This is a genomic window from Butyrivibrio proteoclasticus, from assembly GCF_900115735.1.
Classification (GTDB): Bacteria; Bacillota; Clostridia; order Lachnospirales; family Lachnospiraceae; genus Butyrivibrio; species Butyrivibrio proteoclasticus_B.
The window spans coordinates 115,344-173,014 of sequence record NZ_FOXO01000002.1; the positions used below are offsets into that span (position 1 = coordinate 115,344).

At 38.2% G+C, this 57,671-nt stretch carries 51 protein-coding genes and 1 tRNA gene (2 of these 52 cut by a window edge); 44 read left to right on the plus strand and 8 right to left on the minus strand.

The genetic code is table 11. The features are described 5' to 3' along the window. On the plus strand, positions 1–411 hold the final stretch of the coding sequence (locus BM146_RS01710) for a S66 family peptidase (protein ID WP_083413357.1). Its footprint begins 660 nt before the window's first position; the window shows 411 of its 1,071 coding nt (coding positions 661–1,071); the start codon falls outside the window, past its left edge; it ends in the stop codon at positions 409–411. A gap of 69 nt (positions 412–480) precedes the next feature. Here BM146_RS01710 and BM146_RS01715 read toward each other — a convergent pair whose 3' ends face one another. The 5 genes from BM146_RS01715 to BM146_RS01735 all read right to left on the minus strand — a co-directional run bounded on the left by BM146_RS01715 (position 481) and on the right by BM146_RS01735 (position 5,190). After that, positions 481–1,551, minus strand: coding sequence for an ABC transporter substrate-binding protein (locus BM146_RS01715; RefSeq protein WP_074883430.1), 1,071 nt, complete (start codon positions 1,549–1,551; stop codon positions 481–483). Between the two features lie 14 nt (positions 1,552–1,565). Next, positions 1,566–2,339 (minus strand): ABC transporter permease, encoded by a 774-nt coding sequence (locus BM146_RS01720; RefSeq protein WP_074883432.1) that lies wholly within the window; start codon positions 2,337–2,339, stop codon positions 1,566–1,568. 1 nt (position 2,340) lies between these two features. After that, positions 2,341–3,114, minus strand: a complete 774-nt coding sequence (locus BM146_RS01725; RefSeq protein WP_420314837.1) for an ABC transporter permease — start codon at positions 3,112–3,114, stop codon at positions 2,341–2,343. 37 nt (positions 3,115–3,151) lie between these two features. Then, positions 3,152–4,225, minus strand: a complete 1,074-nt coding sequence (locus tag BM146_RS01730; protein ID WP_074883438.1) for an ABC transporter ATP-binding protein — start codon at positions 4,223–4,225, stop codon at positions 3,152–3,154. Between the two features lie 68 nt (positions 4,226–4,293). Further along, positions 4,294–5,190, minus strand: coding sequence for a ComEC/Rec2 family competence protein (locus BM146_RS01735; protein WP_074883442.1), 897 nt, complete (start codon positions 5,188–5,190; stop codon positions 4,294–4,296). Positions 5,191–5,298: 108 nt separating this feature from the next. On the opposite strand from BM146_RS01735, the gene BM146_RS01740 reads away from it, so the two are divergent. The 3 genes from BM146_RS01740 to aroC are packed head-to-tail and all read left to right on the plus strand — an operon-like array spanning position 5,299 to position 8,729. Beyond that, positions 5,299–6,450 (plus strand): ribose-phosphate pyrophosphokinase, encoded by a 1,152-nt coding sequence (locus BM146_RS01740; RefSeq protein WP_074883446.1) that lies wholly within the window; start codon positions 5,299–5,301, stop codon positions 6,448–6,450. Between the two features lie 59 nt (positions 6,451–6,509). Continuing rightward, positions 6,510–7,568, plus strand: a complete 1,059-nt coding sequence (locus tag BM146_RS01745) for a lactonase family protein (protein ID WP_074883449.1) — start codon at positions 6,510–6,512, stop codon at positions 7,566–7,568. Positions 7,569–7,628: 60 nt separating this feature from the next. Beyond that, the gene (gene aroC, locus BM146_RS01750) at positions 7,629–8,729 is read left to right on the plus strand and encodes a chorismate synthase (protein WP_074883452.1); all 1,101 of its coding nucleotides are present in this window, start codon (positions 7,629–7,631) and stop codon (positions 8,727–8,729) included. A 176-nt stretch (positions 8,730–8,905) separates the two neighbouring features. Here the strand turns inward: aroC and BM146_RS01755 are convergent, their stop codons facing one another. Together BM146_RS01755 and BM146_RS01760 are read right to left on the minus strand one after the other, a co-directional pair. Continuing rightward, positions 8,906–10,036 (minus strand): HipA domain-containing protein, encoded by a 1,131-nt coding sequence (locus BM146_RS01755; protein ID WP_177201563.1) that lies wholly within the window; start codon positions 10,034–10,036, stop codon positions 8,906–8,908. Between the two features lie 76 nt (positions 10,037–10,112). Further along, complete coding sequence (locus BM146_RS01760; RefSeq protein ID WP_074883458.1) at positions 10,113–10,964, minus strand: hypothetical protein; 852 nt, start codon at positions 10,962–10,964, stop codon at positions 10,113–10,115. A gap of 268 nt (positions 10,965–11,232) precedes the next feature. On the opposite strand from BM146_RS01760, the gene BM146_RS01765 reads away from it, so the two are divergent. From BM146_RS01765 to glgB, 12 genes are all read left to right on the plus strand, one after another. Continuing rightward, positions 11,233–12,375 carry a M15 family metallopeptidase gene (locus BM146_RS01765; protein ID WP_074883462.1) on the plus strand — a complete coding sequence of 381 codons (1,143 nt, stop codon included), beginning with the start codon at positions 11,233–11,235 and terminating at the stop codon, positions 12,373–12,375. Positions 12,376–12,387: 12 nt separating this feature from the next. Beyond that, positions 12,388–13,569: a tRNA guanosine(34) transglycosylase Tgt gene (gene tgt, locus BM146_RS01770; RefSeq protein WP_074883465.1), complete on the plus strand. Its 1,182-nt coding sequence runs from the start codon at positions 12,388–12,390 to the stop codon at positions 13,567–13,569. Positions 13,570–13,680: 111 nt separating this feature from the next. After that, positions 13,681–14,037, plus strand: a complete 357-nt coding sequence (gene yajC / locus BM146_RS01775; protein WP_022775618.1) for a preprotein translocase subunit YajC — start codon at positions 13,681–13,683, stop codon at positions 14,035–14,037. Between the two features lie 81 nt (positions 14,038–14,118). Continuing rightward, positions 14,119–15,216: a 3-isopropylmalate dehydrogenase gene (leuB, locus tag BM146_RS01780; RefSeq protein WP_074883468.1), complete on the plus strand. Its 1,098-nt coding sequence runs from the start codon at positions 14,119–14,121 to the stop codon at positions 15,214–15,216. Beyond that, a complete protein-coding gene (locus tag BM146_RS01785) occupies positions 15,194–16,888 on the plus strand; it encodes a glycosyltransferase family 39 protein (protein WP_074883471.1) in 1,695 nt (564 codons plus the stop codon). Before leuB ends, BM146_RS01785 begins: the two co-directional genes overlap by 23 nt. 48 nt (positions 16,889–16,936) lie before the next feature. After that, entirely contained in the window at positions 16,937–18,607 is a 1,671-nt protein-coding gene (ilvD, locus tag BM146_RS01790) for a dihydroxy-acid dehydratase (RefSeq protein WP_074883862.1), read from the plus strand. A gap of 50 nt (positions 18,608–18,657) precedes the next feature. Next, positions 18,658–20,337, plus strand: coding sequence for a biosynthetic-type acetolactate synthase large subunit (gene ilvB / locus BM146_RS01795; RefSeq protein WP_074883474.1), 1,680 nt, complete (start codon positions 18,658–18,660; stop codon positions 20,335–20,337). Positions 20,338–20,365: 28 nt separating this feature from the next. Next, positions 20,366–21,889 (plus strand): L,D-transpeptidase, encoded by a 1,524-nt coding sequence (locus tag BM146_RS01800; protein WP_074883477.1) that lies wholly within the window; start codon positions 20,366–20,368, stop codon positions 21,887–21,889. A gap of 229 nt (positions 21,890–22,118) precedes the next feature. Then, complete coding sequence (serC, locus tag BM146_RS01805) at positions 22,119–23,201, plus strand: 3-phosphoserine/phosphohydroxythreonine transaminase (RefSeq protein WP_074883480.1); 1,083 nt, start codon at positions 22,119–22,121, stop codon at positions 23,199–23,201. A gap of 2 nt (positions 23,202–23,203) precedes the next feature. Then, positions 23,204–24,373 carry a phosphoglycerate dehydrogenase gene (locus BM146_RS01810; protein WP_074883486.1) on the plus strand — a complete coding sequence of 390 codons (1,170 nt, stop codon included), beginning with the start codon at positions 23,204–23,206 and terminating at the stop codon, positions 24,371–24,373. A gap of 71 nt (positions 24,374–24,444) precedes the next feature. Continuing rightward, entirely contained in the window at positions 24,445–25,698 is a 1,254-nt protein-coding gene (locus BM146_RS01815; protein ID WP_074883490.1) for a DUF1015 domain-containing protein, read from the plus strand. A 183-nt stretch (positions 25,699–25,881) separates the two neighbouring features. Then, positions 25,882–28,347, plus strand: a complete 2,466-nt coding sequence (gene glgB, locus BM146_RS01820) for a 1,4-alpha-glucan branching protein GlgB (protein WP_074883492.1) — start codon at positions 25,882–25,884, stop codon at positions 28,345–28,347. 62 nt (positions 28,348–28,409) lie between these two features. On the opposite strand, the gene BM146_RS01825 is transcribed toward glgB, so the two are convergent. After that, positions 28,410–28,482 (minus strand) — tRNA-Thr (locus BM146_RS01825). Positions 28,483–28,619: 137 nt separating this feature from the next. Here BM146_RS01825 and BM146_RS01830 point away from each other — a divergent pair. The 28 genes from BM146_RS01830 to fliM all read left to right on the plus strand — a co-directional run. Then, positions 28,620–29,144 carry an adenine phosphoribosyltransferase gene (locus BM146_RS01830; RefSeq protein WP_074883494.1) on the plus strand — a complete coding sequence of 175 codons (525 nt, stop codon included), beginning with the start codon at positions 28,620–28,622 and terminating at the stop codon, positions 29,142–29,144. A 5-nt stretch (positions 29,145–29,149) separates the two neighbouring features. Then, complete coding sequence (locus BM146_RS01835; protein ID WP_074883497.1) at positions 29,150–31,429, plus strand: RelA/SpoT family protein; 2,280 nt, start codon at positions 29,150–29,152, stop codon at positions 31,427–31,429. Further along, entirely contained in the window at positions 31,429–32,085 is a 657-nt protein-coding gene (locus tag BM146_RS01840; RefSeq protein WP_074883500.1) for an MBL fold metallo-hydrolase, read from the plus strand. Before BM146_RS01835 ends, BM146_RS01840 begins: the two co-directional genes overlap by 1 nt. Before the next feature lie 176 nt (positions 32,086–32,261). Then, positions 32,262–33,698: a coproporphyrinogen dehydrogenase HemZ gene (gene hemZ, locus BM146_RS01845; protein ID WP_074883503.1), complete on the plus strand. Its 1,437-nt coding sequence runs from the start codon at positions 32,262–32,264 to the stop codon at positions 33,696–33,698. A gap of 134 nt (positions 33,699–33,832) precedes the next feature. Continuing rightward, positions 33,833–34,951, plus strand: coding sequence for a DUF5692 family protein (locus BM146_RS01850; RefSeq protein ID WP_074883506.1), 1,119 nt, complete (start codon positions 33,833–33,835; stop codon positions 34,949–34,951). Next, positions 34,951–35,619, plus strand: a complete 669-nt coding sequence (hypB, locus tag BM146_RS01855) for a hydrogenase nickel incorporation protein HypB (protein WP_074883509.1) — start codon at positions 34,951–34,953, stop codon at positions 35,617–35,619. The genes BM146_RS01850 and hypB overlap by 1 nt, the downstream gene beginning before the upstream one ends. A 69-nt stretch (positions 35,620–35,688) precedes the next feature. Then, a complete protein-coding gene (locus BM146_RS01860) occupies positions 35,689–36,033 on the plus strand; it encodes a hydrogenase maturation nickel metallochaperone HypA (protein ID WP_022775641.1) in 345 nt (114 codons plus the stop codon). A 141-nt stretch (positions 36,034–36,174) separates the two neighbouring features. Further along, entirely contained in the window at positions 36,175–38,931 is a 2,757-nt protein-coding gene (locus tag BM146_RS01865) for an FAD-dependent oxidoreductase (RefSeq protein ID WP_074883865.1), read from the plus strand. 130 nt (positions 38,932–39,061) lie between these two features. Continuing rightward, positions 39,062–41,161 carry a type I DNA topoisomerase gene (gene topA, locus BM146_RS01870; protein ID WP_074883511.1) on the plus strand — a complete coding sequence of 700 codons (2,100 nt, stop codon included), beginning with the start codon at positions 39,062–39,064 and terminating at the stop codon, positions 41,159–41,161. A gap of 165 nt (positions 41,162–41,326) precedes the next feature. Beyond that, complete coding sequence (gene codY / locus BM146_RS01875; protein ID WP_074883516.1) at positions 41,327–42,106, plus strand: GTP-sensing pleiotropic transcriptional regulator CodY; 780 nt, start codon at positions 41,327–41,329, stop codon at positions 42,104–42,106. Positions 42,107–42,342: 236 nt separating this feature from the next. Continuing rightward, the gene (gene flgB, locus BM146_RS01880) at positions 42,343–42,738 is read left to right on the plus strand and encodes a flagellar basal body rod protein FlgB (protein WP_074883518.1); all 396 of its coding nucleotides are present in this window, start codon (positions 42,343–42,345) and stop codon (positions 42,736–42,738) included. A 13-nt stretch (positions 42,739–42,751) separates the two neighbouring features. Beyond that, the gene (gene flgC, locus BM146_RS01885; RefSeq protein WP_074883521.1) at positions 42,752–43,198 is read left to right on the plus strand and encodes a flagellar basal body rod protein FlgC; all 447 of its coding nucleotides are present in this window, start codon (positions 42,752–42,754) and stop codon (positions 43,196–43,198) included. Between the two features lie 13 nt (positions 43,199–43,211). Continuing rightward, positions 43,212–43,556, plus strand: coding sequence for a flagellar hook-basal body complex protein FliE (locus BM146_RS01890; protein ID WP_074883524.1), 345 nt, complete (start codon positions 43,212–43,214; stop codon positions 43,554–43,556). 30 nt (positions 43,557–43,586) lie between these two features. Then, a complete protein-coding gene (fliF, locus tag BM146_RS01895; RefSeq protein WP_074883528.1) occupies positions 43,587–45,206 on the plus strand; it encodes a flagellar basal-body MS-ring/collar protein FliF in 1,620 nt (539 codons plus the stop codon). 17 nt (positions 45,207–45,223) lie between these two features. Continuing rightward, positions 45,224–46,267 carry a flagellar motor switch protein FliG gene (gene fliG / locus BM146_RS01900; protein ID WP_330391705.1) on the plus strand — a complete coding sequence of 348 codons (1,044 nt, stop codon included), beginning with the start codon at positions 45,224–45,226 and terminating at the stop codon, positions 46,265–46,267. Continuing rightward, entirely contained in the window at positions 46,260–47,138 is an 879-nt protein-coding gene (locus tag BM146_RS01905; RefSeq protein WP_074883531.1) for a FliH/SctL family protein, read from the plus strand. The genes fliG and BM146_RS01905 overlap by 8 nt, the downstream gene beginning before the upstream one ends. A gap of 23 nt (positions 47,139–47,161) precedes the next feature. Continuing rightward, on the plus strand, positions 47,162–48,499 hold the full coding sequence (fliI, locus tag BM146_RS01910) for a flagellar protein export ATPase FliI (RefSeq protein WP_242949320.1): 1,338 nt from the start codon (positions 47,162–47,164) through the stop codon (positions 48,497–48,499). A 6-nt stretch (positions 48,500–48,505) separates the two neighbouring features. Beyond that, the gene (locus tag BM146_RS01915; protein ID WP_074883537.1) at positions 48,506–48,964 is read left to right on the plus strand and encodes a flagellar export protein FliJ; all 459 of its coding nucleotides are present in this window, start codon (positions 48,506–48,508) and stop codon (positions 48,962–48,964) included. Beyond that, positions 48,964–49,902 (plus strand): MotE family protein, encoded by a 939-nt coding sequence (locus BM146_RS01920; protein WP_074883539.1) that lies wholly within the window; start codon positions 48,964–48,966, stop codon positions 49,900–49,902. The genes BM146_RS01915 and BM146_RS01920 overlap by 1 nt, the downstream gene beginning before the upstream one ends. Before the next feature lie 127 nt (positions 49,903–50,029). After that, positions 50,030–51,586, plus strand: coding sequence for a flagellar hook-length control protein FliK (locus BM146_RS01925; RefSeq protein WP_074883544.1), 1,557 nt, complete (start codon positions 50,030–50,032; stop codon positions 51,584–51,586). A gap of 39 nt (positions 51,587–51,625) precedes the next feature. Next, a complete protein-coding gene (locus tag BM146_RS01930) occupies positions 51,626–52,306 on the plus strand; it encodes a flagellar hook assembly protein FlgD (protein ID WP_074883547.1) in 681 nt (226 codons plus the stop codon). 40 nt (positions 52,307–52,346) lie between these two features. Further along, complete coding sequence (locus BM146_RS01935; RefSeq protein WP_074883549.1) at positions 52,347–52,784, plus strand: TIGR02530 family flagellar biosynthesis protein; 438 nt, start codon at positions 52,347–52,349, stop codon at positions 52,782–52,784. A 151-nt stretch (positions 52,785–52,935) separates the two neighbouring features. Further along, positions 52,936–54,345 (plus strand): flagellar hook protein FlgE, encoded by a 1,410-nt coding sequence (locus tag BM146_RS01940; protein ID WP_074883551.1) that lies wholly within the window; start codon positions 52,936–52,938, stop codon positions 54,343–54,345. A gap of 396 nt (positions 54,346–54,741) precedes the next feature. Further along, positions 54,742–54,915 carry a flagellar FlbD family protein gene (locus BM146_RS01945; RefSeq protein WP_278308485.1) on the plus strand — a complete coding sequence of 58 codons (174 nt, stop codon included), beginning with the start codon at positions 54,742–54,744 and terminating at the stop codon, positions 54,913–54,915. Positions 54,916–54,997: 82 nt separating this feature from the next. After that, the gene (locus tag BM146_RS01950) at positions 54,998–55,801 is read left to right on the plus strand and encodes a motility protein A (protein WP_074883553.1); all 804 of its coding nucleotides are present in this window, start codon (positions 54,998–55,000) and stop codon (positions 55,799–55,801) included. Next, complete coding sequence (locus BM146_RS01955; protein WP_074883556.1) at positions 55,801–56,634, plus strand: OmpA/MotB family protein; 834 nt, start codon at positions 55,801–55,803, stop codon at positions 56,632–56,634. The genes BM146_RS01950 and BM146_RS01955 overlap by 1 nt, the downstream gene beginning before the upstream one ends. 17 nt (positions 56,635–56,651) lie before the next feature. After that, positions 56,652–57,188 (plus strand): flagellar basal body-associated FliL family protein, encoded by a 537-nt coding sequence (locus tag BM146_RS01960; RefSeq protein ID WP_074883559.1) that lies wholly within the window; start codon positions 56,652–56,654, stop codon positions 57,186–57,188. 43 nt (positions 57,189–57,231) lie between these two features. Beyond that, positions 57,232–57,671, plus strand: the beginning of a protein-coding gene (fliM, locus tag BM146_RS01965) for a flagellar motor switch protein FliM (protein ID WP_074883562.1). It continues 544 nt past the right edge of the window; only the first 440 of its 984 coding nucleotides appear in the window; it begins with the start codon at positions 57,232–57,234; the stop codon falls past the right edge of the window.

Sequence of the window (57,671 nt, forward strand, 5' to 3'; positions counted from 1 at the left end):
GAAGGAATACTTCTTGGTGGGTGCCTTGATGTGCTATTTGACCTTGTTGGTACAAGGTTTGACAATATGAAAGAGTTTAAGAAAGAGCACAAGAATATAATCTGGGTTTTAGAAGAATGTGATCTTAATGTTATGTCCTATAGAAGAGCACTGTGGAATCTTAGAGAAGCAGGTTGGTTTGATGATGCCAAGGGCTTTATTATTGGAAGGGCGAGAGGAGCAAGAGGAGAAGAGTTTACAGGAGTTAATGAATATAATGCTGTAACGGATATTCTTGAAGGCTTTGGCGTTCCTATCATAATGGACGCTGATATAGGACATATTTCTCCGATGCTTCCTGTTATTATGGGAGCAGAAGCTAGTGTGACCGCAAGGGGAAATGACTTAAGAATCAAGTACATGGAAAATTAAAAACGGTAATTATAAAAATGATAATAAAAAACGCGTCGGCATTCATTACCAGCGCGTTTTTTATTATTATCAGTAATCAGCAGATTTTACTTCCATCCAGGCATCATTGTAGAGTCTGTCTGTTTCGATTCCAAGATACTGATATGACTCTGTATTTATTTCATTTAGGTCAGGAAAGGCAACCTTGGAATTGCGGATTGCATCGTCTTCAATATTTTCCTGAGCAACTGTGTTAGGAGTGGAGTAGGTTATGTATTCAAAGTTTCTAAGAGCAATGTCTCCGCGACACATAAAGTCTATCCACTTTTCAGCATTTTCAACATTTTTGGAACCTTTGGTTATTACCCAGGAATCAATCCATACATTAGTGCCTTCTTTTGGCACTACATACTCAAGATCAGGATTTTCACGTGCTGTATATATTGCTTCGCCTGAATAGATAACTCCAAGAGCAGCTTCCCCGCCAATCATCTTATCCCTTACCTGGTCAACTACGTAAGCCTGTACAAGTGGCTTTTGAGCTATAAGATCATTTGTTGCGATATCAATTTCAGATGCATCTTTTGTATTCATTGAGAAGCCGTTTTTGAGAAGGGCTACCATGAATGCATCTCTTACAGAGTCCTGCATAAGAATCTGACCAGAGTATTTGCTGTCCCAGAGAATATCCCAACTATCTACAGTTTCATTAACCATAGTCTTATTGTATAGGATTCCAACTGTTCCCCAGCAATAGGGTACTGAGTATTTGTTTTCGGGATCAAAATCTTTGGATGACTCGAAATACTGCTCGCCTATGTTAGCAATATTTGGAATGTTGTCAAAGTTAAGCTCTTGAATCATGTTGTTTTCAATCAACTTCTGTATCATATAATCAGAAGGACATACAACGTCATAAGCGGAGGTGTCCTGAGCCAGCTTGGCAAACATTATTTCATTAGTCTCAAACATATCATAGATAACGTCAATTCCTGTTTCATCTTCAAATTCTTTTATGACGTCTTCATCTATATACTCACCCCAGTTGTACACGTACAATTTACCGTTCGGATATGAAGTGCTGTTTTTGGCTCCACAGCCTGAGAGCAGTGCACTTAATGTTGTCAGTGATAGAAATACACTTAGAAATTTCTTTTTCATATGTAACTCCAAAGTTAGTCTTTATTCTTTTTGGCAGGAACTCTGTAGACAAGCATGAGAAGTGTCAAAACTACTACAAATATTATGGCTGACAGAGCATATATTTCAGGTTGAATACCTCTTTTTACTTCGTTATAAATAAGAGTTGAAAGAGTTTCAAAACCTGAACCCTTTGTAAAATATGTGATAATGAAGTCGTCAAGAGACATGGTGAATGCCATAAGTGCTCCTGATACAATCCCTGGCCATAAATCAGGAAGTACAGTTTTATAAAACGCATATAAAGGTGCTGCGCCAAGGTCAAGGGCTGCTTCATATACATAGACATTCATGTTCTTTATTCTTGGCATTACACTAAGCATTACAAATGGAATATTGAATGTAATGTGCGCCAAAAGAATTGTAGTAAATCCTGAACTTATATGTAAAAACCTAAATAGTAGCATGAGGGATATACCAGTCACAATGTCTGCATTTATCATCGGTATATTTGTGATGCTCATTATAAATGAACGAAGCCGTGCATTTAGGCCTATCATTGCGATACAAGAGATAGTACCGATAATTGTTGAGATGATAGTGGCAAGTATTGCAATTGATAAAGTGTTAAAAAGAGCACTGGCAACGGCCTCATCAGAAAGGAGATTGACGTACCATTCTAGTGTGAAGCCTCCCCATTTGGCTCTGGATTTACTGGAATTAAAGGACAAAACAATAAGTGTGATTATCGGAGCATACATAAAAATAAGTAAAAGCCCCAAATATAATCTTTCAAGAACTTTTCTCAATTTATCTACCTCCCTGTTTGTCTGAAAGGGCTTCGATTATCATGTTTATGAAAATGAAGATCATAAGCACGATTGAAAGACCACTTCCAAGATGCCAGTCATAAAGCTGTGTAAATTCCTGCTCGATGATATTTCCGATAAGAAGAATTTTGGAACCACCAAGCATTGAGGAAATAGCAAAGGTCGTGAGGGCAGGAATAAATACCATTGTTATTCCGCTTAAAACTCCGGGAAGTGACAATGGAAATGTGATTTTTAGAAAAGTCTGAAGTGAGTCTGCACCTAAATCTCTTGCAGCATTTATGACATTCTCATCTATTTTACTAAGAGAATTGTAAATAGGAAGAATCATAAAAGGCAGAAAATTATATACCATGCCAAGTACTATGGCTGAAGGCGTGTTGATTATATTTATCGTAGGAAGATGAATGCTTTCCAAAACAGTATTGATAACGCCTTTTCCTTCTAAAAGAGTCATCCAGGTAAGAGTTCTTAAAAGAAAATTCATCCACATAGGAAGAATGAAAAGAGTAACGATATAAGTATTTCTTGTAAGTTTCATGGATGAAAGAATCATTCCTAAAGGATATGCCAAAATAAGACACACCAAAGTACTGATAAGGGCAAGTCTGATAGACCTTATCAAAGCCTTTAGATAACCAGGTTTAGCAATAGTGGCAATGTTTTCAAAAGTAAAAAATCCCTCTTCAGTTGTGAAACCGTAATAGATTACCATTCCCAATGGTACCAGGATAAAGATAAAAGCCCAGACCATGTATGGGGATGATAAAAGAGAAGCAGTGTTTTTATTTTTAAATAGTTTCACTGATGGCCTCCTCATCCTCTGACTCAGGAACGTTCATTATCTGAATGTTGTATGGATCAACATTTATACCAACATTTGTGCCGACAGGAGAGAGCTTTGTTGAATGTACCAAAAGTTCACGGCCTCCAACCTCAACGTCCATTTCGTAGTGAACACCCTTAAATGTGAGGTCTGTCACTATGCCTTTTAAAGTGCCGTTTTCAGGAGAAACGAGTTCAATATCCTCTGGTCTTATTACAACGTCGACGGGCTTATTTTCTCCAAAACCTTTGTCTACGCATGCAAATTTAGACCCGAGAATCTCTACCAGTTCATCGCGGATCATTGTTGATCTGATAATATTGCTGTCTCCGATAAAGTCAGCAACAAAAGCATTTTCAGGTTCGTTATATATTTTTTCGGGAGAGCCTTCCTGCTGGATATATCCCTGATTCATTACTACGATATGATCAGACATGGTAAGGGCTTCTTCCTGATCGTGTGTTACATAAATAAAGGTAATGCCAAGTTCTTCCTTAAGCCTTTTAAGTTCATATTGCATATCCTGACGCATTTTTAGATCAAGTGCTCCAAGCGGTTCATCAAGCAAAAGAACTTTAGGCTCATTAACAATGGCTCTTGCAATGGCGATCCTTTGCTGCTGACCGCCTGATAAAGATTCAGGGCTTCTGTTTTCATATCCCTCAAGATTAACAAGTTTAAGGGCATACTTGATCTTATCTTTAATATAGCTGTCTGATTTATTTTTTATCTTAAGACCAAAAGCAATATTTTCTGCTACAGTCATATGTGTAAAAAGTGCGTACTTCTGAAAGACAGTATTTAGCTGTCTTTTGTTAGGTGAAAGATTTGTGATGTCTTTTCCGTCAAATATAACATGCCCCTTGTCTGGCGTCTCAAAACCACCTATTATGCGAAGAGTAGTGGTTTTGCCACAGCCACTTGGGCCAAGTAGTGTAACAAAAGAATTCTCATATATAGAAAGATTAAGGTCATCAAGTATTAGCTGACCATCATATGACTTGCTGATATGTTCAAGCGTAATTAAGTCTTTACCCATTTCCTGCTCCTAATTATTAAAAAAGTATAAAACTGACTTACTTTATTTTAATGAAGTTATAGATAGTGTCAATTACTTTTTTGAGTGATTTCTATGCTGTTTTTGTCGCAATAGGTAATTATTGTTCCATAGGTAGTATCATAAGTTTTTATACTAAGTGATGATAAAAGATCCAAAAGCTTTTCTTCAGCCGGTCTTTCGTTTGAAGTGCTGATAATTGCAAAATCAGGATCTACGATGGCAAGGAGGTCACTTGTGTTTTTGGTATAGCCTCCATGATGGGGCATTTTGATCCAGTCTGCACTTAAAGAGTAGCCGTCATTTATGACTTGCTCAATTCTGTCTTTTTCAATGTCTCCTGTAAAAAGAAAATTCTTTGCTCCAAAGGTTATCATACAAACCAGAGACATATTGTTGTCCGCATTATTACTGTTTGAAAGAAGTTCATCAGGTGAGGATGCAGGGTAGATATCAATTGAAATATCATTGTAGTTAAATGCGATGTTTTCATTTACAAAATAAATATTTTCTCTTGCTTTTATGCAATCCATAAGACCTGTATAATACTCCTTCTGACTTACATAGTCGGCAAGATAAATGTTTTTTACGTCATATGATGATATGATTTTTACTGCGCTGCCGATATGATCCTGGTCATAGTGTGTGAGAATAAGGAAGTCTATTTCTGTAATTGAATTATCCTTTAGGAAACTATCGATAGTAGAATAGGCATCATAGGTTCCTGTATCGATCATTCCGACAATGTCATCGACTTGCAGTACGGCACAGTCAGCTTTTCCTACGTTTAAATTGGCTATAGTAAGACCGCCTTCAGAAAATACGTGAGATTCATCTATAGCGCTGGAATTGTTATGCGTTACATACTGGGTAATACCTATTATTATGATCAAAAGACATATGATAAGAATTAAAAGAAGACCTGGTTTTGATTTGTGTTTATTCATTTTTTATCCTTTTTCTTAAATTATTATTAGTTTTATTATGGCATTTTTTGTGTCGGTAGTGTAAAAAAATAATAAAAAAGCTTGATTATTGATTACCTGCATGTACACATGATATATAATCAAAATAGAAATGCAATATTGATAATGATGCGAGGTGTTCCAATGAGTGGCGGATTAGGGATTATAGCTCTTGAATCATTTGCAGAATCAGCAAAAAGGATTGATAAGATCCTTTGCGAGTGGCGCAGCGCAGACAGCTTTCTTATTGAATGTATATGCCCGAGATTTTCAAGCGGTGAGGGTAAAGCTGTGTTAAAAGAATCTGTCAGGGAAAAAGATATTTTTATCCTGGTGGATGTGTGCAACAATTCTATAAAGTATAAATTCGACGGAGAGTATAACAGAATGTCTCCCGATGATCATTATGCTGATCTTAAGAGGGTTATTGGCGCCTGCAATGGAAAGGCGAGATCCATTACTGTGGTTATGCCGTTTCTTTATGAAAGCAGGCAGCACAGAAAGGTTTTAAGGGAATCCCTTGACTGTGCTCTTATGCTAAGAGAATTAGAGCTTCTTGGAGTTGATAATCTGATCACCTTTGATGCCCATGATCCAAGAATGCAAAATGTACTTCCTTTAAATGGTATTGAGAATATTTCACCAACTTTACAGTTTACCCAGGCTCTTTTGACTGAGTATGATGATATTGAAATTGATTCGGAGCATCTCCTTGTCATAGCACCTGATGAGGGAGCAACTGAGAGAGCGGTATTTCTTTCTTCCGTTTATGGCGTTAATCTTGGTATGTTTTATAAAAGAAGGGATTACAGCCGTGTTGTTGATGGGATGAATCCCATAATTGCGCATGATTTCTGCGGCGGCGACATAAGCGGGATGGATGCGATCGTAATTGATGATATGATCGTTTCCGGCAAGAGTATGCTTGATGTGTGCAGGCAGCTTAAGGATAGAGGCGCCAAAAGAGTATTTATTTTTGCAACCTTTGGTCTGTTTTCTTATGGCTTTAATGAATTTGATGAAGCATATGAAAATGGCTTTTTTGAAAAGATATTTACAACTAATCTTATTTATCAGAAAAAAGAACTGCTTAGTAAAGAATACTATTACAGCGTCAATATGAACAGGTATATAGCATCTGCCATAGACACCTTAAATAGAGGAAAATCCATGTATAAACTTGTAAGACCACAGGACAGGATTAAGGAAGTTATTGCAGAGTATAAAGCAAAAGACGTTTAAAGTTTTGATTTCTTGTGATAGAATGAAGAAAATACGTAATTCTAGGAGGCAAACTGGTAATGGCTGTTAAAGATAAATACGTAGCTTATGTATCAAGTTATACATCCGGACTTGGCACAAAGTATGGAATTAGAATTTATGATGTAGATCTTGAGAATGGAAGACTTTATGAAAAGCAGAAGGTTGAAATAACCAATTCTTCTTATATTGGAATTTCTCATGATAATAAAACTCTTTACTCCATAACTGATGCAGGAGTAGAGTCTTATCATATTCTTCCTGACGGAAGTCTTGAATTTTTGAATGAGGCTTCTATCAATGGTATGCGTGGCTGCTATCTCAATATGGACCAGAGCGATAAGTTCCTTATTACTGCCGGATACCATGATGGAAAGGTTACAATACTAAGACTTAATGAAGATGGAAGCATCGGTGAGATCACTGATGAGAAATATCACAAGGGCCTTGGTACTGCAGCGGGACGTAATCATGTTCCTCATGTTCAGTGCATAAAGGTAACCAAAGATAACAAGTATCTTCTTGCAGCAGATCTTGGAATGGACAGGATAAATGTTTATTCACTTGATATGGAAACAGGAAAGATAAAAGAAGTTGATGTGATCCACTGCGATCAGGAATCATCACCAAGACATATGCAGTTCTCAAAGGAAGGTAAATTCCTTTATGTTTGTCTTGAGCAGAAGTGCTCTATAGAAGTTTATTCTTATGAAGATAAGAACGGAGATCCTGAATTTGAAAGGATTCAGTCAGTATCAACTTCTGAAGAGGCTGATTCAATCGGTGTTGCAAGCAGCGCTCTTACATTCTCAGAGGACTACAATTATCTTGTAAGTTCAACAGCAGGTGAAAACAATGCACTTGTATTTAAAGTAGATAAAGAGACAGGACTAATCACTAATAAGATTCAGCTTCCTGTTGCAGGTGAGTATCCTAAAGATGCAGCTCTTTTCCCTGACAACAAGCACCTTGTATCTCTTAATCACGAGTCAGATTCGCTTACATTCTTTACGGTTGATATGGACAAGGGATCAATGGTCATGAATGGACCAGAACTTCCTGTTTCAAGACCTAACTGTATTGTTTTCCATAAACTTTAATTCTTGAAATCAGAGCCTTCGCCAAGGTGCGAGGGCTTTTGGCTTATATTGGGAGGAAATATGTCAGGATCTGTATTTGGTAAAAATATAAAGATGTCTACCTGGGGAGAGTCACACGGAAAAGCACTTGGGGTAGTGGTCGATGGATTTCCGGCTGGAATGGAGCTTGATATTTCAGATATTCAGAAGTTTCTTGACAGGAGAAAGCCTGGAACGTCTCCTGCAACAACACCTAGAAAAGAGGATGATGCTGTTGATATTCTTTCCGGCGTTTTTGAAGGAAAGACAACAGGTACACCAATTTCTCTTATTGTAAAAAATACTTCCCAGAGATCTCAGGATTATAGCGAGATCGCACAGTATTACAGACCGGGACATGCGGATTTTGGCTTTGATGAAAAGTATGGATTTAGAGACTACAGAGGCGGTGGAAGATCCTCTGGTAGAGAGACAATTGGAAGAGTTGCAGCAGGTGCTATTTGCAGCAAACTCCTTAATGAGATGGGCATTAAAGTTATGGCGTTCACCAGAGCAATTGGTGATGTCGAGATTGATGAAAAGAAATTCGATGAAAAGAATATTCTTTTGACTCCGACAGCAATGCCTGATGCTGAAGCAGATAAAAGAGCGATGGAACTTATTTCCAAGTGTAAAGAAGAAATGGATTCTGTAGGTGGAGTGGTAGAATGCCGTGTTACAGGTCTTCCTGCAGGAGTTGGAGAGCCTGTGTTTGATAAGCTCGATGCTGTTATTGCTCATGCTGTTATGAGTATAGGCGCTGTTAAAGCAGTTGAAATAGGTGATGGTACGAGAGTATCAAAATACCACGGATCAGAAAATAATGATGAGTTTGTGATGAGTGATAGTTCTGTTGAAAAAAGAACTAATCATGCTGGTGGTATTCTTGGTGGTATTTCTGATGGAAGCGAAATTGTAATCAGAGCTTATTTCAAGCCGACTCCGAGCATTGCAAAGACTCAGAATACAGTTAATAAGTCAGGAGAAAATATTCAGGTGAGTATCCATGGGCGACACGACCCTGTTGTAGTTCCAAGGGCGGTTGTAGTGGTTGAAAGCATGTGTGCTCTTTGTACACTGGATCTTTTGATGTCAAATATGCTCTCAAAAGCAGAGAATATAATTGGATTTTATAAGAAATAATCGGAAATTAAAAAAGAGGAGCCTTGTGTTGTGAAACAAAGGCTCCTTTACTGCTTTTTTATTATGCAATAAACACGAAAGCGTCGGTTGAGAATGTACAAATTAATGTTGATAATGGCTTTTCTGAAAAATTTTCCTCATTGATCTTATGGCAAAGAGCCTTGCAACTTTGATTGTCAAAAATCTTTATAATTAGGATTTGGCCTTTGTTTAACATATGGCACTTCATCCAAATAGTAGTACATTTCTCTGTCGTAACTTATTGGAATATCATGCTGGAACTCCAGGAAAAGATCCAGCTTATTACTGTAGGAGTCTGCTATCATTTTGGCCTTTGGGCTATCAATGCCGTGTTCAATATAGTATTTTTTTACTTTTAACGGTGTTGGCAGAAGCGAAGCGTTGACTAAAGTTTTGTTATGTACTAACTGAAGTCTGTTTATCTCAAGCTTATCGATTCCATTATCTTCTAAACGTAGTAGTGATGCTCTGTTCATGTACTGTGGGATGTCAAAAAACATGGAATTTCCGTTATCGTATATTGGAGCCATTGAGACGAACTTGAGAGTATCAGGATCTCTTAGTATTCCAAAATTATCCCAGTGTCTGTCTGCGTTTGTAGTGATAAAATCAATCATGATCATATAATCTAGAAAGCCTTGCACATAGCCGCGGTCTAAACCATTGTTTATGCAGATATCAATGAATTTATTTAACTCTGTTGAGGAATCATATGATTCCTCATTTTTATATCCTCCGGTAACTTGAAATGCTGTGATTAGTTCCAAGTGTTCATCGGTAAAAAAGTGGCATCTGCTATATTTATTAACTTCAGAGCCCTCGCCAAGGATTTCATAAGGTGTATATCCACTAAATCCCTGTTGACTATGAACCAAGGATACAAATGATTCATTAACATTTTGGATGCCATTGGCATATTTTGGATTGCTCAACTTATCCAAAAACCATTTCCCTTTTATGTTTATGGCTTTTTTGTCCAAGGATCCGTTTAATGCTGCATCTGGTGAGTTTGAATAATGTGCTCTTCCCTCACCACTGTGAAAATGTATTGTTTTATTCCCGTTTTTAAAGAGATTAACTTCTTCCCATAATAAAGTAAGTTCTGCAGGACATATCCAATATGTATCGGTAAGGCTTAACCCCAGGTTTTTCATTAGAAGTTCTGAAGGAGAAGAGCAGTCATATGCCTTTAGAAGGGAAAGAAGATGCTCTCTCCCTTCTGGAATTGAGCGCTGTTTCCACCAGTCATATAAATGCCTGCTTTTGGTTGAACCAAGGTAAGGCATATGCATAGGATTGATGATGTGGTGATTCATGATTTCACCATCATTGTTTAATTGCAAAATTGCAACATCTATATCTTTATGTTTCAGTATGAACATTCTGTCTTCGTTCATAATATTTTGATACCCCTTTTTCGAAATTAATCTGATTTATGTATTTTTCTACAAAAAAGCCCATTCGAGCACATTCTGCATCAAATTTGGAGGAACTGTCGCTAAAATATGGTTCATATTGCAATTCATATTTTTTCTTTTGATGATAAAAAGTAATGGTGTAATCGGTGGAATTCTTTTTAAAGCTGTATTTAATTCCGGAGTTTGTCTGTGATACAGTAGGTTGTTTTTTACTTTTTACAGGATAGAGATCATGTGATGATATAAGCTGCTTGTTGCAGTCATTGTCAACAATAAGACCGGCAGTGGTCATGTAATCAGCTATTTTATCGATGGATGATTCGTTGACATATATCATGTTTACTTTGTGAAGCATTTTTTTGCCGTAATAATAAATTACATAGCAGTCATTATCTTTCGAATACTGCAAATAAAAAAGGAGATTATGGCTCGGACTGATTCCCATAGCATTTTCAAGTATTTTTTCGTTGCGTTTATATGGAACAATCATAGAGTCCGGACATTGTATGTTATCAAGAAGTGTCAGGTCTTCCTCAATTTCGTGAAGCCGTTTTTCAAGATCCTGCCGTGAATCAAAACACTGTTTGCATAGTTTTTTCTTGTCTTTTGATAGATAAACAGAGACAAGGCGGTAATGTGCATCTTTAAATTGCAGATACTCGCTTTTATTACCACGGATATTCTTAACAGAAATATAACCTGGGATGGAGTATTTTTTTGAGAGACATTGAAGAAATGCCTTTTCTGATAAAAGAGAAGATTTAGTTTTGATTAGAAAGTCTTTTAATTCGCTCATAAACAACCTCATAATATAATGGTGTACAATTATTGTAGGGTGTTTTTAGGGATGAGTCAATATATCTCTGGTCATCATCTGATGGCCGGAGGCATTTTTACAATTATTATTTGGTTAGCTTTTAGAAAAAATATGCAAAAATAGTGAATTTTATGTGAATAAGTTATATAATAACTTTTAGATGCCAAAGAAAACGGCCTTTTGCGTCTAACATATCATCATAAGTACAGTCAGCGCTTGATATCCGAAATAAGAGGGGATTTCCGATATGAATGCCAGTAACTTGCAGAGAAAGTTATCTCATAAGGAAAAGATAATTTTCAATGTTCAAAAATTTAATAGAAAACATAAGGCTCTTTCCTTTTTAGGACTTGCCTATGCAATAATATCAATTACAGGCTACAACTTTTTATTTTATTTCTATAGCAATGCAAAGAGATTTATAAGTCTTGCGTGCATCCTGCTTTTCTTTGTATCAAGTAGTAGTTTTTCTTATCCTGCAATGTCTCTTAATATCAGCTTTGAGTCTGATATGAATATTGATGGTTATACAGGTGACTCTGCGGGGGAACTGTCTGAACTTATTGACTACGAGTCTCAGGCGGAACTATCAATGACTACGGTTGATGAAGCTATCATTGAAGAGGCTAGGGAGGAGAGTGTTAATCCTGATGCCACTGAAGCAGAGCATACGATTTCTGAAAATAAGGCTACATTATCAGAAATTTTGGCTGCGACAACAAATGCTTCAGATGATGAGGAAAGCGTTAATGAAGCTTTATCTGAAAGCACAGATGAAGAGGTTCCGCTTTCTGTTGCTATTCCTGAGTATTCTTTTTCCAGTGATGACTGGCAGATTATTCTTGTAAACAAGCAGCATCCTATACCTGATGATTATGAGGTTTCACTTGGCGCTATCAATGGTTCAATGAAATGCGATGAAAGGATCATTTCGCCACTTCTTGAAATGATGAGAGCAGCCAGCCGAGATGGAGTTGGGCTTATCATTTGTTCTCCATACAGAGATATGGAACGTCAGACTATGCTTTTTACTAATAAAGTTGACAGGTATATGAATGGCGGAATGTCTTATATGGATGCATATAACTTGGCTTCTCAGGCTGTAACCGTTCCCGGATCTTCAGAGCATCAGATCGGACTTGCTATAGATATTATCTGTGATGGATATTCAAGCCTCGATGAAGGCTTTGCAGATACAAAAGCCGGAAAGTGGCTTGCTGAAAACAGCTATAAATATGGTTTTATCCTTCGATATCCTTTGGGAAAAGAGGATATAACAAGCATAGAATTTGAACCATGGCATTTCAGGTACGTGGGAGTTGATGCTGCCACAGTCATGTATGAGAATGGCATGTGCCTTGAAGAGTTTTGGAGCACTTATGTTAATTGATCGAGGATTTTTATGTATAAGATTTTAAAAAAAGATGGAAATGCCAAAAGGGCTGAATTTACTACGGTTCATGGAACTGTACAGACTCCTGTATTTATGAACGTTGCAACTGTTGCAGCTATTAAGGGTGGTGTTTCCACAGAGGATCTTGAAGGGATAGATACACAGGTTGTCCTTTCAAATACTTATCATTTGCACTTGAGACCGGGCGACGAGCTTGTTTACAGGATGGGCGGACTGCATAAGTTTATGTCGTGCAACAAGCCTATATTGACTGATTCAGGCGGATTCCAGGTCTTTTCTCTTGCCAAAACACGTAAGATCAGGGAAGAAGGCGTGTATTTCCATTCTCACATTGATGGCCACAAGCTCTTTATGGGGCCTGAAGAGAGTATGAGAATACAGTCACACCTTGGCTCTACTATAGCTATGGCGTTTGATGAGTGCCCTTCTGCAAAGGCGGAGCACGAATATGTTCAGATGTCCGTTGACAGAACTACAAGATGGCTTCTTAGGTGTAAGAAGGAGATGGATAGACTTAACGGCCTTGAATATACTGTAAACCCGCATCAGATGCTTTTCGGAATCAATCAGGGTGCAATATTTGATGATATAAGGATTGAGCATGCAAAACGTATAAGCGAACTAGATCTTGACGGATATGCAGTTGGGGGTCTTGCAGTAGGTGAGTCCCATGAGGAAATGTATCATGTGCTAGATACGGTCGTACCATTTCTTCCTGAAAACAAGCCTACATATCTTATGGGAGTAGGTACTCCTGCTAATATCCTTGAGTCTGTAGACAGAGGCGTGGACTTCTTTGATTGCGTATATCCAAGTAGAAATGGCCGCCATGGTCACCTTTATACAAACAGAGGACATATCAATATTCTTAATGCCAAGTATGAGATGGATGACACTCCGATTGAAGAGGGATGTGGATGTCCTGCATGTCGCAGATATACAAAGGCATACATAAGGCATCTGCTAAAAGCAGGGGAAATGCTTGGTATGAGGCTTTGTGTGCTTCACAATCTCTATTTCTACAACCACATGATGACAGAAATAAGAGAGGCCATTGAAAAGGGAGAGTATAAGGAATACAAAAAGAGAAAGCTTGAGGGAATGCTTGAGTTTGACAGCGAAACCATCGCTGATGGCTATAATATCGCAAGAAACTGGCGCAAAGGTTAAGAAAAATCAAGGCAGTATTGATTTTTCTTAATGGATGTATATATTCTCTTGAATTTGATTTTTCTTTTTAGTATTATTGATTGGTATATATTACAAGTTTTGGAGGAAGGTATGGGATTATTTTTAACTACTGAATCTGCTGGCTCAAGCACAGCATTTATAACAACAATGCTTGTTTATGCTGCATTTATGGTTGCAATCTACTTCTTGTTTATGCGTCCTAACAGAAAAGAGCAGAAGCAGAAAGCTCAGGTACTTGCATCACTTGCAGTAGGCGATAGTGTTAGAACAACAGGTGGCTTTATTGGAACAGTTATTGATATCAATGATGATATGGTAATCGTAGAATTTGGTAACAATAAGAACTGTCGTATTCCTATGGTTAAGGAAGCAATTGTTGAAGTTGAAAAGCCTGAAGATGCAGTTGCAACTGCTGCTACAGATAGTAAGGATTCAAAGAAAAAATAATTGACAGATTTAAGCCTGGCCAAGGTGCGCCCTGGTCAGGCTTATTCTATAAGTGAATAAAACACAAAAAGGAGCATGGGGATGAAGCTTAATATTACATGTATTCCAGGTGATGGTATCGGACCTGAAATAGTAAAGGAAGCCAAAAAAGTTCTTGATAAAGTGTGTGAAAAGTATGGGCATGAAATATCTTATAAAGATGTATTGATGGGTGGTTGTTCTATTGATGCCTATGGCGTGCCTTTGACAGAGGAGACAATAGCTGCAGCTAAAGCTGCAGATGCTGTTCTAATGGGATCAATCGGTGGAGATACAAGTACATCTCCATGGTACAAGCTTGAACCGGCAAAGAGGCCTGAGGCTGGTCTTTTGGGACTTCGTAAAGCACTAAATCTTTTTGCGAATCTGCGTCCTGCTTATTTATATCCTGAATTAAAAGAGGCTTGTCCTCTTAAAAAAGAAGAAGCTGAAAAAGGCTTTGACATGCTCATTATGAGAGAGCTGACAGGTGGCTTATACTTTGGCGACAGATATACCAAAGAAGTAGATGGTGAGCTTGTTGCTACAGATACTCTTGTTTACAAAGAAAGCGAGATTCGTCGTATTGCAATTAAGGCTTTTGAAGTAGCAAGGAAGAGAAGGAGTTCTGTTATAAGTGTTGATAAGGCCAATGTTTTGGACTCTTCAAGGCTTTGGAGAAAAGTTGTTGAAGAAGTAAAAAAGGATTATCCGGACGTATCTCTTTCTCATATGCTGGTTGATAACTGTGCAATGCAGCTTGTAAAGAATCCCTCATCATTTGATGTTGTTCTTACTGAAAATATGTTTGGAGATATTTTGTCTGATGAAGCCAGCATGATCACCGGATCAATAGGAATGCTTCCAAGCGCGTCTTTAAATGATTCCAGTTTTGGATTATATGAGCCAAGTCACGGTAGTGCACCTGATATTGCAGGTAAAGATCTGGCAAACCCTATTGCCACAATTCTTTCCGCTGCGATGATGTTAAGATATTCATTTAATCTTGATAAAGAAGCTGATGCTATAGAAGAAGCAGTTAAGAAAGTTCTCAAGGAAGGCTATAGAACAAAAGATCTGTGCCTTAATGATGAAGATGCTTTTGAAATAGTCGGATGCGTAAAAATGGGGGATTTGATTGCTGAACGAATTAGCGGTTGAAAAGACTGAAAAGAAAATTTATGACATTTTGCCACATGAGCCTGAAACAATAGCCATGGCACTTCTGGTGATTGGTATGGGAGCTTATTATTTATGGCGAATGTTTGCCATAACTCCACAGTACGATGAGTTATATACCTATTATACTTTCATAAGCAAAGGGCCAATTTATGCTGCAATTCACTGGCCGCTTCCCAATAATCATGTTGGTTATTCGGTGCTTTCAGGTTTTGTTGATTATTTTGGGAATTCCTATTTTGGACTAAGGGGAGTTTCATTTGTCTGCGCCATAAGTAATCTGATACTTGTCTACAGAATCTGTAAGAAGTTTTTTTCCCATGGACTTCCTTTTGCAGCAGCTCTTTTATATGCCTCTATGCAGGTTATTAATGAATATAGTGTTCAGGGCAGAGGATATACGTTGGCGACACTTTGCTTTCTCTTATCCATATATTGTATATGTCAGATATGCAGCCTTGGTGAAAAAAGAATGTATTTGTACTTTTCGCTGTTTGGAGTTATCGTACTAGGCCTTTATACAGTACCAAGCAGCGTATACTGGGTTGTACCTGTAGGACTTTCCGGAGCTTTGTATCTTCTGATAAACGCTGTAAGAAGTAAAAGCGTATATGATAAGCCATCAGATAATATATACAGGAAAAAACTCATAAATCTTGTATTTTCGGGCCTGTTTGCTGCTGCCGGAACTACGTTTTTATACTCTGTAATATGGCTTGCAATTGGTTCTAATCTTCTTGTTAAGACTTCCGGGTCTGAATTCTATGGATGGACACACGGAGCAGTGCTTTTAAGATCTCCTATGAAAGCTCTTTTGACAGGAATTGATTACATGCTTTCACAGCCATACATACAAAGTCTGGAACCAAATGTTTTTTGGCAGAGATATATTGGTTGGAATTACAGCATGTTAAACTACATGCTTCCTGGAATGGTAATTGTACTGATCATATTCATTCTGGCTGGAATGGCCTGTATGATCTATGAATGCATAAAGCATTTCGAATATAGCAGGACGGTAATAAATCTTATTGCCATCGTAAATCTTTTGTTTATAGGTGTAATGCTTATTCTTCAAAAGAAATTACCTTATCTTAGAGTTTTTGGATATAGCAGTTTTATTGTTGTCTTATGTGTGTGCTCTGTTTTTGAGAGACTGATAAATGTACATATCAGGATATACAATAGAAAAATATCAGGCTTAAGCGGTGAAAACGCTGCGTCTAAAGAAAATGAGATCATTTCCCGCGAAGGAAAGTGGTACTTTGGACTTGGGGTTTACATTCCTACAATTTGTATTGCAGTTTTGTTCCTGCTTAGAGTTACAAGCTCTGACTTTAACTGCCAGCTTGGATATAGAGAAAACGAATTGTTCAATACACTTTATATTGCGGATGTGACCAAGAAAAACAATCCGGCTGTTTTGGACTGTGATCAGCAGTACCTTATGAAATTTGGCTGGGACATTGATTGTACCAAGACAGATGTTGACGGTGCAGATATGGTTATCGTTGATAAGGATATGCTTCAAAGCGGTTATAGTGGCGAGGATTTTTGGAAATTCTATCAGACTCATGAGACGATAAATTGGGATTATTTAAAGTCCATGAGAGTTATATATGAAAGTGAAGATTTTATTTTGTATGTGAAATAATTAAATTTATTATAATTTTTGTTTATATAGGAGGAGAATATCATGACAATGAACAGCGACAGAGTTATGAAAGGACTTCAGCAGGCACCACATAGAAGCCTTTTTAACGCACTTGGTTTTACCGAAGAAGAGAGAAGAAAACCCCTAATTGGTATTGTTAGTTCTTATAACGAAATCGTTCCGGGCCATATGAACCTCGATAAGATTACAGAAGCAGTTAAGCTTGCTGTAGCTGAAGCAGGCGGTATGCCTGTTGTAGTCCCTGCAATTGCGGTATGCGATGGAATTGCTATGGGTCACATTGGCATGAAGTATTCTCTTGTAACAAGGGATCTTATAGCAGATAGTACAGAGTGTCTTGCAAAAGCCCATGCCTTTGACGGTATGGTATGTATTCCAAACTGTGATAAGAACGTGCCTGGACTTTTGATGGCTGCTGCAAGAGTTAATATTCCTACTGTATTTGTTTCCGGCGGTCCTATGATGGCTGGAAGAGTAGATGGACACAAGACATCACTGTCATCTATGTTTGAGGCTGTTGGCAGTGTTTCTGCAGGGAAAATGACAGAAGAAAAACTCTGTGAATATGAAGAAAAGGCTTGTCCTACATGTGGTTCATGTTCAGGTATGTATACAGCCAATTCCATGAACTGCCTTACAGAGACGATCGGAATGGGCCTTCCTGGAAATGGAACAATTCCTGCTGTATATTCTGCAAGGATCAGACTTGCTAAACATGCAGGCTATGCTGTTATGGACCTTGTTAAGAAAGATATCAGACCAAGAGACATCATGACAAAGGATGCGTTCATGAATGCGCTTACTCTGGATATGGCACTTGGCTGTTCTACAAACACAATGCTTCATTTACCTGCAATTGCTCATGAAGCCGGAGTTGAGCTTAATATGGAGATTGCAAATGAAGTATCAGGCAGAACTCCAAATCTTTGTCACTTAGCTCCTGCTGGCCCAACATACATGGAAGACTTAAATGAAGCAGGCGGTGTTTTGGCTGTAATGTCAGAACTTGTTAAAAAGAACCTTCTTAATACAGACGCACTTACTGTTACAGGAAAGACTATTGGAGAGAATCTTGCAGGTGTAAAGAACCTTAATCCTGAGGTTATCAGACCAATAGAGAATCCTTATATGCAGTCAGGTGGAATTGCTGTTCTTAAAGGAAACATTGCGCCTGACACAGGCATTGTTAAAAAATCAGCTGTTGTTCCTGAAATGATGACTCATGAGGGACCGGCAAGAGTATTTGATTGTGAGGAAGATGCAATCGCAGCAATCCTTGGCGGCAAGATTGTAGCAGGAGATGTTGTGGTTATCAGATATGAAGGACCTAAGGGCGGCCCTGGAATGAGAGAGATGCTCAATCCTACATCAGCTATTGCCGGTATGGGGCTTGGATCATCTGTAGCTCTTATTACAGACGGACGTTTCTCTGGCGCAAGCAGAGGTGCTTCCATAGGACATGTATCTCCTGAAGCTGCAGTTGGCGGACCTATCGCGCTTATTGAAGAAGGAGATATCATCAGCATTGATATTCCTAATAACTCTCTTAATGTAAAGGTTTCTGATGAAGTTCTTGCTGAGAGAAGAAAGAACTGGAAGCCTAGAGAGCCTAAGGTAACTACAGGATATCTTGCTCGTTATCGTGAGCTTGTAACTAGTGGTAACCGTGGAGCTATCTTGGAAATTCCAAGAGCTTGATTGTTCTAATATTATTGAATAAGACTACTGAAAGTAAGGAGTTTTTTATCATGCAGTTAACTGGAGCACAGATTGTTTTAGAGTGTCTTAAGGAACAAGGCGTTGATACGGTTTTTGGTTATCCCGGCGGAACAATTTTAAATATTTATGATGAACTATACAAACAGCAGGATGATTTTTTGCATATCAGAACATCGCATGAGCAGGGGGCTGCTCATGCGGCTGATGGTTATGCAAGGTCTACCGGAAAGGTTGGAGTCTGCATGGCAACTAGTGGCCCGGGCTCTACCAATCTTGTAACAGGTATCGCAACTGCTTATATGGATTCTGTTCCTATGGTTGCAATTACCTGTAATGTTAACCTTCCTCTTTTGGGTAAGGATTCATTCCAGGAAGTGGACATTGCAGGCATTACTATGCCTATTACTAAACATGGCTATATTGTAAAGGATGTAAAAGAGCTTGCAACAACCCTGAGAAAAGCTTTTAAAATCGCAAAAAGTGGAAGACCAGGTCCTGTGCTGGTTGATATTACCAAGGATGTAACACAAAAGAGCTGTGATTATAAAACTGTTACTCTTTCTGAAGAAAAAAGAAAGATTACATATAATCATGATGATATTCTGACCGCAATAAAGATGATAAAAGCATCTAAAAGACCTTTTATCTATGTTGGTGGCGGCGCAGTGATATCAGGAGCTTCTGAAGAACTTAAAAATTTTGCGCACACTGTTGATGCGCCGGTTTGTGACACTTTGATGGGAAAGGGCGCTTTTGATGGTACTGATGAGCTTTACACAGGTATGATTGGTATGCATGGCACGAAGACTTCAAACTTTGGAGTAAGTGAGTGTGATCTTTTGATAACTCTCGGTGCGAGATTTTCTGACAGGGTTACCGGTAATGCCAAGACTTTTGCCTCTAAAGCAAAAATCCTTCAGATTGATATTGATGCAGCAGAGATAAATAAAAATATCAGAACTAATTTTGCAATTGTGGGTGATCTTAAAGAGGTCCTTTCAGCCATAAATGAGGAGCTTCCTGTCATGAATCATTCTGAATGGCTTGAAAAGATTAGTGATTATAAAAAGAAATATCCATTAAAATATGAGACTGATAAGCTTACTTGTCCTTACATTGTTGAAGAACTTGATAAACTTACCAAGGGCGAAGCAATCATATCAACTGATGTAGGACAGCATCAGATGTGGGCGGCTCAATATTATAAGTTTAGGCATCCAAGAACATTTTTGACTTCAGGTGGACTTGGAACAATGGGCTATGGTCTTGGCGCATGTATCGGAGCAAAAGCAGGTAATCCGGATAAGCTTTGCGTCAATATTGCCGGAGATGGTTGTTTTAGAATGAATATGAATGAGTTGGCGACAGCTTCAAAGTATAACCTTCCGATTATTGAAATTGTTATTAATAACAATGTACTTGGAATGGTCAGACAGTGGCAGACACTGTTTTATGAAAAGCATTATTCTCAGACAATCTTTGAGGACAAGGTTGATTACTGCAAGGTGGCTGAAGCTCTTGGATGTGCTGCTTTCAGAATTACCAAGAAGTCTGAAGTGGTTCCTGTTCTAAAAAAAGCTATAAACGCAGGCAAACCTGTCGTAATTGATTGTATAATAGAGGAAGATGATAAGGTGTTCCCTATGGTTCCTGCAGGAGCATCTATCAGTGAAGCGTTTGATGCAGGTGATCTTGCTTCAAAAAAATAAAAAATGAAAAGTGATTTTGGGGGAGATCATGAGTAGAGCAATAAAGGGATTACTAATTACACTTGCCGTTTCAATTGCGGCTTTTATAGCTGTTTACATTGGATTTGGCTTTTATTATATGAATGGTTTTCCTTGCTTTACCTGGATTAATGGAGTATACTGCACTGGAAAAAGTGTAGATGAAGTAAATGAGGAGCTCTGCAAAAAATATCAGTATGATGGTATAAACATCACTGATATTAGCGGAGCAGAGCTCTATATTTCTGCAAAAGATGCGAATGTTCGAATAGATTTTACCGATAAGCTCAATTCGTATCTGTCTGATAAAAATTCTTTTGCATGGGGCTATTATTTTTTTGAAAACCTCATTGTGAACCTGTCTCCGGATGTATATGTTGATAAAGATGTAATAAAAGACATAATATTCAAATGGGAAATATTCCTTGATGATGATGAGTTTAATATAAGTATAGAAAAAACCAGAGATAGTGGTTATGTATTAAAAGACAATCTTAGTAAAGCCCCTGTTCAGGAGGCTATTTCACAGGCTGTAATTGATAGTATAAAAGCGCTAAAAACTGAAATAAGGCTCTATACAGTTGATGGTTGTTATACGGAAATTCAGTTAAACGAGGAACAACAAAAGATAGTTGATCTATATGATAAGGTCAATGCTCTTCAGTCCTGTATGATCACCTTTAAAATAGCAGATGAGGAAGTTAAGCTGGATAAAAAAATAGCATCTTCTTTTATACTTACGGAAGACGACCTTGAGAGTGCAAAGGAAGAAAAAGTATCTAAAAAGCTTCCGGGAAGCGGTTTGTTTATAGCTGGTTCAAAAGAAGAGAAGTTTCCTGAAGATGACATAATTGTTGTAGAGGGATTTTTGATGGATTCCGATGGAAATCTTATTCTTAGCGAAAGCAGAATGTATGATTTTCTTTATGAACTTTTGACTTCACATGGTACTGAATGGGATCTTGTCAGATATAGAAGCGGGGATGCGGATGCCGAGATTAACATAAATAGCAATAGTAAGGGTAATGGACTTGTTTATGATATAAACTCTGAGTTTGAATTTTTGAAAGCAGCTTATCTTTCAGGTGAAGCAATGAACGAAGAAGTTAGAACATTGCAGCTTTCTGATTCAGTTGCAGTATTTAATGCAAAAGAAAGTCTTGGAGATACCTATATAGAAGTGAATATGGGAAAGCAGGAGCTCTTTTACTATGCTGAAGGGAAGCTTGTCATGAATATGCCTATTGTTACCGGAAATGTCAATCGAGGAAGAGGGACTCCAACAGGAATATTTTCAGTCTATAATAAACGATATCACACAAATTTGGTAGGGGTTGATTACGTATCTTATGTAAACTATTGGCTAGGAGTTCATAAAGGAGTTGGTATTCATGATGCAACCTGGAGATCAAAATTTGGAGAAGAAATATATAAAAGAGATGGCTCACACGGCTGCATTAACTGTCCTTTAGATACTGTTTCCCAGTTGTGGGAAGTTGTTGAAGTTGGTACGCCGGTCATCCTGTATTACTGATAGAAACTGGAATATGTAAACTTATTATAAAAATATGAAATGGATTTTAACATTTCATATTTTTTTATTATACCGAGAAGAAAAAATTAAATAACATTAATTATGGAATTGCATTATTGACATTTTTTTTATGATGACTACAATGTATTTAAAGATAAAATTTAGCGATTCAACTCGTTGAAGAAAATTATCAATATTACAAAAATGTCTACATTACAGGAGGAGAGAAATGTCAAGAGTATATAATTTTAGCGCCGGACCGGCTGTTCTACCAGAAGAGGTATTAAAACAAGCAGCTGCAGAGATGCTTGATTATAATGGATGCGGAATGTCAATTAATGAAATGAGTCATAGATCAAAGACTTTTGATAGTGTTATCCAGACTGCTGAGCAGGATATCAGGGATCTTATGAATATTCCTGATAATTACAAGGTTCTCTTTTTACAGGGCGGCGCAAGTCAACAGTTCGCAGCGGTTCCGCTTAATCTTATGAAAAATGGTAAGGCTGCATATATTATTACCGGTCAGTGGGCTAAAAAAGCTTATCAGGAAGCACAGAAATATGGTGAAGCAATTGAAGTGGCTTCCAGTGCTGACAAGACATTCTCCTATATACCTGATTGTTCGGACCTTCCGATTCCTGATGATGCGGATTATGTTTATATCTGTGAAAACAACACAATTTATGGCACAAAGTTTAAGACTTTGCCTAATACAAAAGGACATATTCTTGTTTCTGATGTTTCCTCATGCTTTTTATCAGAACCTGTAGATGTTACAAAATATGGAGTTATCTATGGTGGCGTTCAAAAGAATGTTGGGCCTGCAGGTCTTGTAATAAGCATTATAAGGGAAGATCTTATTACAGATGATGTTCCTGTTTATACTCCTACAATGCTTAAGTGGAAGACTCAGGCAGATAACGGCTCTTTATATAACACACCAAACTGCTGGAGTATTTATATGTGTGGACTTGTATTTAAATGGCTCAAAGCGCAAGGCGGTCTTGAAGAGATGAAAAAGCGAAATGAAGAGAAGGCTGCTATTTTGTATGATTACCTTGATCAGAGCAAGATGTTCAAAGGTACAGTTCGCAAGGAAGACCGTTCTCTTATGAATGTTCCTTTCATTACGGAAAGTGACGAACTCAATGCAGAGTTTATTGCTGAAGCTACAAAGGCAGGATTTGTAAGTCTTAAGGGACATAGAACTGTTGGCGGCATGAGAGCGAGCATCTACAATGCAATGCCTATCGAAGGTGTTAGGAAGCTTGTTGAATTTATGGATAAATTTGAAAAGGAGAGAGCGTGATCATGTACAAATATAAATGTCTGAATCCTATTGCTAAGATTGGACTTAATAATTTTTCTGATAAATATCAGGCTGTTGATAATGTTGATGAAGCAGAGGGCATTCTTGTAAGAAGTGCCAATATGCTTGAAATGGAATTTTCTGATAATCTTCTTGCTATAGCAAGAGCCGGAGCTGGTGTTAATAACATTCCTCTTGATAAATGTGCAAAAGAAGGAATAGTAGTATTTAATACTCCCGGCGCTAATGCAAACGGAGTTAAGGAAATGGTACTTGCTGCTATGCTCATTGCTTCAAGAGATATTATTGGAGGAACAGAGTGGGTAAAAGCCAATGCCGGAGATCCTGATATTGCAAAACTGACCGAGAAATCGAAAAAGAAATTTGCCGGTACCGAGATTTTTGGCAAAAAGCTTGGCATTATTGGACTTGGCGCTATTGGTGTCAGAGTAGCTAATGCTGCAAGACAGCTGGGAATGGAAGTTTATGGATATGATCCATATCTTTCTATTGATGCAGCATGGAGACTTTCATCAGATGTTAAACATGTAACCAATGTAGATGAAATATATTCAAAGTGCGATATTATCACAGTTCATGTACCTGCTTTGGATTCTACAAAAGGTATGATTGGTCAGGAAGCAATTGCCAAGATGAAAAAAGGCGTTATCATCCTTAATCTTGCAAGAGACATCCTTTGTGATGAAGTTGCAATCCTGGCAGGCATTAACTCTGGCAAAATCAGAAAGTATGTTACAGATTTTCCAAATCCTACAACAGCAGGCCATGATGGTTGCATAGTCATTCCTCACCTTGGCGCTTCCACGGAGGAGTCTGAAGATAATTGTGCAGTTAAGGCTGTCCTTGAAATGAAAGACTTTCTTGAAAATGGAAATATTAACAATTCGGTTAACTTCCCTAATTGTGACATGGGAATTTGCAATAACCCTCGAATTGCTATCTATCACAAGAATGTTGCGAATATGATAAGCCAGTTTACAAAAGAAATTGGTGAGGCTGGGTATAATATCTCTGATATGACAAATAAATCTCGTGGAGATTATGCATATACTCTTATTGATCTTGAAGATGGAATTGAGGATGCTCTTGTAAGCAAACTTAGCAAGATTGAAGGTGTTATCAGAGTCAGAGTTGTAAGAAAAGATGCATAAAACCTGAAATGTATTATAATATCGGGTAGGAGTAAAATCCTACTCGATTTTAGTATGCGGAGGATTAAAAGATGGCTGATATAAGACCGTTTAATGCAATAAGACCAAATACAGGAATTGTTAAGGAAAAAGCTGCACTTCCATATGATGTGTATAACAGAGAAGAGGCTTATGAAGAGGTTAAAAATAATCCAAAGTCTTTTCTTGCCATAGACAGACCTGAAACTCAGTTCCCAAAAGACTACGATATGTATGCTCCTGAGGTTTATGAAAAAGCCAAAGATATGCTCAAAGAGCAGATTATGAACGGGGACTTTATAAAAGATAAAGATAAATGCTTTTATATTTATGAGCAGACCTTTAAGGGAAGAACGCAAACGGGAATTGTTGCGTGCGCTTCAATTGACGATTATATAAACGGTACAATAAAAAAACATGAGAACACTCGTGCTGACAAGGAAGAAGACAGGATTAAACATGTTTATACCTGCGATGCACAGACTGGTCCCATTTTTTTATGCTATAGGAAAAACAGATTATTATCTGAACTTGTTTTAAAGATAAAAGAATTTGATACGCCCATTTACGATTTTGAATCAAAAGATAGCGTGAGGAACAGAGTTTGGGTTATTTCTGATGAGGAAGAAGTAAATACGATAAGCAGGATATTTACAACAATAGACTCAATATATATTGCAGATGGTCATCATAGATGTGCATCAGCTGTAAAGGTTGGTATGAGGAAAAGAAAAGAAGGGGAAGGAAAAGTAAGAGGTAAGCTGAAATCCGATTATTTTCTTTCGGTTCTGTTTCCGGATGATGAGCTTGAGATCATGGATTATAATCGTGTGGTAAAAGATCTAAATGGGCTTTCAGAAGTTGATTTTTTAGATAAAATTTCTGAAAAATTTGATGTAAAAAAAGAAGATGAAGCCGTTAAACCTGAATTTAAAGGGCAGTTTGGCATGTATCTTGACGGACAATGGTACAGACTTAATGCAAAAGAGTTTATACAAAGTGATGATGCAGTTAAAGGGTTGGACGTATCAATCCTTCAAGATCAGATTCTTTCACCTGTACTTGGTATAGGTGATCCTAAAACTGACAAAAGAATTGACTTTATTGGAGGAATAAGAGGGCTGTCGGAAATTGAAAAAAGGTGTAGCAGTGACTGTAAAGTAGGCTTTTCAATGTATCCCACATCTATTTCGGAACTTTTTGCAGTTGCTGATAGAGGATTGTTGATGCCTCCTAAGTCGACATGGTTTGAACCAAAGCTCTTAAGTGGTTTATTTATTCATGATATATGTGGTACAATTGTATAGTAAAATTAACGTTTTTTAATCATAGGTTTTTGTTTTTTCTCAGAAAAACAAAAACGTACTGGACTAGCTTTCATCTTTAGATGAAAGCGTATCTGGCGAGGCCGGATTCTTGCGGGCAATTTCCGCTTTTGACCGCAAGAAGTCATATTTTCTTGTTATAGATTACCCAATGGGGAGGGAGACATGAATAATAAGCTATATAAGATGATGAATTGGCCGGAGATTGAGGAAATTATCTATTCTGATGGCGACAATCCACACAGAATTCTTGGAGCTCATAAGGTTGGCTCTAATTTTCTTATTCAGGCTTTTTATCCGGATGCGAAAGAGATAAGTGTATTTGTAGAAAATACAAAAAAGACTTATCCAATGGAACTTGCAGATGAAGCAGGCTTTTATGCTGTTTTGGTTCCTTATATTGAGAAGTTTAGATATAAACTTGTTATCACAGATGTAAATGGGGAGCAGACTTCTGTTGATGATCCATATGCCTTTGAGCCATATATGGACAGAGAGGACTTTATAAAATTTGGCAGTGGCATTCACTATCATATTTATGAGAAACTTGGCGCACATCCGATGAAAAGAGGAACTGTACAGGGAACTTTATTTGCTGTTTGGGCACCTTCTGCTTCAAGAGTAAGTGTTATCGGAGATTTTAATAACTGGGATGGAAGAGTATGCCAAATGCACAGACTCGATCCAATTGGTGTGTTTGAAATTTTTGTTCCCGGTGCAAAAGAAAATGATGGATACCAGTTTGAAATAAAGACACGAAGTGGTCTTATTTTTAAAAGACCAGATCCTTATGCAATGCTGAGCCGTGGTGAGAATGGCATGATATCAGTCATAAGTGAACGTAAATCAATCATTTGGAATGATTCAAAATGGCTTGCAAAGAGAAGAAAGTTTGAGCTTGATGAATCACCTCTTTCAATATGCGAGATATCAATTGAAGCTTTTGCCGGAAGACACGAGGGCAGGAGTACAATAGAAGAAATAACTTCAGATATACTTGAATATGTACAGAATCATGGTTTTAATGCTATTGAACTTATGCCGGTAATGAAACATGTTCCCGGACACTTTTACCATATTTTGGATTTCTTTGCGCTTGATGATTCTAATGGAACACCGGAAGAATTCATGAAGTTTATTGATACATGCCATAGTGCAGGGATAAGAGTAATCCTTGATTGGGTTCCAACGTTTTTTCCTAAGTCATCATGTGGTCTTAGTGGCTTTGATGGAAAGAGTCTTTATGAATATGAGGATCCAAGGATTGGTGTTCATCCAAAATCCGGGGACCTGATATTTGATTATGGAAGAAAAGAAGTTACAAATTTTCTTATTTCCAACGCTTTATATTGGATTGAAACATTCCATATTGATGGTCTTAGAACTTCTGATATTTCAAGAATACTTTATCTTGATTATGACAGAAAGCCAGGAGAATGGGTTGCAAACATCTACGGAGGAAATGAGAATCTCGAGGCATTGGAATTCCTTAAACAGTTTACAACTGTCGTTCATAAGAATAATCCGGGAGTTATTCTCATTACAAAAGAAACAGCATGTTGGCCACAGGTGACAGATTCGGTTGAAGATGGCGGACTTGGATTTGACTATAAATGGAATAATGGGTGGACGAGAGATTTTCTCTCATATATTCAAAATGACCCGTTGTTCAGAGCTGGACATCACGATGAACTTACTTTCAGCATAATTTACAGCTATACTGAGAGATTTATTCTGGGCTTTACACATGAAGAGCTTGAAAAGGGATTGGAAGGCCTTTATTATCTGATGCCCGGTGATTCCACACAGAAAATGGCTAATTTGCGCCTGGCAATAAGCTATATGATGGTGCACCCAGGCAGAAAACATCTTTATATGGAACCTGATGCATTGACTGTTGATCAGTCTGTTTTTGTTGAAAATATGCTTTCTAAGCTCCATAAGCTTTACTATGAACATGAGGCGCTGCATCAGCTTGACAGCTCTGATGGCGGATTTGAGTGGATCAACAATATGGCTACAGATGAATGCATGCTTTCTTTTATTAGAAAGAGTAATGATTCACAAGAGATGCTTTTAGTAGTTGCAAATATGGCCGGAGTTGGAAGAAATGTCGAAATAGGAGTTCCGGCTGATGGCAGATATACTGAAATTTTCAACAGTGATGATCTTTCTTATGGCGGAAGCGGAGTTTTGAATGAAGGTAAGAAGGAAGCCAGAAGAAAAGAAGTAGATGGACGTGATTATTCACTTTCTATCAAAATTGGACCAGTATCTCTTTGTATTTTCAGCTATGTTCCATATTCTGAACAGGAGAAAAAGATCCGCGCAATTAAGGAAGAAGAGGAACTTAAGAAAGAGGCTGAAAGACAGGAAAGACGAGCTGCTCTTAAAGAAATGCAGAGCAAAGAGGAAGAGAGAATCTTAAAAGAACTCAAAGAAAAATATGAGAGAGAGCTTTTGGAGCAGGAAAAGGCAATAGAAGAAAAGTATGAAAAGATTGAAGAAGAAAGAATTTCTACTATTGTATCTGCCGATGCGATAAAGAGCCTGTCTTCCAAGAAAAAAGCGGGTTCAAAAACCTCGGGCGCATCTAGAAAAAATACGACTAAAAATTCTAAAAAGCAGTAAAAAATAATAAAAGCTGTGAAAACGAGCAATGCTTGATTTCACAGCTTTTTGCAAAAAAATAAAGCTGGAAATGGGACTTGAACCCACGACCTACTGATTACGAATCAGTTGCGCTACCAACTGCGCTATTCCAGCTTGCTACAAGGCACAAATTAAATTATACATTTAGTGGTATGGATTTACAAGTAAAAATGAGAAATAATTATGTTAATGTACAGTATTTGTGCTATAATTCTAAATTGAAGAATTGTTTTTATTAGAGAGGATCGAATATGAAAGAACTTAAAGATTACGTTAGAACCATTCCTAACTTTCCTGAAGAAGGAATTATGTTCAGGGATATAACATCTGTTTTACAGGATCCAGATGGATTTAAACTTGCAATTGATGAGATGACAAGACTTGTAGCAGATCTTGATTTTGATGTGGTTCTTGGAGCTGAGTCAAGAGGATTTATTTTCAGCGCGCCTATAGCTTATCAGAGAGGTAAGGCACTTGTTCCTGTTCGTAAAAAGGGAAAACTTCCATGCGATACAGTAGAAGTTGAATATGATCTTGAATACGGCAAAGCTGTTCTTGAAATGCATAAGGATGCTATTAAACCTGGACAGAAGGTACTTCTTGTCGATGATCTTATGGCTACAGGTGGAACCATTGAAGCTATGATCAAGCTTGTTGAACAGCTTGGTGGTGAAGTTGCAGGTATCCTTGTTCTTATGGAACTTAAGGGCTTGAAAGGCAGAGAGAGACTTAGTAAATACAGACTTGATGCAGCAATCAGCTACGAAGGGAAGTAATTTTAATGGTACAAAACTTCGACGACGGAAAAATTGAAGCAATTGAGGAATTTCAATCGCCGGATGTGCTGTATGAAGGACTTATAGCAAGAGTCAGAAAATATCATCCATCTGATGATATTTCTCTTATTGAGAAAGCATATCAAAAGGCGGCTGAAGCCCACAAAGACCAAAGACGAAAATCGGGTGAACCCTACATTATTCACCCTCTTTGTGTTGCAATAATACTTGCAGATTTAGAGCTTGATAAAGAAACTCTGGCGGCAGGTCTTCTTCATGATGTCGTTGAGGATACAATATGCACTAAAGAAGGGATTGAGGAGGAGTTTGGCGAGGATGTAGCTCTTTTGGTAGACGGAGTTACAAAACTGACTGCTCTGCAGCTTACAACTGACAGTGCCGGCAAGACTCAGGAACAGCTTGATATACAGGCGCAGAACCTGAGAAAGATGTTCCTTGCGATGGCCAAAGATATCAGAGTAATTCTGATAAAGCTTGCGGACAGGCTTCACAACATGCGTACTCTTTCTCATATGCCTCCTGAAAAGCAGTCAAGAATTGCTCAGGAGACACTTGATATCTATTCACCTATAGCTGGAAGACTTGGTATCAGCAGAATCAAGGTTGAACTTGATGATCTTTCACTTAAATATCTTAAACCTGATGTTTACTATGATCTTGTAGATAAGGTTGCAACAAGAAAAAGTGAAAGAGAAAAGTATGTTGAGGACATTTGCCAAAATGTTCGAGAGGCAATTGCTGCGGCCGGTATTATCGGTGAGGTGAATGGCAGAGTTAAGCACTTCTTTAGCATATACAAAAAGATGCGAAACCAGAATAAGACTCTGGATCAGATTTATGATCTTTTTGCTATCAGGATAATTGTTGGAACTGTCAAAGACTGTTATGCGGCATTGGGTGTCATACATGAAATGTATAAGCCTATTCCGGGCAGATTTAAAGATTATATTGCAATGCCAAAGCCTAATATGTATCAGTCCCTTCATACTACGCTTATAGGTCAGACCGGGCAACCTTTTGAGATACAAATACGTACTTACGATATGCATCGTGCAGCTGAATATGGTATTGCTGCGCATTGGAAATATAAGGAAGCTTCAGATGGTAAAAAATCTGAAAATGGTGAGGAAGAGAAGCTTATCTGGCTTCGTCAGATTTTGGAATGGCAACAGGATATGTCTGACAACCAGGAGTTTATGAGTCTGTTAAAGAGTGACCTTAACCTTTTTTCCGAGGATGTTTACTGCTTTACTCCGACTGGCGATGTAAAAAATCTTCCTGCGGGGTCCACACCTATTGACTTTGCGTATAGTATTCATAGTGCCGTTGGCAACAAGATGATCGGTGCTAAAGTTAATGGTAAACTGGTTCCTATTGATTACAAGATTCAAAATGGTGACAGAATTGAGGTTATTACCAGCCAGAATTCCAGAGGGCCTAGCAGAGATTGGCTTGCAATTGCTAAATCTACATCTACCAAAAATAAGATAAATCAGTGGTTTAGAAATGAACTTAAAGAGGAGAATATAGTCAAAGGTCGTGAACTTCTCATTGAGTATTGTAGAAGTAAAGGAATAGATCTTTTCTCAATTTCAAAACCCGAGTTTCAGAATATTGTAATAAAAAAATATGGCTTCCATGATTGGAACGCTGTGCTTGCAGCTGTTGGACATGGCGGACTTAAAGAAGGCCAGATTGTAAATAAGATGCTTGAGCTTAATGATAAAGAGCACAAGCGCAATATTACAGATGAAGAAGTTCTTGCAGCTGTGGCTGAATCTAATGTGACACCGCAGGTTTCAGGCTCTGACAATGCAATAATTGTTAAAGGCGTTCATGATGTGGCTGTAAGATTTTCAAAGTGCTGCAATCCTGTCCCGGGTGATGATATATGCGGTTTTGTTACTAGAGGAAGAGGCGTATCTATTCATAGAAGAGACTGCGTTAATGTTATCAAGATGCAGGAAGAGGACAGATCAAGGCTTATTGAGGCCAGATGGCAGTCTGATTCGCAGTCCATTGGCAAGTACGCAGCTACTATCAAGATATTTGCCAATAACAGAAGTGGACTTTTGGCTGATATATCACGTGCACTTACTGAGAAAAATATCGATATCATTTCCATGAATACAAGGACCAGTAAGCAGGGACTTGCAACAATGGAAACATCTTTCCAGGTTTCTTCCAGAATTCAGCTTAGAGAGATTGTCGATAAGATCAGGCAGATTGACAGCGTCATTGATATTGAGAGGACTACAGGTTGATGGAAAAGGCTTTATCTATTGGAATGTTTACTCTTGGCATGGTTGGAACAAATTGCTACTATGTTTATAAGCCGGATGCCGAATGTAACACAGAAGATTGTAAGCATGTAATCTTTTTTGACCCTGCCGATCAGGGCAAAAAAATATATGAGAAGCTATCAGAAAATGGTTTTGTTATAGACCTCATCCTTTTAACTCATGGGCACTTTGACCATATTGGTGGTGTGGAGGAGCTTAAAAGCCTTTCAGGCGCCAAGGTCTATTGCTATGAAAAAGAGCAGGCTATGTGTAAAGATGCATATCTTAATCTCTCTAATGATTACAATATGCATTTAAAAATCACTCCGGATGGTGTATATAAAGATGGAGATATAATTTCAGCTGCAGGTATGAGCTGCAGACTGATTGCAACTCCGGGGCATACATCCGGGAGCTGTTGTTATTATTTTGAAGAGGATGACATTCTGATAAGTGGTGATACATTGTTTGATGAATCTGTTGGAAGAACTGACTTCCCTACAGGTTCTACAAGCGAGATTGTAAGATCTATAAAAGAAAGGCTTTTTGTTCTTCCTGATGAAACGGTTGTTTATCCGGGACACGGTGAAATTACAACAATAGAACACGAAAAAATGTATAATCCGTTTGTTATTTAATACGGATTATTTTTTTGTATCAGAGGAAATTGCTTTCCTATGATATAAAAAAACGCTCCGCTAAGGATGCGCACCTCGCGGCAATGAAATTAATTGCTTCGCAATACCGCTCGGGCGCGAAGAGTCGCGAGTGACTCTTTATTTACTAATATATTTGGATTTATTCGAGGCTTATTATGCAGGTTGTTTTAATTAAAGAAGATAAGTACACATATGATATTCATTCGCTATATAAAGCTTTTTATCCCGTTGAAGATGTAAAGGTAATTTTAGAAAATGATTTAGAAAAGATAAAAGATGTAAAAAATCAAAATGATGATATCACTATTACTAATGTAGATGTCAGTGTATCAAAGAATGAACTGAAAAAGAGTATTTACCTTGAATTGTCATCCAAGACAGGTAAGAGCTTGCCTTGGGGGAACCTTACAGGAATAAGGCCTACAAGAATAGTTATGAATCTCATTGAAGAAGGAAAAAGCGACGATGAGATAGTGAATTATATGAAGGATACCTATTGTGTGTCTGATGAAAAGATAAATCTTAGCCTTAAGATTGCCCATAGAGAAAAAGAAATACTTAGATGTATAGATTATAAGAATGGTTACAGCCTGTATTTGGGAATACCGTTTTGTCCTACAACATGTTTATATTGTTCCTTTACTTCGTATCCTATAGGAGCTTTTTCAAGTATTGTTGATGACTATCTTACTTGTCTTGAAAAAGAAATTGATTACGTTGCAGAGAGTTTTAAAGACAAAACTCTTGATACTGTCTATATAGGCGGAGGTACGCCTACAACACTTGAACCGTATCAACTTGAAAGGCTTATTGGCTATCTTAGAGAGAAACTTGATTTTTCAAATGTAAAAGAGTTTACTGTTGAATCCGGAAGACCAGATTCTATAACAAGAGATAAGCTTAAAGTTATGAAGAAAATGGGGGTTACAAGAATATCTGTTAATCCTCAGACCATGAGAGATGAGACTTTGAAGCTTATAGGCAGAAGGCATACAGTAGCTCAACTTGTTGATGCTTATAACATGGCAAGAGAAGAGGGCTTTGATAATATCAATATGGATATTATTTTAGGACTTCCCGGAGAAGGCGCATGCGATGTCGCTTATACAATGGAAGAAATAAAAAAGCTTGCTCCTGATGATCTTACAGTTCATTCACTAGCCATAAAAAGAGGATCAAAACTTGCAGAAATAATGGAACTTGCAAAACAAAGAAACAAAGATAATAGCGGCAGTTCATTATATGATGCAAAAGATATCCTGGATGATATAAAAAACACTGAAGAAATGATGGAAATTGCCTTAAATGGTGCAAAGGATATGGGCCTTGAGCCATATTATCTTTACAGGCAGAAAAATATATCCGGCAACTTTGAAAATACCGGATATGCCAGAAAAGGTAAGGCAGGTATTTACAATATTCTCATTAATGAAGAGGTTCAGTCCATTGTTGCGCTTGGGGCGGGGACTGTTACAAAGAGAGTTTATGGATATGATGGCAGGATAGAGCGCTGCGATAATGTAAAGGATGTAAAACTCTATATGGAGCAGATAGATGAAATGATAGACAGAAAACGGAAACTGTTTTTGTAAAAATTAGTACCCCAATTTGCCTTGTTTTTCTCTGAAACGATTGAAAAAAATTGTGCAATATGCTATTGTATTGATAATAAAATGACGATATTGCTCATCAAAAAATAAAAAACGCAATATCAAAGGAGGTTTTTATGCTATTCCAACTTTATAGCAACCATGCGGCTATGCAGCTTATTGGATGGGTGTTGGTATTTTGTGGTCTTATTCTTATGAATGAGATTGGTCGTAGGACCAAAACTGGTGGAATCGTTGTTTTTGTAGTGATTCCATGTATCTTAACTGTTTATTTTATTCTGGCACATTTAGGGATGTTCGGTGGTGCATCAAACCCAACCGTAGCATTCATGGACGGATGGTTCCATTACTTCAAGCTTTATGCGGCTGATATCGGTTGTGTAGGCTTTATGATGATCAAGTACAAATGGGGCATTGGCAAGGAAAAATGGTTTGCTTGGTTCCCATGGCTCATTGTTGCAGCAAATATCATGATCGCTAACGTTTCTGATATGGAATCTGCTCTTGCAGCTTTCTCAATCACAGGAAACTTAAGTGGTGCATGGTGGGCATCTAACGAAGGCGTATTCATTTACGGTGGATGGTGGAACGTTGTTAATGCTCTTGCAGGAATGATCAACATTTTCTGTATGACAGGTTGCGTTCACCTTTATACATCTAAGGACAAGAACGAGTCAGATATGCTTTGGCCTGATATGACAATCTGGTTTATTCTTGCGTACGACGTTTGGAACTTTGAGTATACATACCTCAACCTTCCTACTCATTCATGGTACTGTGGTGTTGCACTTCTTCTTGCTCCTACATTTGCAAATGCATTCTGGAACAAGGGCGCATGGATACAGAACCGTGCTAATACACTTGCTATCTGGTGCATGTGGGCTCAGGTTGTTCCTGCATTCCAGCTTAGCTCAAAGTTTGCAGCAGCACTTCCTTCAATCTACGGTGGAGCTACAGCAAACGGAATCACAACAATGGATCTTTATGACAAGGCAATTAACCTTTACAACTCAGGTGCCGGCAAGACAGCACAGGCAGGCGAGATTATCGCAAGCATGGGCATAACTGCTGATCCTAGAGCTCAGGGTGTTGTTGCTATACTTGCTATCGTTATCAACGTAATTTGCATCACTGAGATTATCAAGAGATCAATCAAACTTGGTAAGAATCCATATGCAAATGAAGTATTCGGCGATACAAAGGACTTCAAGCTTGCAATGGAGCGTGCTAAATAATGGATAATGTAAGAGTTATTGAAGTAAAGCGCAGTATATTTGAAAGCAATGATAAAGACGCTGACAAACTGCGCCAGGAGCTTAAGGAGAGCAGGACATTTCTTTTGAACTTAATGTCTTCTCCGGGATCAGGTAAGACAACTACCCTGAAAAAGACAATTGAACTTTTGAAAGATAAATACCGCATTGGTGTTATGGAAGCTGACATTGATTCAGATGTTGATGCCAAGACAATTGCGGCAACCGGTGTTAAGGCAATTCAGCTTCATACCGGTGGTATGTGTCATCTTGATGCTGACATGACAAGACAGGGAATCAGAGAGCTTGATACAAGCGATGTTGATTTCGCAATTCTTGAAAATGTTGGAAATCTTGTCTGTCCTGCAGAATTTGATACAGGAAGCACCAAGAATGCTATGATCTTATCTGTTCCTGAAGGACATGATAAGCCTCTTAAGTATCCTTTAATGTTTTCGATTTGTGATGTGGTTCTAATTAATAAGATTGATGTTATGCCTTATTTTGACTTTGACCTTGAAAAGGTAAAAGAAAATATCCTGTATAGAAATCCTAATGCAAAGATTATTCCTATCTGCGCGAAGACTGGTGAGGGTATGCAGGAATGGGCTGACTGGCTATCAGCTCAGATTGATGAAGCTATAAAATAAATGGCAATAACAAGATGGGGATGCCAGGCGATCAACTTCGCCCGGCATCTTCTTGGGTAAAGGATAATTATGCACGAATTGGGCGTTGTTTTTCGTATAATTGATGACCTTACTGAAGTAGGTAAAGAGAATGAACTTGAAAAAATTCATTCTGTAACTTTACAACTGGGGGAAGTGTCCGGAGTAGTGCCACATCTTTTAACAGATGCATGGAAATGGGCTTCGGATAAAACTGAGCTTATGAAGGGCTCAGAGCTTATTATTGAAACTCTTCCGGCAGTTACATTTTGTGAGGACTGTAAGAGTGAATATGAAACTGTAGCGCATGGTAAGATCTGCCCTAACTGTGGCAGTGAGCACACATATCTCTTAAAAGGCAACGAATTTATGATAAAAGAGATAGCGGCTACGTAATGAGTTTTTAAAAGGAAAATGGTAGGTAGAGAGATGAATATGAATGATATGGATATGAAGGATTTAACAACTCCATATTCCCTTGATCCGGGACGTAATAAGGTAGATCCAAGGGCTGGAATCATCCCTGAATGGGTTGATATGAATGCACCTTTTCGTGAACCACTGGCAAAGTTTGCGAAGGTAGTTACTGACAGAAAAAATATCAAACTTGGAATTGAAAAAATAACAAAAGAAAGTCCTGAATACTGGGGCCTTTACAATCTTATCACTGACGCTCAGTGTGAGATTGCACTTAAGATGGAAAAACGAAAACCAAAGACATTTGAGGAAATTGCAGCTCTTTGCCCAGAGTACTCAAAAGAAGAGCTTCAGAAACAGCTCGATGAGATGTCTTATAACGGTGTTATAGAATGGAACTACGAGAATGAAAAACGTGAGAAACAGTACGTTCTTCCTATGTATGTTCCTGGTTCTGCTGAGTTTGGCAACATGAACTCAAGAGTTATTGAGGCTCATCCGGAGGTTGGACCTTTCTTTGAGAGAATGAGCCGTATTCCGCTTGAAGGGCTTACTCATATGGTTCCTATGGGCGGAGCAGGCGTTGGAATGCATGTTATTCCTGTAGAAAAAGCTATCAATATGCAGGGAGAGTCAATCGACCTTGAGCATATTTCATACTGGCTTGATTACTATGAAGGAAAATATGCAGCTTCTCCATGCTCATGCAGAAGATCAAGAAAAACATTTGATCAGGGCTGCGCTGATGATCCGGAAGGATGGTGTATTGCTGTAGGTGATATGGCTGACTATGTTGTTGAGACTCAGAAGGATGGTCGCTATATTACCAAGGAAGAAGCTCTTGAGATCTTCAAGCAGGCTGAGGACAATGGTTTTGTTCATCAGATCACAAATATTGACGGACAGCACAAGATTTTTGCTATCTGTAACTGTAATGTAAATGTATGTTATGCACTTCGTACATCACAGCTCTTTAACACACCTAATATGTCACGTTCAGCTTATATTGCTCACGTTGATAAGGAGAAGTGCGTTGCATGTGGACGATGCGTTGAGGTTTGTCCTGCCGGAGCAGCAACTCTTGGACAGAAGCTCTGCAAGAAGGATGGAAGCGAAGTAGTTTATCCTAAGATGCCACTTCCAACTGAGAAAAAGTGGTCTCAGGATATGTGGACTGAAGATTATCGTGATATCAACCGTATCAATACTCACAAAACAGGTACTGCGCCATGTAAGACTGCTTGTCCTGCACATATTCCTGTTCAGGGATATCTTAAGATGGCAGCGCAGGGAAGATATGAGGAAGCTTTGGCTCTTATCAAGAAGTACAATCCACTTCCGGCTGTTTGTGGTCATGTATGTAACCGCCGTTGTGAGGATGCTTGTACAAGAGGAACAATTGATCAGGCTATCGCTATCGATGAAGTTAAGAAATTTGTATCAATGCGTGACCTTAAGTCTGAGACACGTTACATACCTGAAAAGGTAATTCCTAAGATTGGTGGCGGCTTCGATGAAAAGATCGCTATTATCGGTGCAGGTCCTGCAGGTATTTCTTGTGCTTACTATCTTGCACTTAAGGGATACAAGCCAACTATCTTTGAAAAGAATAAGAAACCGGGTGGAATGGTAACTTATGGTATTCCATCATTTGTTCTTGAAAAGGATGTTGTTGAAGCAGAAGTTGATGTATTGAGAGAACTTGGCGTAGATATTCGCCTTGGAGTTGAAGTTGGTAAGGACATTACCCTTAAAGAACTGCGAGAGCAGGGATACAAGGCTTTCTATATTGCTATCGGCTGTCAGGGTGGACGTGGTGTAAACGTTCCTGGAGAAGATGCTGAGGGCGTACTTAAGGGTGTTGATATCCTTCATGCTGTGATAGATGATGAAAGCTATAAACTTACAGGCGATACTGTTGTAATCGGTGGTGGTAACGTTGCTATTGATGTTAGCCGTACAGCAATTCGCTGTGGTTCACCTAAGATCACACAGGTATCTCTTGAGACACGTGATATTATGCCGGCTCTTCCTGAAGAAATTGAAATTGCTGAGTCTGAAGGAATTGAGTTTAAGGGTGGTTGGGGACCAAAAGAGATCCTTACTGAGAACGGAAAAGTTAAGGGCATTGTATTCAAGAAGTGTACACAGGTTAAGAATGCTGAAGGAAAGTTTGATCCTAAGTATGATGAGAATGAGACAATGGAAATTGCATGCTCCAACGTTATTCTCTCTGTTGGTCAGGCTACAATCTGGGGCGATCTTCTTAAGGATGAGAATGTTGAATTTAGAGGACCTGCTCCTGTAGCTGATAAAGTTACTTTCCAGACAACTGTAAAGGATATATTCGTAGGCGGAGATATGTTCTATGGACCAAGATTTGCTATCGATGCTATTGCATGTGGTAAAGAAGGTGCTGAGTCAATCCATAGATTCGTACAGCCTCACTCATCACTTACAATTGGCCGTGATCCTAACTTCTTCATCGAACTTGATAAAGATGATATCTCTATTAAGGATTATGATCATGTTGGACGTCAGCAGGCAGGTGTAAAGAAGCCTGAAGATGGTAAACTTTCATTCCGTGATACAAAGCTTGTATTCACAGAGGAACAGGTCAAGAAAGAGACATCTCGCTGTCTTGGCTGTGGAGCATCAATCGTTGATCCTAACAAGTGCGTTGGCTGCGGACTTTGCACAACACGTTGTGAATTTGATGCAATCAAGCTTACAAGAGATAACCCGGATTGCTCTACAATGAGAAAAGCAGAAGATAAGCTTAAATATATTCTTCCTAACGGTATTAAGCAGGCAGTCAGCAGACCATTTATCAAAAAGACACCAAAAGAAACAGCATGGCTTTCTGATAAAAAATAAAGTGAAAATATGATTATTTAACTAAGGATTAAGTCAGGCGCAATATAATCGGCACTTGACTTAATCCTTAAAAATGTTTATTAATAAGAAAGTTAAACTTAAATTTTTTATGAAGGGGTAAGCTATCCTAATGGCAACTAGTAAAAAGACATCAGAAAAGAAAACATCACTTCTTATAGTTGAGTCACCTACAAAGGTTAAGGCTATCAAGAAGTTTCTTGGCTCAGGCTACGAGGTAGCTGCGTCAAACGGTCACGTTAGAGATCTTCCAAGAAGTCAGATGGGTGTTGACGTAAATAACGATTTTGAGCCTAAATATATAACAATTCGCGGAAAGGGCGACGTACTTGCAGCTCTTAGACGACAGGTGAAAAAAGCAGATAAAGTATATCTCGCAACCGACCCGGACCGTGAAGGAGAGGCTATTTCCTGGCATCTTATTTCTGCACTAAAGTTAGACCAGGCAGATGCCAAGATTCAGCGAGTTACATTTAATGAGATCACTAAAAACGCTGTTAAGGAAGCCATGAAGCATCCAAGAGATATTGATATGAATCTCGTAGATGCGCAGCAGGCAAGGCGTGTTCTTGACAGAATGGTTGGATATAGTATTTCACCACTTCTTTGGAACAAGATCAAAAGAGGTTTAAGCGCAGGTCGAGTTCAGTCTGTAGCCCTCAGGATCATTGCAGACAGAGAAGAAGAGATAGATTCTTTTATACCAAAGGAATACTGGACACTTGATGTTAATCTTAAAGTTCAGGGTGAAAAGAAACCTCTCGTTGCTCACTACTACGGAAGTGGCAATGATAAAAAAGAGATTGAGAATAAAGAGCAGCTCGAAAAGATAATGAAGTCTTTAGAGGGCGCAAAATATACAGTTTCAGATGTAAAGAAGGGCGAAAGGACCAAGAAGGCTCCACTTCCATTTACAACATCAACTCTTCAACAGGAAGCTTCAAAAGTGCTTAATTTCTCAACACAAAAGACAATGCGTGTTGCCCAGCAGCTATACGAAGGAATCGATCTTGGAAGCCAGGGAACTGTTGGTCTTATTACATATCTTAGAACAGACTCTACAAGAGTATCTGATGAGGCAGTGGCATCCGCCAATGAATACATTTTAGAGAACTTCGGTGAGAAATATATTGCTGAAGGTTTGGCAGCTAAAAAGAGCGATGTAAAGATTCAGGATGCACATGAGGCAATCAGACCTTCTATTATTACAAATACACCTGTTAAGGTTAAAGACTTCCTTTCAAGAGATCAGTTTAGATTGTATCAGCTTATCTGGAGAAGATTTATGGCTAGTCGTATGGCAGCTGCCAAGTACGAGACAACTTCAGTTAAAATTGATGCAAACGAGAGCAGATTTACAGTATCTGCTTCTAAGACTGTATTTGATGGATTTTTGAATGTTTATACTGATGAAGATGATCAGATTGAAAAGAATGTACTCATGAAGAATCTTGACACAGATACCAAGCTTTCCTTTGATTCTTTTGAAAGTGCACAGCACTTTACACAGCCGGCTCCACATTATACAGAAGCTTCACTTGTCCATGATCTTGAGGCTCTTGGTATCGGAAGACCAAGTACATATGCTCCAACAATTTCAACTATCATGGCAAGGCATTATATAACTAAAGAAAATAAGAGCTTATATATAACTGAGCTTGGTCAGGCTGTAAATAAGTTGATGATGGATGCTTTCCCTCAGATTGTTGATGTTAATTTCACATCCAACATGGAAGCGCTTCTTGATGGTATTGCTGATGGTAATGTTAAATGGAAGACTGTTATAGAAAATTTCTATCCTGATCTTAATGAGGCAGTTAAAGCTGCAGAAAAAGAGATGGAAAAGATACAGGTTCAGGATGAAGTTACAGATGAAATCTGTGATAACTGTGGAAGAAACATGGTTATAAAATATGGCCCTCATGGTAAATTCCTTGCTTGTCCCGGCTTTCCTGAGTGTAAGAACACCAAGCCTTATTATGAGAAGATTGGTGTTGCCTGCCCTAAATGTGGTAAGGATGTCGTTCTTAAGAGAACCAGGAAGGGTCGTATGTTCTATGGCTGTATTGATAATCCTGATTGCGACTTTATGTCATGGGCTAAACCTGTTTCAGATAAATGTCCTAAGTGTGGTTCATTTATGGTAGCAAAGAGTAACAAGGTTACCTGTACAAATCCAGACTGTGGCTATATTGGTGAGCTTAAGAAGTAAATAATATTTTTCAGAAAACTTTAGCCTTTTTTCATAATTGTAGGTGCTTCATGGTTTGAAGCACCTATTTTTTTATGTTATCATAACAATAGTGTTATTGTTGTAAACGAAATAACGTACACAATTATAACTACGGGGGAAAATTCATTTAAAAGGAGAAACGTCATGAGTAGTGTACAGCTACTGGATAAAACCCGTAAAATCGGAAAACTCTTGCATAACAGTAATTCAGGAAAAGTTGTTTTCAATGATATTTGCAGGGTTCTTTGCGACATTTTATCCTCAAATATGTTTGTTATCAGTAAAAAAGGTAAAGTGTTGGGCATAGGCGAAAGCGTAGGAGTTGAATCATTAAGTGGACTTCTCGTTGACAATGTTGGATCATTTATCGATCCGATGTTAAATGAAAGACTTCTTACAATACTTTCTACTAAGGAAAATGTAAATCTTGAAACTCTGGGTTTCGAAGGAATAGATTCTTCAAAGTTTCAGGCAATCATTACACCAATTGAAATCGCCGGCGAGAGACTTGGAACTCTTTTTATATATAAGACGGATGTTCCTTATGATATTGACGATATAATTCTTTGTGAGTATGCAACAACTGTTGTTGGCCTGGAAATGCTCAGAGCTGTAAATGAAGAGAATGCTGAAGAAAGCAGAAAACTTGCTGTTGTTAAATCAGCTATAAGTACACTTTCTTTTTCAGAAATGCAAGCAATTATTCACATTTTTGATGAACTTGATGGGATGGAAGGAGTTCTTGTTGCAAGTAAAATTGCTGACAGAGTAGGTATCACCAGAAGTGTTATTGTAAACGCACTTAGAAAATTTGAGAGTGCAGGTGTTATAGAGTCAAGATCTTCCGGCATGAAGGGAACCTATATAAAAGTAACTAACGACGTGGTTTTTGCTGAAATTAAGAAGCTAAAACAGGAAATATAATTGGCTGATAATATGTACATTATGTAAAGGTTTCAGGAGGGATTTTGATGAAAGGATTTATCTAAATACAGGTATATCCTTTTTATATTTATACATTTAGACAAGCCAGAATGTATAAATATACATTATTAACACTATAAAAAACATAATTTACTTGTATTTTGTCAATAAAAATCATATTATTAATATATAGCCGTAAAATTTCGTATTGCGTTCTGGCTTAGTAAGGAGGCTCTATGATAAATAGTAATGTATTTGACTATATTAACGTTTTGGACAAGGCAGCTGATGCCTCCTGGACCAGAAACGAGATAATCGCCAACAATATTGCTAATGTAGACACACCGGGGTATAAGCGTCAGGATCTGAATTTTGAAGATGAGCTTGAGAGAGCTTTAGGAAATTCAAAATATAAGAGTATGGATGAAAAGGTTTCCGGTTTAAGAGATAAACACTTACAGGCCAGAGTTGTTAACGACTATTCAGGTTTTTCTTACAGATATGACAAGAATAATGTGGACATAGATACTGAGAACGTTATTCTTGCAGCTAATCAAATTAAATATCAGGGGCTTATGGCCGGTATAAAGTCTGAATTTTCAAATTTGCAAATGGTTACCAAGTCTTCATAAAGGAGGATAATGAATGAGTATTTTTGATTCTTTTAACATTAACTCTTCAGGCATGACAGCTCAGCGTTTCAGAATGGACATTATTTCTGAGAATATTGCTAATGCTAACACTACAAGGACTGAAGATGGTACTCCTTACGTGAGAAAGGTAGTCACATTCGCAGAAAAAGGAGCACAAACCCCGTTTTCCAGAATTCTTAATGAACGTCTTGATCATTACAGTGGAACTGGTGTAAAGGTTACCAAAGTACAGGATGATACCTGGACACAAATGAATATTGTATATGATCCGTCTCATCCTGATGCTGATGCAAATGGATATGTTACTTACCCGAATGTTAATACTGTTACTGAGATGACGAATCTGATTGATGCGAGCAGATCATACGAAGCAAATGCAACTGCATTCAATGCTAGTAAGAATCTGGCCAGCAGAGGACTTGAGCTTGGTCAGGGATAATGGAGGATAGCTTATGGCATATCTTGATATTTCTCAACTTCGCAATGTAACATCTGGGGCAATAAAAAATGCCGAAAAATTAAACAGCACTGTCTATAATGTTTTAGGTGATGATGGAAAGGGTAATGAACAGGCTTTTTCAATTATTTTCGATAAAGCTATTGAGAATATCCACACCACTAATGCTTATTTATCAGATGCGGAAAATGAAGAGATCAAGTGGTCTTTGGGTCAGACAGATAATACACATGATCTTTCGATAGCTCTTCAGAAAGCACAGACAGCTCTGCAATATACAGTAGCTGTGAGGGATCGTGTTCTTTCTGCATATAGGGAATTAACACAGATGCAAGTGTAATATTCTAGTTATTATGGGGAGGGAGAATGCATGGCTGATAGATTTAAAGCCTTGTGGCAGAAAATTCTCGACTGGTGGAACCAGTTTACTGCCAAGCAAAAGACCCTTATTGTAGGGGCCGGTTCAGTTATATTGCTTACAATTATAATTTTGGTTTCTGTACTGAATCAACCTCAATATGTACTTTTGGTCAATGCCAATTCCACAAAAGAAGCTTCTGAGATAAAGGAGCTTCTTGATTCAAATTCAATAAATTATAAAATGTCAGATGATGGCTTGGAATTCAAGGTCTTGAAAAAGGATCAGGGTAATGCAAGCTTGCTTTTGGGTGCCAATGACATCCAGTCTTATGCCTACAGTATTGATAATGTTACTGATGGCAGTTTTTCCACTACAGAAGCCGATAAGCAAAAGAAGTATGTATTGTATCTTGAAAGTCGGCTCGAATCGGATTTTATCAGCAAATTTGCGGATATAAAAAGTGCAAAGGTTCAACTTCATATTCCTGATAATGATGGAACTCTTATTGGAAATCAGGAAGAGTCTTCTGCAAGTATTTTGTTGGAACTTGCAGATAATGCTTCGTTTAATGAAGATAGCGCAGCTTTTCTTGCAAGAGCAGTTGCCAAGGCAGTTGGCAATTCATCAACAAAAGATATTGTTATTCTTGATACAAATGGAAATATGCTGTTTGCGGGTGATGAAGACAGTACTGTTTCCGGTATGGCAAGCACCCAGTTATCTCTTAAAGCCAAAGCAGAGCAGCTTGTTAAAAATGAAGTAAAAAAAGTTCTATTGGGAACAAAGCTTTACGATAATATTGAGGTTGCAAGTAACCTTGTAATGGATTTTTCACACGAGGAGACTACAGAGCACAACTATACACCGGCAGAAGATCAGACTCAGGGCGTTTTATCCCATGAAGATACTTATACAGCAGAAAATGTAAATGGTGTAAGTGGTATTCCGGGGACGGACACTAACGCTGATGATGAAACAACTTATGTTACTCAGGATAATACAAATTCAACTTCTTCAATAGCTGAAGAGTCCAGAGATTATCTTCCAAATGAAAAGATAACAACAAGAACTAATCAGCCTGGTGCAATTGTTTATGATAGTTCATCAATATCCGTTACGGCTATCAATTATGTAGTTGTAAGGGAAGAAGATTATGACAGTGCAGCTAATAATAATATGACCTGGAAAGAGTATAAGCTTGCTAATGCAGAACCTGTCGTTCAGACTGTTCCTGCAGAAGTTATCGATGTAGTCTCTAAAGCAACAGGCATTGGTACAGGAAATGTAGCAATGGCTGCATATACTGAATTTGTATTTTTTGACAGAACCGGAACAAATATCACTGTTACTGACATTCTGCAGATTGTAATGATAGTCATTATTCTTGCACTTCTTGCATTCATCATTGTCAGAAGCATGTGGACAAATAAACAGACACAGAACGAGGCAGAACCGGAACCACTGTCTGTGGAGCAGCTTCTTGAGTCTCAGCCAGAAGAAGCTCTTGATGATATCGAAATGGATACCGGTTCAGAGACAAAGAAGCTTATCGAGAAGTTTGTTGATGAAAATCCGGAAGCTGCTGCAGTTCTTTTGCGTAACTGGCTTAATGAAGACTACGGACTATAACTAAAGGGGAAATGGGTATGATGGATACTGAAGTTTCGGCTGGAGGTGGTTCCGCCTTAACCGCGGGCTTTACCGGTATACAAAAGGCAGCTATTCTTCTGATCGCATTGGGACCAGAAAAATCTTCTGCTATATTCAAACATCTAAAGGATGAGGAAATCGAGGAGCTGACCCTTGAGATTGCTAATACGCGAAGTGTGACTTCACAGATTAAAGAGGCTGTTCTTGAAGAATTCTATGGTGTCTGCCTTGCTCAGCAATATATTGCAGAAGGTGGTATCAACTATGCTAAAGAACTTCTTGAAAAAGCACTTGGTGAGGATAAGGCTCTTGATGTTATCAGTAAGCTTACTGCTTCACTTCAGGTTAAGCCATTTGAGTTTATTAGAAAAACAGAGCCGTCTCAGATACTTACTTTTATACAGGATGAGCATCCTCAGACTATAGCTCTTGTTTTATCTTACATGTCACCTAGCCAGAGCGCCCTTATCCTGTCAGCGTTGCCACCTGACAGACAGGCAGATGTTGCAAAACGTATAGCGGCTATGGATAGAACCAGCCCGGATACAATAAAGGAAGTAGAAAAAGTGTTGGAATCGAAACTTGCTTCTTTGGTAAATCAGGACTTTACAATTATCGGTGGCGTAGATGCAGTAGTAGAGATATTGAATACTGTAGATCGTGCAACCGAAAAACATATTATGGAAACTCTCGAAATCGAAGAGCCAGAGCTTGCCGACGAGATCAGAAAGAAGATGTTCGTATTCGAAGATGTACTTCTTTTGGACGACAGATCAATTCAGAGAGTGCTGCGTGAGGTTGAGAATGCTGACCTTGGTCTTGCACTTAAGGGAGCAACTGAAAATGTACAGGCGGCTATCTTTAACAACCTTTCTAAACGTCTTGCAGCAATGATCAAGGAAGATATGGATTTCATGGGACCTGTTCGTATGAAGGATGTTGAGGAAGCTCAGCAGAAGATTGTTAATGTTATCAGAAAGCTTGAAGATTCCGGCGAAATTGTTATTTCCAGAGGCGGAGGTGATGAGCTAGTTGTCTAATCTTTTTAAAGGAGCTTTTATAAGCTTTGATGTATCGGACGCCCGTATAATTGATAATAACGAGCTTGCAAATAAAAAAATTGTAGAATTTCAGGAGCGGGAGCTAAAAAGGCAAAAGACACTTAAGTCTGAAGAAGACGGCTTTTCTGAAGGAGATGAGACGACTGATTTTATTCCTGGTATCAATATGGAACAGCTTGATCAACTTACAGAAGATCAGAGCATCATTGGTGCTCCATCCGAAGAAACGCAATCTGATATGGAAGCCGTGCAGGCTGAAATAGATTTTAAACTTCAACAGGCATCAGAACAAGCTGAAATGATGATTAGTGATGCCAGGAATCAGGCAGAAGGAATAAAGGCTGAAGCTATAGAACAGGGACATCAGGAAGGCTATGACTGCGGATATCAGGAAGGTATGGCTGCAGTAGAAAGTCTTAAGGCTGATATAGAAGCGCAGAGAGAAGGACTTGAAAAAGAATATCAAACACTTGTAGATGAGCTTGAGCCTGAAATGGTGGATGTTCTTACGCAGATATATGAGCATGTGCTTGGCATTAAACTGAGGGATGAGAAGGAGGTAATACTTCATCTTTTAAAGAATACTCTTTCCAGAATTGAACCGGGAAATGATCTTATTGTTCATGTTTCATCTGATGATTATGACGATGTCATGGATCAAAAAGAAGTACTGGATGCCTGTGTTACATCACCTAATACTACAATGGAAATAATAGAGGATCCGCTTCTTAAGGAAAATGAATGTATGATTGAGTCAGACAGTGGAGTGTTTGACTGCAGTCTTGGAGTTGAGCTGTCGGAGATTTCCAGAAAGCTTAAACTTCTATCTTTTGACAGAAAGAAGAGATAGATATGCTAGTGTCTTCAGTTGACATGTCGAAGTATAAAAAAATGAAGAATGCACCGTTCTACCGTACTCGCGGCAGAGTGGTAAATGTTATAGGGCTGACCATTGAATCTGCAGGACCTGATGCAAAGCTTGGTGACATATGCCTTATCTATCCCAAGAAAAAAGATTCTGATACAGGAAATGAGAATCAACCAAAGCCTGCTATGGCTGAAGTTGTAGGCTTTAAAAATAATCATGTTCAGCTAATGCCCTATGAGAATACAAGTGGTATTGGAAATGGTTCTATTGTTGAAAATACTGATTCTCCACTTAGGGTTAATGTCGGCGAAGGACTTATAGGAAAAACTCTTGATGGTCTTGGAAGAATTGATGGAACCAATTACGGAAAAGGCGTTGCTCTTGAAGGCGGAGTTGCATATTCTGTTGAGAATCAGCCGCCGGATCCCATGACAAGAGATCCTATTTCTGATGTTTTGCCCTTGGGGGTAAAGGCTGTAGACGGCCTTCTTACCGTTGGAAAGGGGCAGAGAATAGGAATATTTGCAGGTTCTGGTGTTGGAAAGTCGACACTTCTTGGAATGTTTGCAAGAAACACTCAGGCGGATATTAATGTGATTGCTCTTATTGGTGAACGTGGAAGAGAAGTTCGTGAGTTCATAGAAAGAGATCTTGGTGAGGAAGGTATGAAAAGATCTATCGTTGTCTGTGCTACCTCTGATAAGCCTGCTCTTGAAAGACTCAAAGCAGCAAAAACAGCAACTTCTATTGCAGAATATTTCAGGGACAAGGGCAAAGATGTTTTGCTTATGATGGATTCACTGACCCGTTTTTCTATGGCGCAAAGAGAAATTGGCTTAGCCAGCGGAGAACCTCCGGTTTCAAGGGGATATCCACCAAGTGTTTATGCCGAGATGCCAAAGCTTCTTGAAAGAGCCGGTAAATCGCGAAAAGGCTCTATTACAGGTCTTTATACCGTGCTTGTTGATGGTGATGACATGAATGAGCCCATTACAGATACTGCCAGGGGTATACTTGACGGTCATATTGTTCTTAATCGTAAGCTGGCTCAAAAGAATCATTATCCGGCTATTGATGTATTGGCAAGTATTTCAAGATGTATGTCTGCCATAGCTGATCCGGAGCATAAAAAAGCTGCCGGGAAGCTTAAAAATGTTCTTGCTACTTATAATGATGCTGAAGATCTTATAAATATTGGAGCTTACAGGAGCGGAGCTAATAAAAATATTGATTATGCAGTATCAAAAATAGATCTTGTGAATGCATTTTTGATGCAGGAAACAGATGAAAAGTTTTCTTTTGAAGAAATCAGACAGAATCTTATTGATATGTTCAAGGACTGATAGCTTATGGCAAGATTTAATTACCGTATGCAGAGTGTCCTTAATATCAAGCAAAAGACAGAGGGGCAGGTAAAAATGGAATTTGCCAATGCTCAGGCAGAACTCAATCAACAGCTTGATATTTTGGAAGAATACATAAGACGCAAAGAAAAATATCTTATTGAAGCGGAAGAACTTAGAAATGCTGAGAATCTGATGCTTCAGGATATTTTAGATAATCAATATGCGACAGCCCAGATGGATGTTATGATAGCATCTCAGGCTAAGGTTGTTAAGGAATACGAACAAAAAGTCGAAAGAGTAAGAGTAAGACTTACAAGGGCTATTCAGGAGAGAAAAATGCAGGAAACTCTTCGTGACAGAGCTTACGCAGAGTATCTGGAAGAAGAAAAACAGGAAGAAGCTAAAGAAAATGATCAGCGTACCAGCTTTACCTATGGACAAAGAGGAGCAGAGACCAGATAATGGCTGATAACAATTTGACTATGTCGCCACAAGATCCTAAGGCGGCCAAGAAAAAACTAGCAGCTGATAAAAAAGAATACAAAAAAAGGCTAAAAGAACAGAGAAAAGAGCAGAAAGAAAAAGAACAGGAATTTGCCGAAAGATCTGCGGAAATAAATGGAGATAATGCCGGAGGACTTGCGACTTTAGTTATTTCTTTTCTCATAATTCTCATCTGGCTGGCTATTATGGCGCTTTTGATAAAGCTGGATGTTGGACATTTTGGATCTGAGATTTTAGCCCCATTACTTAAGGATATTCCATATGTTAATCTTATACTCCCTGAAGGTTCTGTTCAGACAGCAAGCCCTGAGGCAGTTGTAGATTATAGTAATGCCGGATCTAGTGCTGCCGGAGTAGAAAATATAGATGAAGCTATGGCATATATTAAAAGACTTGAACAAGCTCTACAGTCAGAAATGGAACAAAACAGCAGTTATGCTTCATCAATAGAAAAACTTCAGGCTGAAGTGACAAGACTAGAACCCTTCGAGCAGCAACAGAAGAAATTTTATGAGGAACGTGCTTCATTTTATGAGAGTGTCGTATATGGTGATTATGCTCCTGATGCGTCTGCGTATGCTTCATATTATGCTATGATCGATCCTGATACTGCAGCGCAGATATATGAGAAAGTTATTAAGGGAGAAGTTGATGATGCGGCTATAAAGGCTTTTGCTACTACCTATTCCGGTATGAAGCCTAAACAGGCAGGAGCTATTTTTGATGAGATGGTTGCAGAGAACCAGATAGAACTTGTGGCAAAAATACTCGCACAAATGAGCGTTGAGAATCGTGGAGATATATTGGCTGTAATGAAAGAAGAAAATGCAGCAAAGCTTACACAGCTTCTGGAACCTAATGCTCTTGAACAAAAATCTACAAAAGTAACGGGATAAGACCAATTTGGTCTTATCCTTTTTTCTTTTAAAATTCCTCTTAAGTAAAATAAATACATGCCGATATATGTTGTGAGAGTCTATGGATGTTTATGTCCAAAAGATTAAATGTGAAAGGAGGAATTGAATGAGCAGTACAGCAAATTGTGTGGGCGCATTTTTCACCTACATGACACAGAGTGCTGCAGCGGTTAATACTTCATCTGTAAAGGATCTTAAGAATAATAATACAGAGCAAAAAGATTTTAATAGTATCCTTAACAAAACTTCTGAGAAAATGGTTCAAAATAAGGACGTTTCTGCAAAAACTGCCGGTGAAGAAACAGATATTGAAACCAGGGCAGAACTGCCTGACCAGAATGAACCAGAGAAAGCAGATATTATAATTGTTAATGATCAGGATAATGTGATTGATGAAAATCTTTTACCTGAAAGATCCGAAGAATATATCCCTGAAATTGTTATAACAACTGATGAGAATGTAACTGTCAGTGCAGAGACAGATGAAGAGCTGCAGAAAGCTATAGGCGAGGCAGGAAAAGAAATTGTTACAGAAATAGCAGAAACATTTGAGATAAGCGAAGAAGATGTATTAAATGCAATGGAAATTCTTGGACTGATGGTTGTAGATCTTTTAAAACCTGAGAATGTTCAGAATTTAGTTACGGAAGTATTAGGAGAGGATAAGGCGCTTGATCTGATTACTGATACAGATCTATATACTAAAATGCAGGACCTCATGGAGGGTGCAGATAGTATGAGGAGCGAACTTTTGAATGAGTTTGACTTATCCGAAGAAGATTTAAACATTGCAATTTCAGAATATGATAGTGGCTTTGTAACAACTCTAGATGAGAATGTAACCTTTAAACCAGAGAAGACTATTGCAAAGGATTCCGAGGTTGTTGCAAAAGAACCTGAAATTGTAGTAAAAGAACCTGAAATTGTAGTAAAAAAAGCCGTAGACAAGATTTCTGAGGATATAAAAGCACCACAGTCTAAAAAACAGACGCCTGAAGTTGCAGAGAATACAGTTTCTGACGAAGTTACTGAATTTGAGCCTGTTGAAAAGACTTTTGATTCATCATCATCAGGGAATCAGAAAGAAACAAAAGGCGGCTTGAATCAAAATACCAATAATTTCAATTTATTTAATCAATTGCTTAATAATATAACAGATTCAGTAGACATGAATACTACCGGCACTGTTAGTTATACCGATAGAGCACAGTTGGAAAATATTGTCAGACAGATTACTGAAAAGATAACTATTTCTGCAGGTAATGGTGAATCTTCAATGGAACTTCAGCTTCATCCGGCGCATCTTGGTAATGTAAACATTCTTCTTACAAGTACCAAAGATGGAATAGTTGCTAAGTTTACAGCGCAGAATGAACTTGTAAAAGAAGCTGTTGAAAGCCAGATGGTTGCACTCCAACAGAAATTTGATGAACAGGGAGTTAAGGTTACTGCAATTGAGGTTACAATTGCCAGTCATGCTTTTGAACAGAATCTTGAGCAGAATAAGCAGGAACAAGAATTTGAGCAGGCTCAGGGAAAATTCAGAAAGGCTACTCGAAGAATAAATCTTTCGGAACTTGAAGATGATGATATGTCTGAAGAAGATCTTATGGCAGCAAAAGTAATGGAAATGAATGGCAATACAGTTGATTATAGTGCATGAAGTTAACGGGCCGGTTATTATCGGCCCAGGAGGATAAATATGGCAGATTTTGGTTCAGTTGAAGCTATTATTGAAAATGGTAAGGTTGTAAATGCAGGCTCAGAGAAAGATAAAGCAAAAAGCACTGCACCTGCTGGTTACGATAAAGATGCATTTATGCAGATACTTGTCGCTCAAATGAAATATCAGGATCCTATGGAACCAACTTCAAATACAGAGTATATTTCGCAATATGCGACTTTTACACAGGTCGAACAGCTCAGCAATATGGCAAGTGCCATGTCTATGTCAAGAGCATCTGAAATGGTTGGAAAGACTGTTGTTATAACTCAGACTAATTCAGATACTGGTAAGACCAGTGAAGTGCAGGGGATGGTTGACTATGTTACTTATTCAGGAAACAAAGCTTATTTGAATATCGATGGAACAAATTATAATGCGGATGATGTTTCCCGTGTGCTGGCTGATGACTACGTTAATGCTATTGATACTGTAAAAGATTTCCAGAAGAATATTGATAAACTTCCAAATCTTGAGTTCATAACAGATGAAAAACATGGCAGTACTATTGATACTATGTATGAGTACTATATGAATGTATTGGATGACAAGGCAAAGAAGATGATGAGTAATGATTATGTTACATCCTTACTTCAATATGTTAACAAGATTGATGAGCTCAGAGGAAATGATAAGAGAACTCTTACGGAAGATACATGATAGTAATAAGAAAAACTTCAAGGAAAGGAGGTTTTCTTAAGTGAATATTGATGACAGACAATTTTTGTCGATAAATCAGATTAATGATCAGATAAAGACAGGTAACAGTACAGGTTTTTTATCTAACAGCAGGGTAGGTTCTGCTTTTGCTGCCTCTGATGAAAATTCTTTTGCCAATATTCTAAATAAAATAAAGGAATCAACCGATAATACTATTAGTTCAAATGAACTAAAGTTTTCTAAGCATGCCGTAAACAGACTTCAAAATAGAAATATCGTTTTGTCTGACGAACAGATGGCAAGGCTTAATATGGGAAAGGTGGAAGCTGGTGAAAAGGGAATTAAAGACTCTTTGATTCTGGTAGATGAGCTTGCTTTCATTGTAAATATTCCCAACAATACTGTTGTGACAGCAATGGATCAGACAGAAAATAAAAATAACGTTTTTACAAATATTGACGGAGCGGTGATAGCTTAATGATTGGACCGAAGTGGCTTTTTGTGGCCATCAGGGAATCTATATTTCCGGACTGATTGATGGAAATATCTGATTATCACTTATCTGTACAAATTCCAACATCGAAATTCACTAAGAGTGTAAACAGTTTAATAATGGAGGACTTTGTCTTATGATGAGATCACTTTATTCTGGTGTGGCAGGACTTCGTACACATCAGACCAAAATGGATGTGCTTGGTAACAATATTGCCAATGTTAATACTACATCTTTTAAATCACAGTCGATTTCTTTTTCAGACCTTATGTATCAGACAACACAGGCAGCTTCCGGTGCCACAGAGACCAAGGGTGGCGTAAATGCAAGACAAATTGGTCTTGGTGCAAAATCTGGAGCTATTGCTACAGCAATTGAATCTCAGGGTGCAACTCAGACTACAAATAATCCTTTTGATATTATGATTACCGGAAAGGCTTTCTTTGTTGTAAATAATGGCAATCAAAATCTCTATACAAGAGACGGATCTTTTTATGTAGACGGAGCAGGTAATCTTGCTATGCAAAGCAATGGTTACTATGTAATGGGATGGCAAGCTAAAGTGGATACTGAAACCGGTGCAAGACAGATAGATAAAAACGGAGGACTCATGAATCTTCCAATCATGACAGCAGATAATCTCACATATGCGCCTGCTTCTACATCTGCGGCAGTATTTAGCGGTAATATCGATGATTATGATACAAATATAACCTCAGATAATGGTAAAACAATAACACTTGAATTTTATGATAATAAAGGTTATTTGTACACCGGCAAATTTACTCTGAAAAACGTTGAAGGAAATGCTGATAGCTTTACATTAACACTTACAGATATTCTTGATTCGACCGGAGATTCCATTGGTGCTAATCTTATGAATGGAGTAAATTTTGAAACAGCAACCGGTGCAAGAACGAAGACTATAAACTTGAATTTTAATGCTGCTACCGGAGAGATTTCTGCTGCCGGCGGATATAATACTTCATTTATTGTTAATCTTATGTTTGATCAAAACGTGGCAGGACTTGAGCCATTTGGTTATCAAAAGGCCGCAACTGATCAAACTGCAAATAGAGCCGGACAGCTGGCTTTGGATTTTTCAACAGTAACTAATTATAATACCAATGGATCAGCCACGATCAAAGCCACAAAAGGTGATAAAAAGTCCAATAATACAGGTCGTATGGTTGGTGAGATGAATGGAATTAATGTTCAGACAGATGGACAGATTTTTGCAACGTATACCAATGGCCAGACAAAACTTCTCGGCCAGATTGCATCAGCAGAATTTGCCAATGCATCTGGTTTATCCAAAGAAGGAGATAACTTATATTCATCAACTCTTAACTCAGGTGATGCCACAATTCAGGATATAACAACTGATGGCGGGTATATGAACACAGGCGTTTTGGAAATGTCCAATGTAGATCTTTCAAAAGAATTTACTGAAATGATAACAACACAGCGTGGATTCCAGGCAAACAGCCGTATCATAACAGTATCTGATACACTTCTGGAAGAACTTACAAACCTTAAGAGGTAATAAGCTTTTTAAACCATAGAAAAGACAGTAAACCCCATCGCAATGGCGTTGGGGTTTACTATTGTAACGATACCTAAATTATGAAATAAAGTTTATAATTTGGTAAAGAGGTTGTTATTATTATAAACGCTATGCTAGAATTAATTTATTACAACAATATGTTGTGTTTTTCTGAATATTAGTGTTTATCACAACAATATAAACGAAATAACGCAATATAATTTCATAATGTACGGAATAAAGTGTAATTAATTTGCAATTATGTACAAAATGTGTTCAAAAAAAAGAATATTGGTACTTTAAAAGTGATAAAATATATGTAGTTGGTAATTAAATTTCAATATTTGCCAATAATTTTTGAAACAATGAAATTTTTAGATATTGACGGGGGAATAGATGTCTAAAAGTATTATTGAGCTAACAAAAATGGATACACGAAAATTTCTTTTAAATGTTTTATCTATAGAAACTATTGAGGCGACTCCTGATACTGTAATCATATTACGTAGCGGACGAAAACTTATTGTAAGGGAATCGCCTGAAGAAATATATAAGATTATAGAAAACTGAGTTAATAATGTTGCGGTTATAAATATCAATTAAACGGCATAGAATTGATATTTTGATTATTTTTTATGAAGGGGAAAATAGTATGGATATTGCTTCATTACTTGGTGTTGGTCTTTGTTTTCTTTTCATGATTCTGAGTATTGTCTTTTCAGCCGGTATCACCGGCGTCGTATACTTCGTTGATGCTCCTTCGGCGATGATCACATTCGGCGGAGCTTTCATGGCGGTTTTGGCGTCGAGAAGCATGCCAAGCTTTATTAATGGTCTGAAATCTTACACCCTAATTTATAAAATGCCCTCTGATGACACTAAGGGCACAATAAAACAGATCATCGATCTTTCAAATACAGCTCGTAAAGAAGGACTTCTTGCACTTGAGGAAGCAGCAAGCAATCTGGAAGATGCATTTATGAAAAAAGGCGTTGGTCTTATTGTAGATGGTACTGAGCCTGAACTTGTAAAAAGTATTTTAGAAGCTGAAATTGATGCTATGTCAGAGAGACATAAAGAGAATTATTCATTCTTTGCAGATGTTGCAGGCATGGGTCCTTCCTGGGGAATGATCGGAACACTTCTTGGTCTGGTTCTTATGCTTCAGAACATGTCAGATCCATCATCAATCGGACCGTCCATGGCCGTTGCCCTTATTACAACATTCTATGGTTCGGTTCTTGCAAACTGGTTCTGTTATCCTGCTGAGAATAAATTAAAAGCGAGAGATAATGCAGAATATATGGCAAAAAGCATTGTTATTGAGGGATTATTGTCAATTCAAGCAGGTGAAAATCCCCGTGTTACAGAAGAAAAGCTAAAATCATTCCTGTCACCAAGTGACAGAGCTGCATATGAAGCTGAGAATGGTTCAGGCGATGGAGGCGGAGAATAATGGCAAAGAAACCTGAGGAAATAAAGCCTGGTTTGCCGGCGTGGCAGGGTACCTTTGGTGATCTGATGAATCTGCTTCTTTGTTTCTTCGTTCTGTTGTTTTCAATGGCTACAATGGACGCTGCGAAATTTGAAGAGGTAGCTGCATCTTTTAGTTCGGCATTTGGTATTTTTAATGGCGGCGAAATGGCGCTGGGGAAGGGAGCACTAATTGGAGATGGTGTTTCTCAGCTCACAGAATTATCAAGTTACATAACTTCTATGGGACTGGCCCAAACCGGAGCCGATTCTGAATCTGAGGAGACTGAGGTCGGTGATATGAATCAGGAAGAACTTATGGAAGCAGCCCAGGAAGCACAAATGAAAGCTTCAGAAGAACTTGCCAAGAAAATTGAAATGGCTCTTGATGAAGCTGAAATTGAAGACGAAGTTTCTATGAATTATACAAGTCAATATGTTCAGCTGACAATTCAGGGGTCGATTCTTTTTGATTCAGGCCGGACAGAAATAAAAGAGGATGTTATTCCTGTCTTGGAAAAAGTAGGAGAGATCCTTGAATCATACGCTGGAGGAACAATTGATATTGAAGGTCATACGGATAATGTTCCTATGTCTTCCAACGGGAAATATGCCGATAATGATGAACTTTCATCAGGAAGAGCACTTGCAATATTCAAGTATCTATGTGAGAACACGACGCTTGAACCTTCAAATATTGTTCATACAGGGCGAGGTGAATATGATCCTATAGCCGATAATTCTACTGATGAGGGAAGAGCTCGAAACAGAAGAGTTGAGATAAAGATTTACAATCCATTAAGTTCATCTTATTAAAAGGGGGTTACCTTTAAATGAAAAAAAATCTGTTATCGATTATTATTTTGGCGCTTCTTGTGGTAAATCTTGCTATGAATGGATTTATGCTTCTTAGCGTTATGACTACTAATTCTCAGACAGCAAAGCTGATTTCCGATATAGCTGCGGCACTTGAACTTGAGGCCAGTGGTGGATCAGGCGGTGGTTTCTCCGGATCTAATTCCGGAACAGTTGGCGTAGCAAATATAGCTACATTTGGATTTACGGGTGATAACTCACTTACAATCAGCCTTAAACCGGGTGCTGATGGAAAAGCACATTATATGGTTGCTGAAGTTGTATTTTCAATGAATACGGCATCTGCAGATTTTGCAACTTATGGAAGCTCTGATTCTCTTACCAGTATGAATGATCTTGTAAAGGCTAAAGTTATTGATATCCTTTCAAATAAAACTATGGAAGAATTACAGAGTGATCTTCAGCCTGCAAAGGATGAGGTACTTGAAGCTATTCAGGAACTGTATGGTTCGAACTTTATCTACGATGTAAACATAACCGCGATTTATCAGTAAACTTTATGACAAAACTTTCGTTTGCTGAGAAAGGAGATCCATTTTGAGTGAAGTAATGTCACAAAGTGAAATAGATGGTCTGTTGGCAGCGTTAAGTAGTGGCGAACTTGATGTGGATCAGATGCAGGCATCAGACGAAAAGAAAGTCAAGGATTATGACTTTAAACGTCCTGCCAAATTCTCCAAAGAGCACCTTCGTACATTGGAGATGATCTACGAGCACTATGGAAGACTGTTATCAACAACATTACCATTATATTTACGCAAAAATGTTACTGTATCGGTTGCGAATTCAGAAACAGTAACTTATTCGGAATTTAGTAATGCTCTTTCAAATCCTGTAATTCTCGGAGTTATATCGTTTTTGCCACTTCAGGGAACTATTATTTTGGAGCTTCAGGCAAATATCGGTTTCTCTTTTATCGACAGGATGCTTGGCGGTTCAGGAGCAACTTTAGATAAACCAAGACCATTTACTGACAT

What these genes read in the sequence shown, in the direction of transcription:
- BM146_RS01715 (WP_074883430.1), bottom strand. Translation starts at nt 1,551, where the DNA reads ATGAAAAAGAAATTTCTAAGTGTATTTCTATCACTGACAACATTAAGT.
- BM146_RS01725 (WP_420314837.1), bottom strand. Translation starts at nt 3,114, where the DNA reads ATGGTCTGGGCTTTTATCTTTATCCTGGTACCATTGGGAATGGTAATC.
- BM146_RS01730 (WP_074883438.1), bottom strand. Translation starts at nt 4,225, where the DNA reads ATGGGTAAAGACTTAATTACGCTTGAACATATCAGCAAGTCATATGAT.
- BM146_RS01735 (WP_074883442.1), bottom strand. Translation starts at nt 5,190, where the DNA reads ATGAATAAACACAAATCAAAACCAGGTCTTCTTTTAATTCTTATCATA.
- BM146_RS01740 (WP_074883446.1), top strand. Translation starts at nt 5,299, where the DNA reads ATGATATATAATCAAAATAGAAATGCAATATTGATAATGATGCGAGGT.
- BM146_RS01745 (WP_074883449.1), top strand. Translation starts at nt 6,510, where the DNA reads ATGGCTGTTAAAGATAAATACGTAGCTTATGTATCAAGTTATACATCC.
- aroC (WP_074883452.1), top strand. Translation starts at nt 7,629, where the DNA reads ATGTCAGGATCTGTATTTGGTAAAAATATAAAGATGTCTACCTGGGGA.
- BM146_RS01755 (WP_177201563.1), bottom strand. Translation starts at nt 10,036, where the DNA reads ATGCCTTACCTTGGTTCAACCAAAAGCAGGCATTTATATGACTGGTGG.
- BM146_RS01760 (WP_074883458.1), bottom strand. Translation starts at nt 10,964, where the DNA reads ATGAGCGAATTAAAAGACTTTCTAATCAAAACTAAATCTTCTCTTTTA.
- BM146_RS01765 (WP_074883462.1), top strand. Translation starts at nt 11,233, where the DNA reads ATGAATGCCAGTAACTTGCAGAGAAAGTTATCTCATAAGGAAAAGATA.
- tgt (WP_074883465.1), top strand. Translation starts at nt 12,388, where the DNA reads ATGTATAAGATTTTAAAAAAAGATGGAAATGCCAAAAGGGCTGAATTT.
- yajC (WP_022775618.1), top strand. Translation starts at nt 13,681, where the DNA reads ATGGGATTATTTTTAACTACTGAATCTGCTGGCTCAAGCACAGCATTT.
- leuB (WP_074883468.1), top strand. Translation starts at nt 14,119, where the DNA reads ATGAAGCTTAATATTACATGTATTCCAGGTGATGGTATCGGACCTGAA.
- ilvD (WP_074883862.1), top strand. Translation starts at nt 16,937, where the DNA reads ATGAACAGCGACAGAGTTATGAAAGGACTTCAGCAGGCACCACATAGA.
- ilvB (WP_074883474.1), top strand. Translation starts at nt 18,658, where the DNA reads ATGCAGTTAACTGGAGCACAGATTGTTTTAGAGTGTCTTAAGGAACAA.
- BM146_RS01800 (WP_074883477.1), top strand. Translation starts at nt 20,366, where the DNA reads ATGAGTAGAGCAATAAAGGGATTACTAATTACACTTGCCGTTTCAATT.
- serC (WP_074883480.1), top strand. Translation starts at nt 22,119, where the DNA reads ATGTCAAGAGTATATAATTTTAGCGCCGGACCGGCTGTTCTACCAGAA.
- BM146_RS01810 (WP_074883486.1), top strand. Translation starts at nt 23,204, where the DNA reads ATGTACAAATATAAATGTCTGAATCCTATTGCTAAGATTGGACTTAAT.
- BM146_RS01815 (WP_074883490.1), top strand. Translation starts at nt 24,445, where the DNA reads ATGGCTGATATAAGACCGTTTAATGCAATAAGACCAAATACAGGAATT.
- glgB (WP_074883492.1), top strand. Translation starts at nt 25,882, where the DNA reads ATGAATAATAAGCTATATAAGATGATGAATTGGCCGGAGATTGAGGAA.
- BM146_RS01830 (WP_074883494.1), top strand. Translation starts at nt 28,620, where the DNA reads ATGAAAGAACTTAAAGATTACGTTAGAACCATTCCTAACTTTCCTGAA.
- BM146_RS01835 (WP_074883497.1), top strand. Translation starts at nt 29,150, where the DNA reads ATGGTACAAAACTTCGACGACGGAAAAATTGAAGCAATTGAGGAATTT.
- BM146_RS01840 (WP_074883500.1), top strand. Translation starts at nt 31,429, where the DNA reads ATGGAAAAGGCTTTATCTATTGGAATGTTTACTCTTGGCATGGTTGGA.
- hemZ (WP_074883503.1), top strand. Translation starts at nt 32,262, where the DNA reads ATGCAGGTTGTTTTAATTAAAGAAGATAAGTACACATATGATATTCAT.
- BM146_RS01850 (WP_074883506.1), top strand. Translation starts at nt 33,833, where the DNA reads ATGCTATTCCAACTTTATAGCAACCATGCGGCTATGCAGCTTATTGGA.
- hypB (WP_074883509.1), top strand. Translation starts at nt 34,951, where the DNA reads ATGGATAATGTAAGAGTTATTGAAGTAAAGCGCAGTATATTTGAAAGC.
- BM146_RS01860 (WP_022775641.1), top strand. Translation starts at nt 35,689, where the DNA reads ATGCACGAATTGGGCGTTGTTTTTCGTATAATTGATGACCTTACTGAA.
- BM146_RS01865 (WP_074883865.1), top strand. Translation starts at nt 36,175, where the DNA reads ATGAATGCACCTTTTCGTGAACCACTGGCAAAGTTTGCGAAGGTAGTT.
- topA (WP_074883511.1), top strand. Translation starts at nt 39,062, where the DNA reads ATGGCAACTAGTAAAAAGACATCAGAAAAGAAAACATCACTTCTTATA.
- codY (WP_074883516.1), top strand. Translation starts at nt 41,327, where the DNA reads ATGAGTAGTGTACAGCTACTGGATAAAACCCGTAAAATCGGAAAACTC.
- flgB (WP_074883518.1), top strand. Translation starts at nt 42,343, where the DNA reads ATGATAAATAGTAATGTATTTGACTATATTAACGTTTTGGACAAGGCA.
- flgC (WP_074883521.1), top strand. Translation starts at nt 42,752, where the DNA reads ATGAGTATTTTTGATTCTTTTAACATTAACTCTTCAGGCATGACAGCT.
- BM146_RS01890 (WP_074883524.1), top strand. Translation starts at nt 43,212, where the DNA reads ATGGCATATCTTGATATTTCTCAACTTCGCAATGTAACATCTGGGGCA.
- fliF (WP_074883528.1), top strand. Translation starts at nt 43,587, where the DNA reads ATGGCTGATAGATTTAAAGCCTTGTGGCAGAAAATTCTCGACTGGTGG.
- fliG (WP_330391705.1), top strand. Translation starts at nt 45,224, where the DNA reads ATGATGGATACTGAAGTTTCGGCTGGAGGTGGTTCCGCCTTAACCGCG.
- fliI (WP_242949320.1), top strand. Translation starts at nt 47,162, where the DNA reads ATGTCGAAGTATAAAAAAATGAAGAATGCACCGTTCTACCGTACTCGC.
- BM146_RS01915 (WP_074883537.1), top strand. Translation starts at nt 48,506, where the DNA reads ATGGCAAGATTTAATTACCGTATGCAGAGTGTCCTTAATATCAAGCAA.
- BM146_RS01920 (WP_074883539.1), top strand. Translation starts at nt 48,964, where the DNA reads ATGGCTGATAACAATTTGACTATGTCGCCACAAGATCCTAAGGCGGCC.
- BM146_RS01925 (WP_074883544.1), top strand. Translation starts at nt 50,030, where the DNA reads ATGAGCAGTACAGCAAATTGTGTGGGCGCATTTTTCACCTACATGACA.
- BM146_RS01930 (WP_074883547.1), top strand. Translation starts at nt 51,626, where the DNA reads ATGGCAGATTTTGGTTCAGTTGAAGCTATTATTGAAAATGGTAAGGTT.
- BM146_RS01940 (WP_074883551.1), top strand. Translation starts at nt 52,936, where the DNA reads ATGATGAGATCACTTTATTCTGGTGTGGCAGGACTTCGTACACATCAG.
- BM146_RS01945 (WP_278308485.1), top strand. Translation starts at nt 54,742, where the DNA reads ATGTCTAAAAGTATTATTGAGCTAACAAAAATGGATACACGAAAATTT.
- BM146_RS01950 (WP_074883553.1), top strand. Translation starts at nt 54,998, where the DNA reads ATGGATATTGCTTCATTACTTGGTGTTGGTCTTTGTTTTCTTTTCATG.
- BM146_RS01955 (WP_074883556.1), top strand. Translation starts at nt 55,801, where the DNA reads ATGGCAAAGAAACCTGAGGAAATAAAGCCTGGTTTGCCGGCGTGGCAG.
- BM146_RS01960 (WP_074883559.1), top strand. Translation starts at nt 56,652, where the DNA reads ATGAAAAAAAATCTGTTATCGATTATTATTTTGGCGCTTCTTGTGGTA.